Source organism: Streptomyces sp. NPDC048419 (assembly GCF_043200415.1).
Taxonomy (GTDB): Bacteria; Actinomycetota; Actinomycetes; order Streptomycetales; family Streptomycetaceae; genus Streptomyces.
This window is the reverse complement of record NZ_JBICXT010000019.1, coordinates 1-57,040: the sequence shown is the minus strand read 5'-3', so window position 1 is coordinate 57,040 and position 57,040 is coordinate 1. Positions and strand designations below refer to the sequence as shown.

General features: G+C 71.2%; 48 protein-coding genes, 1 tRNA gene and 1 pseudogene (1 of these 50 cut by a window edge). 21 read left to right on the top strand and 29 right to left on the bottom strand.

All coding sequences use genetic code 11. From position 1 onward, the window contains the following. A protein-coding gene (lgt, locus tag ACGFYN_RS32825; protein WP_393869555.1) for a prolipoprotein diacylglyceryl transferase crosses the window boundary here: on the top strand, positions 1–111 show its 3' portion. It extends 912 nt beyond the left edge of the window; 111 of the gene's 1,023 nt are visible here — the last part of the coding sequence; its start codon lies off the left edge, out of view; its stop codon occupies positions 109–111. A gap of 17 nt (positions 112–128) precedes the next feature. Here the strand turns inward: lgt and ACGFYN_RS32820 are convergent, their stop codons facing one another. Genes ACGFYN_RS32820 through ACGFYN_RS32795 form a run of 6 tightly spaced genes read right to left on the bottom strand, consistent with a single transcriptional unit; the run spans position 129 to position 6,951 of the window. Beyond that, positions 129–959 (bottom strand): HpcH/HpaI aldolase/citrate lyase family protein, encoded by an 831-nt coding sequence (locus tag ACGFYN_RS32820; protein WP_393869554.1) that lies wholly within the window; start codon positions 957–959, stop codon positions 129–131. Next, the gene (locus ACGFYN_RS32815) at positions 956–2,158 is read right to left on the bottom strand and encodes a CaiB/BaiF CoA transferase family protein (RefSeq protein WP_393869553.1); all 1,203 of its coding nucleotides are present in this window, start codon (positions 2,156–2,158) and stop codon (positions 956–958) included. Before ACGFYN_RS32815 ends, ACGFYN_RS32820 begins: the two co-directional genes overlap by 4 nt. Then, positions 2,155–3,516 (bottom strand): ADP-ribosylglycohydrolase family protein, encoded by a 1,362-nt coding sequence (locus tag ACGFYN_RS32810; RefSeq protein WP_393869552.1) that lies wholly within the window; start codon positions 3,514–3,516, stop codon positions 2,155–2,157. Before ACGFYN_RS32810 ends, ACGFYN_RS32815 begins: the two co-directional genes overlap by 4 nt. Beyond that, entirely contained in the window at positions 3,504–4,670 is a 1,167-nt protein-coding gene (locus tag ACGFYN_RS32805; protein WP_393869551.1) for an ADP-ribosylglycohydrolase family protein, read from the bottom strand. The genes ACGFYN_RS32810 and ACGFYN_RS32805 overlap by 13 nt, the downstream gene beginning before the upstream one ends. Before the next feature lie 8 nt (positions 4,671–4,678). Continuing rightward, on the bottom strand, positions 4,679–5,950 hold the full coding sequence (locus tag ACGFYN_RS32800) for an ADP-ribosylglycohydrolase family protein (RefSeq protein WP_393869550.1): 1,272 nt from the start codon (positions 5,948–5,950) through the stop codon (positions 4,679–4,681). Then, on the bottom strand, positions 5,947–6,951 hold the full coding sequence (locus tag ACGFYN_RS32795; protein WP_393869549.1) for an ADP-ribosylglycohydrolase family protein: 1,005 nt from the start codon (positions 6,949–6,951) through the stop codon (positions 5,947–5,949). The genes ACGFYN_RS32800 and ACGFYN_RS32795 overlap by 4 nt, the downstream gene beginning before the upstream one ends. 266 nt (positions 6,952–7,217) lie before the next feature. On the opposite strand from ACGFYN_RS32795, the gene ACGFYN_RS32790 reads away from it, so the two are divergent. From ACGFYN_RS32790 to ACGFYN_RS32780, 3 genes are all read left to right on the top strand, one after another. Continuing rightward, positions 7,218–7,949 (top strand): VIT1/CCC1 transporter family protein, encoded by a 732-nt coding sequence (locus ACGFYN_RS32790; protein ID WP_393869548.1) that lies wholly within the window; start codon positions 7,218–7,220, stop codon positions 7,947–7,949. Positions 7,950–8,314: 365 nt separating this feature from the next. Beyond that, complete coding sequence (gene gltB / locus ACGFYN_RS32785; RefSeq protein ID WP_393869547.1) at positions 8,315–12,907, top strand: glutamate synthase large subunit; 4,593 nt, start codon at positions 8,315–8,317, stop codon at positions 12,905–12,907. Then, complete coding sequence (locus ACGFYN_RS32780) at positions 12,900–14,360, top strand: glutamate synthase subunit beta (RefSeq protein ID WP_393869546.1); 1,461 nt, start codon at positions 12,900–12,902, stop codon at positions 14,358–14,360. The genes gltB and ACGFYN_RS32780 overlap by 8 nt, the downstream gene beginning before the upstream one ends. A gap of 120 nt (positions 14,361–14,480) precedes the next feature. On the opposite strand, the gene ACGFYN_RS32775 is transcribed toward ACGFYN_RS32780, so the two are convergent. Continuing rightward, positions 14,481–15,386 (bottom strand): chitosanase, encoded by a 906-nt coding sequence (locus tag ACGFYN_RS32775; RefSeq protein ID WP_393869545.1) that lies wholly within the window; start codon positions 15,384–15,386, stop codon positions 14,481–14,483. Positions 15,387–15,422: 36 nt separating this feature from the next. Continuing rightward, positions 15,423–16,334 (bottom strand): rhomboid family intramembrane serine protease, encoded by a 912-nt coding sequence (locus tag ACGFYN_RS32770; RefSeq protein ID WP_393869544.1) that lies wholly within the window; start codon positions 16,332–16,334, stop codon positions 15,423–15,425. Positions 16,335–16,431: 97 nt separating this feature from the next. Between ACGFYN_RS32770 and ACGFYN_RS32765 the strand changes: the two genes are divergently transcribed. Both ACGFYN_RS32765 and ACGFYN_RS32760 read left to right on the top strand, forming a co-directional pair. Continuing rightward, positions 16,432–17,157, top strand: coding sequence for a vWA domain-containing protein (locus tag ACGFYN_RS32765; RefSeq protein ID WP_393869543.1), 726 nt, complete (start codon positions 16,432–16,434; stop codon positions 17,155–17,157). Positions 17,158–17,226: 69 nt separating this feature from the next. Then, positions 17,227–18,876: a cytochrome bc complex cytochrome b subunit gene (locus tag ACGFYN_RS32760; RefSeq protein WP_393869542.1), complete on the top strand. Its 1,650-nt coding sequence runs from the start codon at positions 17,227–17,229 to the stop codon at positions 18,874–18,876. Here ACGFYN_RS32760 and ACGFYN_RS32755 read toward each other — a convergent pair. Next, on the bottom strand, positions 18,851–19,813 hold the full coding sequence (locus tag ACGFYN_RS32755; protein WP_393869541.1) for an acyl-CoA dehydrogenase family protein: 963 nt from the start codon (positions 19,811–19,813) through the stop codon (positions 18,851–18,853). The genes ACGFYN_RS32760 and ACGFYN_RS32755 overlap by 26 nt on opposite strands. A gap of 112 nt (positions 19,814–19,925) precedes the next feature. Continuing rightward, positions 19,926–21,065 carry an acyl-CoA dehydrogenase family protein gene (locus tag ACGFYN_RS32750; protein WP_393869540.1) on the bottom strand — a complete coding sequence of 380 codons (1,140 nt, stop codon included), beginning with the start codon at positions 21,063–21,065 and terminating at the stop codon, positions 19,926–19,928. 48 nt (positions 21,066–21,113) lie between these two features. Here ACGFYN_RS32750 and ACGFYN_RS32745 point away from each other — a divergent pair, with 48 nt between their 5' ends. The 3 genes from ACGFYN_RS32745 to ACGFYN_RS32735 are packed head-to-tail and all read left to right on the top strand — an operon-like array spanning position 21,114 to position 23,724. Then, entirely contained in the window at positions 21,114–21,905 is a 792-nt protein-coding gene (locus ACGFYN_RS32745; protein ID WP_393869539.1) for an SDR family oxidoreductase, read from the top strand. A 26-nt stretch (positions 21,906–21,931) separates the two neighbouring features. Further along, positions 21,932–22,543, top strand: a complete 612-nt coding sequence (locus tag ACGFYN_RS32740; protein WP_393869538.1) for a TetR/AcrR family transcriptional regulator — start codon at positions 21,932–21,934, stop codon at positions 22,541–22,543. A gap of 23 nt (positions 22,544–22,566) precedes the next feature. Then, positions 22,567–23,724, top strand: coding sequence for an acetyl-CoA C-acetyltransferase (locus ACGFYN_RS32735; protein ID WP_393869537.1), 1,158 nt, complete (start codon positions 22,567–22,569; stop codon positions 23,722–23,724). 24 nt (positions 23,725–23,748) lie between these two features. Here ACGFYN_RS32735 and ACGFYN_RS32730 read toward each other — a convergent pair whose 3' ends face one another. The 6 genes from ACGFYN_RS32730 to ACGFYN_RS32705 are packed head-to-tail and all read right to left on the bottom strand — an operon-like array spanning position 23,749 to position 27,970. Continuing rightward, on the bottom strand, positions 23,749–24,390 hold the full coding sequence (locus ACGFYN_RS32730; RefSeq protein ID WP_393869536.1) for an SIMPL domain-containing protein: 642 nt from the start codon (positions 24,388–24,390) through the stop codon (positions 23,749–23,751). Next, a complete protein-coding gene (locus ACGFYN_RS32725; protein ID WP_393869671.1) occupies positions 24,387–25,451 on the bottom strand; it encodes an NAD(P)H-dependent flavin oxidoreductase in 1,065 nt (354 codons plus the stop codon). Before ACGFYN_RS32725 ends, ACGFYN_RS32730 begins: the two co-directional genes overlap by 4 nt. After that, on the bottom strand, positions 25,451–25,660 hold the full coding sequence (locus tag ACGFYN_RS32720; protein WP_393869670.1) for a nitronate monooxygenase: 210 nt from the start codon (positions 25,658–25,660) through the stop codon (positions 25,451–25,453). The genes ACGFYN_RS32725 and ACGFYN_RS32720 overlap by 1 nt, the downstream gene beginning before the upstream one ends. Continuing rightward, positions 25,660–26,400, bottom strand: a complete 741-nt coding sequence (locus tag ACGFYN_RS32715) for a CoA-transferase subunit beta (RefSeq protein ID WP_393869535.1) — start codon at positions 26,398–26,400, stop codon at positions 25,660–25,662. Before ACGFYN_RS32715 ends, ACGFYN_RS32720 begins: the two co-directional genes overlap by 1 nt. Further along, the gene (locus ACGFYN_RS32710) at positions 26,397–27,212 is read right to left on the bottom strand and encodes a CoA transferase subunit A (protein ID WP_393869534.1); all 816 of its coding nucleotides are present in this window, start codon (positions 27,210–27,212) and stop codon (positions 26,397–26,399) included. Before ACGFYN_RS32710 ends, ACGFYN_RS32715 begins: the two co-directional genes overlap by 4 nt. After that, the gene (locus ACGFYN_RS32705; RefSeq protein ID WP_393869533.1) at positions 27,209–27,970 is read right to left on the bottom strand and encodes an enoyl-CoA hydratase family protein; all 762 of its coding nucleotides are present in this window, start codon (positions 27,968–27,970) and stop codon (positions 27,209–27,211) included. The genes ACGFYN_RS32710 and ACGFYN_RS32705 overlap by 4 nt, the downstream gene beginning before the upstream one ends. Before the next feature lie 54 nt (positions 27,971–28,024). Here ACGFYN_RS32705 and ACGFYN_RS32700 point away from each other — a divergent pair, with 54 nt between their 5' ends. Beyond that, positions 28,025–28,765: an SDR family oxidoreductase gene (locus tag ACGFYN_RS32700; RefSeq protein WP_393869532.1), complete on the top strand. Its 741-nt coding sequence runs from the start codon at positions 28,025–28,027 to the stop codon at positions 28,763–28,765. A gap of 1 nt (position 28,766) precedes the next feature. After that, the gene (locus ACGFYN_RS32695; RefSeq protein ID WP_393869531.1) at positions 28,767–29,672 is read left to right on the top strand and encodes an SDR family oxidoreductase; all 906 of its coding nucleotides are present in this window, start codon (positions 28,767–28,769) and stop codon (positions 29,670–29,672) included. A gap of 35 nt (positions 29,673–29,707) precedes the next feature. Here ACGFYN_RS32695 and ACGFYN_RS32690 read toward each other — a convergent pair whose 3' ends face one another. Together ACGFYN_RS32690 and ACGFYN_RS32685 are read right to left on the bottom strand one after the other, a co-directional pair. Further along, complete coding sequence (locus ACGFYN_RS32690; protein ID WP_393869530.1) at positions 29,708–30,604, bottom strand: hypothetical protein; 897 nt, start codon at positions 30,602–30,604, stop codon at positions 29,708–29,710. Between the two features lie 50 nt (positions 30,605–30,654). Next, complete coding sequence (locus ACGFYN_RS32685) at positions 30,655–32,412, bottom strand: beta-galactosidase (RefSeq protein ID WP_393869529.1); 1,758 nt, start codon at positions 32,410–32,412, stop codon at positions 30,655–30,657. A gap of 88 nt (positions 32,413–32,500) precedes the next feature. Here ACGFYN_RS32685 and ACGFYN_RS32680 point away from each other — a divergent pair, with 88 nt between their 5' ends. From ACGFYN_RS32680 to pyk, 8 genes are all read left to right on the top strand, one after another. After that, complete coding sequence (locus ACGFYN_RS32680; protein ID WP_393869528.1) at positions 32,501–33,397, top strand: helix-turn-helix domain-containing protein; 897 nt, start codon at positions 32,501–32,503, stop codon at positions 33,395–33,397. 34 nt (positions 33,398–33,431) lie between these two features. Continuing rightward, on the top strand, positions 33,432–33,782 hold the full coding sequence (locus ACGFYN_RS32675; protein ID WP_393869527.1) for a chorismate mutase: 351 nt from the start codon (positions 33,432–33,434) through the stop codon (positions 33,780–33,782). Positions 33,783–33,922: 140 nt separating this feature from the next. Further along, a complete protein-coding gene (locus ACGFYN_RS32670) occupies positions 33,923–34,474 on the top strand; it encodes a two-component system response regulator (RefSeq protein ID WP_393869526.1) in 552 nt (183 codons plus the stop codon). 77 nt (positions 34,475–34,551) lie between these two features. Further along, complete coding sequence (pepN, locus tag ACGFYN_RS32665; RefSeq protein ID WP_393869525.1) at positions 34,552–37,047, top strand: aminopeptidase N; 2,496 nt, start codon at positions 34,552–34,554, stop codon at positions 37,045–37,047. A gap of 157 nt (positions 37,048–37,204) precedes the next feature. Further along, positions 37,205–38,638, top strand: coding sequence for a pyridoxal phosphate-dependent decarboxylase family protein (locus ACGFYN_RS32660; protein WP_393869524.1), 1,434 nt, complete (start codon positions 37,205–37,207; stop codon positions 38,636–38,638). Further along, positions 38,635–40,077, top strand: coding sequence for a lysine N(6)-hydroxylase/L-ornithine N(5)-oxygenase family protein (locus tag ACGFYN_RS32655; RefSeq protein WP_393869523.1), 1,443 nt, complete (start codon positions 38,635–38,637; stop codon positions 40,075–40,077). The genes ACGFYN_RS32660 and ACGFYN_RS32655 overlap by 4 nt, the downstream gene beginning before the upstream one ends. A 13-nt stretch (positions 40,078–40,090) precedes the next feature. Then, on the top strand, positions 40,091–40,804 hold the full coding sequence (locus ACGFYN_RS32650; protein WP_393869522.1) for an SIMPL domain-containing protein: 714 nt from the start codon (positions 40,091–40,093) through the stop codon (positions 40,802–40,804). 147 nt (positions 40,805–40,951) lie between these two features. Beyond that, complete coding sequence (gene pyk, locus ACGFYN_RS32645) at positions 40,952–42,388, top strand: pyruvate kinase (protein WP_393869521.1); 1,437 nt, start codon at positions 40,952–40,954, stop codon at positions 42,386–42,388. 4 nt (positions 42,389–42,392) lie between these two features. Here pyk and ACGFYN_RS32640 read toward each other — a convergent pair. Together ACGFYN_RS32640 and ACGFYN_RS32635 are read right to left on the bottom strand one after the other, a co-directional pair. Continuing rightward, positions 42,393–43,135, bottom strand: a pseudogene (locus ACGFYN_RS32640) (helix-turn-helix domain-containing protein). A gap of 81 nt (positions 43,136–43,216) precedes the next feature. Further along, positions 43,217–43,300 (bottom strand) — tRNA-Leu (locus tag ACGFYN_RS32635). Positions 43,301–43,398: 98 nt separating this feature from the next. Here ACGFYN_RS32635 and ACGFYN_RS32630 point away from each other — a divergent pair. Continuing rightward, positions 43,399–44,055, top strand: a complete 657-nt coding sequence (locus ACGFYN_RS32630; RefSeq protein WP_393869520.1) for an ANTAR domain-containing response regulator — start codon at positions 43,399–43,401, stop codon at positions 44,053–44,055. Positions 44,056–44,134: 79 nt separating this feature from the next. Here the strand turns inward: ACGFYN_RS32630 and ACGFYN_RS32625 are convergent, their stop codons facing one another. The 9 genes from ACGFYN_RS32625 to ACGFYN_RS32585 all read right to left on the bottom strand — a co-directional run bounded on the left by ACGFYN_RS32625 (position 44,135) and on the right by ACGFYN_RS32585 (position 54,088). Next, a complete protein-coding gene (locus tag ACGFYN_RS32625) occupies positions 44,135–44,851 on the bottom strand; it encodes an ABC transporter ATP-binding protein (RefSeq protein WP_393869519.1) in 717 nt (238 codons plus the stop codon). After that, positions 44,848–45,759: an ABC transporter ATP-binding protein gene (locus ACGFYN_RS32620; RefSeq protein WP_393869518.1), complete on the bottom strand. Its 912-nt coding sequence runs from the start codon at positions 45,757–45,759 to the stop codon at positions 44,848–44,850. The genes ACGFYN_RS32625 and ACGFYN_RS32620 overlap by 4 nt, the downstream gene beginning before the upstream one ends. Before the next feature lie 6 nt (positions 45,760–45,765). After that, on the bottom strand, positions 45,766–47,592 hold the full coding sequence (locus ACGFYN_RS32615; RefSeq protein ID WP_393869517.1) for a branched-chain amino acid ABC transporter permease: 1,827 nt from the start codon (positions 47,590–47,592) through the stop codon (positions 45,766–45,768). Between the two features lie 5 nt (positions 47,593–47,597). Continuing rightward, positions 47,598–48,530 (bottom strand): branched-chain amino acid ABC transporter permease, encoded by a 933-nt coding sequence (locus tag ACGFYN_RS32610; protein WP_393869516.1) that lies wholly within the window; start codon positions 48,528–48,530, stop codon positions 47,598–47,600. Positions 48,531–48,643: 113 nt separating this feature from the next. Further along, a complete protein-coding gene (locus ACGFYN_RS32605) occupies positions 48,644–49,873 on the bottom strand; it encodes a branched-chain amino acid ABC transporter substrate-binding protein (protein WP_393869515.1) in 1,230 nt (409 codons plus the stop codon). Between the two features lie 289 nt (positions 49,874–50,162). After that, entirely contained in the window at positions 50,163–50,780 is a 618-nt protein-coding gene (locus ACGFYN_RS32600) for a Tat pathway signal sequence domain protein (protein ID WP_393869669.1), read from the bottom strand. Further along, the gene (locus ACGFYN_RS32595) at positions 50,777–51,190 is read right to left on the bottom strand and encodes a hypothetical protein (protein WP_393869514.1); all 414 of its coding nucleotides are present in this window, start codon (positions 51,188–51,190) and stop codon (positions 50,777–50,779) included. Before ACGFYN_RS32595 ends, ACGFYN_RS32600 begins: the two co-directional genes overlap by 4 nt. 74 nt (positions 51,191–51,264) lie before the next feature. Next, positions 51,265–51,756: a hotdog fold thioesterase gene (locus ACGFYN_RS32590; RefSeq protein ID WP_393869513.1), complete on the bottom strand. Its 492-nt coding sequence runs from the start codon at positions 51,754–51,756 to the stop codon at positions 51,265–51,267. A gap of 52 nt (positions 51,757–51,808) precedes the next feature. Beyond that, positions 51,809–54,088 (bottom strand): FdhF/YdeP family oxidoreductase, encoded by a 2,280-nt coding sequence (locus ACGFYN_RS32585; protein ID WP_393869512.1) that lies wholly within the window; start codon positions 54,086–54,088, stop codon positions 51,809–51,811. A gap of 134 nt (positions 54,089–54,222) precedes the next feature. On the opposite strand from ACGFYN_RS32585, the gene polA reads away from it, so the two are divergent. Beyond that, a complete protein-coding gene (polA, locus tag ACGFYN_RS32580; protein ID WP_393869511.1) occupies positions 54,223–56,949 on the top strand; it encodes a DNA polymerase I in 2,727 nt (908 codons plus the stop codon). Positions 56,950–57,040 lie beyond the last annotated feature (91 nt).

The window sequence follows — 57,040 nt, the reverse complement described above, 5'->3', positions numbered from 1 at the left end:
GAGGCCGAGGACGGCGACAGCCCCAAGGAAGCTGCTGCCACCGGGGAGAGCGCCGAAGAGGACGCCGAGGTCGACGCGAAGGACGGCGCCGAGTCGGCCAAGAAGAGCTGATCGTCCCGTCAGGCTGCCTAGCGGCGGTCGGCCAGTGACAGCGTGCGTCGCGCTGTCGCCACGACCGCCGCGTCGATGAACCGTCCGTTCGGCAGAGCCTGGGCGCCTTGCTGGGTCGTCGCCGCCTTGAGAACCGTCTCGGCCTCCTCGATCTCCCGCGCCGTGGGCAGGTAGGCCCGTTCGATGATGGGCAGTTGGCGCGGGTGGATCGCCGCCCGGCCGAGGAAGCCGAGGGTGCGGCCGTGAGCGCACGAGGCCGCCAGGCCCTCCAGGTCGCGGACGTCCGGGTGGACCGACTGCGAGGGCGGGGGCAGCCCCGCCGCCCGCGCGGCGACGACGATGCGGGAGCGGCACCAGTCCAGGCCCGCGTCCTCGCGTACGCCCAGGTCGGCCCGTAGATCCGCCTCGCCGAGGGCGATGCCGCGCAGCGCGGGATGGGCGGAGGCGATGGCGTGGGCGTGCTCGACGGCCGGCGCGGACTCCAGGAGCGCGTACAGGCCGAGGGCGCCACCGGCCGCGGGGCCGGTCCCTTCCGCGGTGCGGACGATCTGCTCGGGAGACGTCACCTTCGCCAGTCGCAGGCCCGAGAGGCCGGGCAGTGCGGCCACCGCGGCGAGGTCTCCGGCGGCCAGCGGGCCGTCCAGGGGGTTCACGCGGACGTGGACCGGGACCGGCTGCGGTGCGGAGAGGAGTTCGGCGGTGGCCGAGCGGGCGTACTCCTTGCGGTCCGGGGCGACCGCGTCCTCCAGGTCCACGACGACCACGTCGGCGCCGGCCGACAGTGCCTTGGCGACGACGTGCGGGCGGTCGCCGGGGACGTAGAGCCAGGTCAGTGGTGGCGCTGTCATACGGCGCCCTCCTCGCGCAGGGCGGTCAGCTCGGCCGGGGTGAGGCCGAGCGCGGTGAGCACCGTCTCCGTGTCCGCGCCGTGCGGGCGGCCCGCCCAGCGGATCGCGCCGGGCGTGGCGGAGAGACGGAACAGGACGTTCTGCATACGGAGAGGGCCCAGTTCGGGGTCGTCGAGGGCGGTGATCGTGTCGAGGGCCGCGTACTGCGGGTCCGTCATCACCTCCCGCACGTCCTGCACCGGGGCCACCGCCGCCTCCGCCTTCTCGAAGGCCGCCAGGACCTCGGTGCGGGTGCGCTCGGCGATCCAGCTGCCGACCGCCGCGTCCAGGACGTCGGCGTGCCGGGCGCGGTCGGCGCCCGTCGCGAACCACGGCTCGTCGACCAGCTCCGGACGGCCCACCAGGTGCATCACGCGTTCCGCGACCGACTGCGCGGAGGTGGAGACGGCGACCCAGGCGCCGTCGGCCGTGAGGTAGGTGCCGCGCGGGGCGTTGTTCTGGGAGCGGTTGCCGGTGCGCGGCTGGACGTGGCCGAGCTGGTCGTACCAGGTGGGCTGGGGGCCGAGGACGGTCAGGATCGGTTCGATGATCGCCATGTCGACGACCTGGCCCTCGCCGGTGCGGTCGCGGGCGGTCAGCGCGGTCATGACGGCGTACGCCGTGGCCAGGCCCGCGATGGAGTCGGCGAGGCCGAAGGGCGGGAGCGTGGGTGGCGCGCCCGGTTCGCCGGTGATCGCGGCGAAGCCGCTCATCGCCTCGGCGAGGGTGCCGAAGCCGGGGCGGTGCGCGTAGGGGCCGAACTGGCCGAAGGCGGTGACCCTGGTGAGGATCAGACGGGGGTTGGCGGCGGACAGCTCCGCCCAGCCGAGGTCCCACTTCTCCAGGGTGCCGGGGCGGAAGTTCTCGATGACGACGTCCGCGGTGGCCGCCAGGCGCAGCAGGGTGGAGCGGCCGCCCGGCTTCGACAGGTCGAGGGTGATGGTCCGCTTGTTGCGGCCGAGGAGCTTCCACCACAGCCCGATGCCGTTCTTCGACGGGCCGTGGCCGCGGGAGGGGTCCGGCTTGGTGGGGTGCTCCACCTTGATGACCTCCGCGCCGAAGTCGCCGAGCAGGGTGGCGGCGAGCGGGCCGGCGAAGAGGGTGGCGAGGTCGAGGACGCGCAGGCCGGAGAGCGGGGCGTCCACGGCGGTGTGGGTCATGGGCGGGATGCCTCCCGGTGGGTGAGCTGGGCCAGGGTGTCGAAGCCGATGCCGTTGAAGTCGCCCACGGAGCTGGCGAGCCGGTTCTTGAGCGGTGTCGTCCAGCGGTCCGGCAGGGCGGTGGGGGAGCCGGCGAGGAGGCCGGCGATGCCGCCCGCGGTGGCGCCGTTGGAGTCGGTGTCCCAACCCCCGGACACCGCACGGCAGATGGCGCCGGTGAAGTCGCCGTCGGCATGGGTGAGGGCGGCGGCGACGAGGGCGGTGTTGGGGACGGCGTGCACCCAGTGGTGGGTGGCGGCGTGGGCGGCGTGCAGCCGGTCGACGATGGTGTCGAAGTCGGCGTGTTCCCGGGCGAGTTCGACGGCGTCGCGGACGGCTCGGGCCAGCCGGGAGCGGGGCGGGACGACCGTCAGGCCGGTGCGCAGACAGGCGTGCACGTCGTGGGTGCCGGTCGCCGCGGCGGCGATGACGGCGGCGGTGAACATCGCGGCGTAGACGCCGTTGGCGGTGTGGGTGAGGGTGGCGTCGCGGTGCGCCTGTTCGGCGGCGGCGGCCGGGTCGCCGGGGTTGGTCCAGCCGTGGACGTCGGCGCGGATGAGGGCGCCGATCCACTCGCGGAAGGGGTTGCGGTGGCGGGCCGTGTGCGGCGGTTCCAGGCCGAGGAGGAGGTTGCGGTAGGCGATGCGCTCGGCGGTGAAGGTGCGGCCCGCCGGAAGTTCGGACAGCCACAGGCCCGCGAGGTCGGTGGTGGTGAACCCTCTGCCGTGGCGTTGCAGCAACAGCAGGTTGAGAAGCGGGTAGTTGAGGTCGTCGTCCTCGGGCATGCCGTCGATGTTCTCGGCGAGGGAGGTGGCCGCCGAGCGGCGGTTCCAGGGGTGCTGCGACAGGAGTTCGGCGGGCACGCCGCGGGCGGTGAAGTAGGTGCTCAGCGGCCAGTTGCCGGTGGCCCGCGCCAGTTGGCGGATGCCGTCGAGCGGGAGTTTCTCCACGGGCTTGCCGAGCAGGCAGCCGACGGCGCGGCCCAGCCAGGCGGCTTCGAGGCGGGCCTGCGCGACGGACGAGCCGGGGGCGGGGATGGGCCAGTCCGGGCACAGCGCCTTGATCCTCCGCAGGTCCGTCGGCTCGCTGTCGCTCAACGTGCTGGGCAGATCGGCCAGTTCGTCCAGCAGGTCCTTGGCCAGCAGCCGCAGATAGCGCGAGGCCGGTTCGGGTGACGCGCCCGCCCGCAGAGGTGCCTCGGGTCCGCCCGCTGCACGCCACCGCGCGGCGATCGCCGAGGGTTCGCGGCCGTCCAGCGCCGCCTGCCGCAGCTCGTGGCCGATCAGGTCCTCCGGCTGGACCCAGGTCACTCGGAGCAACTCGGGCCTCCCATCCGGGAGAAGGCCGCCTCGTGGGCCCTGCGTCGTCGGACGTCCCGCTCGAAGATCTCCAGGGTCACCCGCGTGAGCGTCGCCGCGGGCTCCCACAGGTCCAGGCGGCTCGCCTCCGCGATCCGCTTCGACCAGTCCTCCGGGACCTCGCGGCCGAGCGCCCCGGCGAGCGCGCCCGCCATCGTGGCGATCGAGTCGCAGTCGCGGCCGTAGTTCACCGAACCCAGCACCGCGTGGCGGTAGTCGCCGCGGGACACCAGCAACATGCCGAGGGCGACGGGGAGTTCCTCGATCGCGTGCAGGCGGGACGGGCGGCGGGCGCCGAGGGACGGAGCGCGGTAGTCGGGGCCGACCGTGTCGTACGGGGTCACCGCCTCCCGCAGCGGGACCAGCGCGGACTCGAAGTCGGTGTGGCGGGACGCCACTTCGCAGACCCGCTCGATCGCCGTGCGCGTGCCGTCCCTGGCCAGGCGGAGCGCGGCGGCGACGACCGAGTCCGGTGTCGCTCCTGGGGCGGCCGCCGCGGCCACCGCCGCCGCGAAGACGCCCGCCGCCTCGCGGCCGTACGACGACTGGTGGGCGCCCGCGACGTCGAGTGCCTCGGCGTAAGCGGCTGCCGGGTCGGCCGCGTTGACCAGGCCGACCGGCGCCATGTACATCGCGGCACCGCAGTTGACGATGTTGCCGACGCCGGCCTCGCGCGGGTCGACATGGCCGTAGTGGAGCCGGGCCACCAGCCACTTCTCCGCGAGGAAGATCCGGTGCAGCGGGACGGCCTCCGTCTCCAGCTCCGGGATCCAGCGCGGGTTGTTCATCAGGTCCGGCACCAGGTGGTCCGCGATCGCGTACGCGTCGAGATGGTCGCGGACCCGCGCGTACACGCGGATCAGCGCGTGCGTCATCAAGGTGTCGTCGGTGACGTGCCCGTCGCCCTTGTGGTACGGCGCGAGGGGGCGGGCCGTGCGCCAGGCGTCGCCGCTCCAGGGGCCGACGACGCCGAGGACGCGGCCGCCGTGGCGCTCGAGGATCTGGTCGGGGGAGTAGCCCTCGACGGGGCCGCCGAGGGCGTCGCCCACCGCCGCGCCCACGAGGGCTCCGGCGATCCGGTCCTCCAGGCTGATTTCTGACTGTTTGGGCGTCATGGGCGGAATCATCCTCCTGGTGAGGCCGGTTGCGTGGCTTCCAGTAGTTCGGCGAGTTCCACCAGGTCGGTGCCGGTCAGACGGGGGAGCGCGCAGCCGGACAGGGTGCGGCAGGCCTCGCGCCAGGACGCGGGGATCGAGTCGCCGCCGCCGAGCGTGCCGGTGAGGGCGCCCGCGAGCGCCGGGGCCGAGTCGGCCACCCGGGACAGACAGGCCGCCGCCGGTACCGCCTCCGCGATACGGCCCCGGGAGGCGGTGGTCAGGGCGAGGGCCACCGGGACGGTTTCGGCGGCGGCGATGCCGTAGCTGTAGACGTGGTCGACGATCCGGTGTTCCAGGAGGGGGATCAGGGCGAAGGCGGACTCGGCCCGCGCGGCAAGCTCCAGGGCGTGGCGGGCGTTGCGGCCGATCTCGGTGGTCTCGGGGAGCTCGGCCAGGGCCGCCGTCACGCAGGTGTGCACGTCCGCGCCGGTCAGGGCGAGGGACACGGCCGCCGCCATGGCACGGGCTCCGTGCACTCCGTCGCCGTCCTGGGTATAGCGGGCGTCGAACTCGGCGAGGTCCGCGGCGAGCCGGGGCTCGCCGGGGTGGGCCACGGCCAGGACACAGGCTCGTACGCAGGCCGCGTCGTCGAAGTAGTGGGGGTTGTCGTGGCCGGTGGCGGGCGGGCGGAGCCCGGCGGCGAGGTTGCCGAGTCCGGCCCGTACGGAGATACGGGCGCGCAGGGGGAGGACGGCGGACTCGATCTCCGGAGCGCGGTCCGCCGCCGCGGCGACTTCTGCGGCCACGGCGTTCCAGGTCAGGTCGATGGCGGCTCGGGTACGGCGTTCCTGGCTGAGGTCGCCGAGGGCGTTGCTGTCGCCGGCGCGCAGCAGCGCCTCCGCGGCGAAGGCTGCCCATTCGGCGTCGTCGGAGGGGCCGAGGTGGAGGGGCTCGGGGGGCTGGTTGAGGGCGATGGGAACGGGGAGGGTGGTGGTGGCGTTGTGCTCGGCGAAGGTGTCGAGTTCGCGGGTGAGGCGGCGGGTCCACTCGGGCATACGGGCCGCTCGGTGGCGAGCGGCGGGCCATCCGGCGGCGTCGCCCGCGGCCAGCCCCAGCAACAGGCCGACGGTTCTGCCGGCCTCGGCTTCGCCTTCGGCCGTTTCGCTCCCACCCGCACCACCCGTATCTCTTTCGTCGTCGGGTGGCCCCTGTGGGGCGAATCCACCGTCGGCGGCTGTCCCTTCGTGCGTCGGCGCAGTCACCGGTGCTCCCGCCGTCCACGGCCCCGGCGGCGTCATCGCGACGCCCCCGGCACCAACAGGTCCGCCACTTCCAGGACGTGGTGGCCCGCCATCGCCGGCAGGCAGCTGCCCCGGGCCGGGCCGATCGCCGACGCCCACTCCTGGGGGATCGCGGAAGCGCCCTGTCCCGCGCCCGCCAGCGCTCCCGCCACCGCCGCCGTCGTGTCCGCGTCGCGGCCCATGTTGACCGCCGTGAGCACCGCGTCGCGGAAGTCGCCGTCGGCTGCCGCGTAGGCGCCGAAGGCCAGGGCCACCGCCTCCGGGGCCAGGTCGGTCCAGGGGTAGCCGCCGATGACGACCGCCGAGCGGACCGCTCTTTCGCCGCGGTGGGCGACCGCCGCGGCGCGGCGCAGGGAGCGGGCCGTCCAGGAGTCGTCGGGGACGACGGCCAGCGCCGAGGCCACGACCGCGATGGCCGGCGCGCCCGCCATCGCCGCCGCCACGCCCGCCGCCACCGCCTGGCCGCCGTAGATGCCCTCGCCGTCGTGGCTCACCGAGCCGTCGATCGCGGCCAGCCGGGCCGCCTCGGCGGGGCGTCCCGCGGCGAAGACGCCGAAGGGGGCCGCCCGCATGGCCAGGCCGTCGCTCCAGGCGTGCCGGTGCTGGGCCGAGATGGGGGCGGCGAGTCCGCGGCGGAGGTTTTCCAGGGTGCCGCGTTCGCTGAAGCCCGCGCCCCGGAACTGTCCCTCCTCCCGGTCCGCGATCCACTCGTGCCAGGCCGCCTCCACATGGGCCGGGGTGAGGTCCGAGCCGTGCCGGGCGAGCAGCAGGCCGGAGAAGATCGCGTACTCGGTGTCGTCGGTGCCGCAGGGGCGGTCGGCGACGTAGCCGGTGATACGGCCCCAGCGGGCGCGGATCTCCGAGGGCTTCATGTTCTCCGCCGGGGCCCCGAGCGCGTCACCGACGGCGAGGCCGAGCAGCGCTCCGCGCGCCCGTTCGCGGAGTTCGGCGGCGGTGCCGCGCGACGGGACCGAGGGAATGCAGGCGATCGATGTCATACGCGCGCGGCCTCTCCTGCGGGGCTCCGGGAGCCATATGCGGATGTGTCCCACCGCAGCGGTTTCGCCGAGCCCGCCGGGCGCCATCGTCACCCGGTCGACATATGTGCAGAGGTCGTAGCGGATGAGCGGTTGCGGGCAAAACCGCAGGTTAGCCGAGCCTTTCCTTGCTGGCGGGGTTGGAATGGGGGGCGTACATTCTGCGTTGTCGAAACATAGAACGTGTCCAAAGTTAGCTTTGGCTTAGCTATCCTGGGGGAAGACCCGTGGCCATCATCGAGACCGAAGCCGCGCTGCACGAAGCGCATCGCGACAACCACACGCACCGGGATGTGAACGGCGGCTGGCTGCGCCCCGCCGTCTTCGGTGCGATGGACGGCCTGGTCTCGAACCTCGCGCTGATGACCGGTGTCGCCGGTGGCGCGGTCGGTCAGCACACCATCGTGCTGACCGGGCTCGCGGGTCTCGCGGCCGGTGCCTTCTCCATGGCCGCCGGTGAGTACACGTCCGTCGCCTCGCAGCGTGAGCTCGTCGAGGCCGAGCTGGACGTGGAGCGCAGGGAGCTGCGCAAGCACCCGAAGGACGAGGAGGCCGAGCTCGCGGCGCTCTACCAGGCCCGCGGGGTCGAGCCCGAGCTGGCGCGGGAAGTCGCCCGGCAATTGTCGAAGGACCCGGAGCAGGCGCTGGAGATACACGCCCGCGAGGAGCTCGGCATCGACCCCGGCGACCTGCCGTCCCCCCTGGTCGCGGCGGTGTCGTCGTTCGGATCCTTCGCGCTGGGCGCCCTGCTGCCCCTGCTGCCGTATCTGCTCGGTGCGACCGCGCTCTGGCCGGCCGTGCTGCTCGCGCTCTTCGGGCTGTTCGGCTGTGGTGCGGTGGTGGCCCGGGTGACGGCGCGCAGCTGGTGGTACAGCGGACTCCGGCAGCTTGCCCTCGGTGGTGCTGCGGCCGGTGTGACGTACGCCCTGGGCATCCTGTTCGGAACGGCCGTAGGATAAGGGCGGTTGCACAGTATGCGTTGGGCCGCATAAGTAGCCGTTACTCGCTGGTTTCGGATGCATGACCACGGGGCATGAGCCGTAAGCGCTGTGGGCAATGACGCCTGTCGCGCATCCGCGGGGCGGGCGACGCCGCCCTCCCGCCTTGGACTGACGGACATCGATCTGTCCCGTGCGGTCCCCATAGCTTCCATCGCAGGCGTGGTACCCCCGCCGCCCCGCGGTGTCCGCATGTTGGAACGAACCATCCGCTTTTCGAGAACCGCTCCATCATGTAACCTGCACGAAATTTTGCACTGAGCAGAGGGCCAACGTCGTCCCTCGGCACCTTGAACATGCCACTTGAGACGACGACGGGAGAGCCGATGCGTACGCCGCGCCAGCCGTCCCAGCATTCCGCGAATGGCCAGAACTGGTCCTTCATGGATGCTCGCCCTGCTGCGCAGGGTATGTACGACCCCCGCAACGAACGAGACGCGTGCGGCGTCGGCTTCGTGGCCACCCTCACCGGCGAGGCGTCCCACACCCTGGTCGAACAGGCCCTGACGGTGCTGCGCAACCTCGAGCACCGCGGCGCCACCGGCTCCGAGCCCGACTCCGGCGACGGTGCGGGCCTGCTTTCGCAGGTGCCCGACGCCTTCTTCCGTGACGTGGCCGATTTCGAGCTGCCCGAGGCCGGTGCGTACGCCGTCGGCATCGCCTTCCTGCCCGAGGAGGGCACCGAGGGCACCGTCTCACGGATCGAGACGATCGCCGCCGAGGAGGGCCTCACGGTGCTCGGCTGGCGCGAGGTTCCGGTCGCCCCGGAACTGCTCGGCGCCACCGCCCGTTCGACGATGCCCGCCTTCCGGCAGATCTTCGTGGCGGACGGCGCGAGCAAGGACATCGACCTCGACCGCAAGGCGTTCGCGCTGCGCAAGCGCGCCGAGCGCGAGGCCGGTGTCTACTTCCCGTCGCTCTCGGCCCGCACGATCGTCTACAAGGGCATGCTGACGACCGGTCAGCTGGAGCCGTTCTTCCCGGACCTGTCCGACCGCCGCTTCGCCTCGGCCGTCGCCCTGGTCCACTCGCGCTTCTCCACGAACACCTTCCCGTCGTGGCCGCTCGCGCACCCCTACCGCTTCGTCGCGCACAACGGTGAGATCAACACCGTCAAGGGCAACCGCAACTGGATGGTCGCCCGCGAGTCGCAGCTGATCTCGGAGCTGTTCGGCGAGCGGAGCCTGGAGCGCCTGTTCCCGGTGTGTACGCCGGACGCCTCCGACTCGGCGTCCTTCGACGAGGTGCTCGAACTCCTGCACCTGGGCGGCCGTTCGCTGCCGCACTCCGTGCTGATGATGATCCCGGAGGCGTGGGAGAACCACGACTCCATGGACCCGGCACGGCGCGCCTTCTACCAGTTCCACTCCACGATGATGGAGCCCTGGGACGGCCCGGCCTGTGTCACCTTCACCGACGGCAAGCAGGTAGGCGCGGTCCTCGACCGCAACGGTCTGCGCCCCGGCCGCTACTGGGTCACCGACGACGGCCTGGTCGTCCTCGGCTCCGAGGTCGGCGTCCTCGACATCGACCCCGCCAAGGTCGTGCGCAAGGGCCGGCTGCAGCCCGGCCGCATGTTCCTCGTCGACACGGTCGAGCACCGCATCATCGAGGACGACGAGATCAAGGCGACCCTCGCCGCCGAGCAGCCGTACGCCGAGTGGATCGAGGCCGGCGAGATCGAGCTGGGCGACCTGCCCGAGCGCGAGCACATCGTCCACACCCACGCCTCGGTCACCCGCCGCCAGCAGACCTTCGGTTACACCGAGGAGGAGCTGCGCGTCATCGTCGCACCGATGGCCAAGGCCGGTGCCGAGCCGATCGGCTCGATGGGCACGGACTCGCCGATCGCCGCGCTGAGCGACCGTCCGCGGCTGCTCTTCGACTACTTCACCCAGCTGTTCGCGCAGGTCACCAACCCGCCGCTGGACGCCATCCGCGAGGAACTCGTCACCTCGCTGCGTTCGTCGCTGGGCCCCTCGGGCAACCTGCTCGACCCGACGGCCGCCTCCTGCCGCTCGGTCCTGCTGCCCTTCCCGGTGATCGACAACGACGAGCTGGCCAAGCTCATCCACATCAACGCCGACGGCGACATGCCCGGCTTCAAGGCCGCGACCCTCTCCGGCTTGTTCCGGGTCTCCGGTGGCGGTGACTCGCTGGCCGCGCGCATCGACGAGATCTGCGCGGAGGCCGACGCCGCCATCGAGAACGGCGCCCGGCTGATCGTCCTGTCGGACCGCCACTCGGACGCCGAGCACGCGCCGATCCCGTCGCTGCTGCTCACCGCGGCCGTCCACCACCACCTCATCCGCACCAAGCAGCGCACCCAGGTGGGCCTGCTGGTCGAGGCCGGCGACGTCCGCGAGGTCCACCACGTCGCCCTGCTCATCGGTTTCGGCGCCGCGGCGGTCAACCCGTACCTGGCCATGGAGTCCGTCGAGGACCTGGTCCGGGCCGGCACCTTCCTGACGGACATAGAGGCCGAGCAGGCGATCCGCAACCTGATCTACGCCCTCGGCAAGGGCGTGCTGAAGGTCATGTCCAAGATGGGCATCTCGACCGTCGCCTCCTACCGCGGCGCCCAGGTCTTCGAGGCCGTCGGCCTCGACGAGACCTTCGTCGAGAAGTACTTCAACGGCACGGCCACCAAGATCGGCGGCGTCGGCATCGACGTCATCGCCAAGGAGGTCGCCGCCCGTCACGCGAAGGCGTACCCGGCCTCCGGCATCGCGCCCGCCCACCGCGCCCTCGACATCGGCGGCGAGTACCAGTGGCGCCGCGAGGGCGAGCCGCACCTGTTCGACCCGGAGACGGTCTTCCGGCTCCAGCACTCCACGCGCACCGGCCGCTACGACGTGTTCAAGAAGTACACCGAGCGCGTGAACGAGCAGTCCGAGCGCCTGATGACGCTGCGCGGCCTGTTCGGCTTCAAGTCGGACCGCGAGCCGATCTCCATCGACGAGGTCGAGCCGGTCTCCGAGATCGTCAAGCGGTTCTCCACCGGCGCCATGTCCTACGGCTCGATCTCGCGCGAGGCGCACGAGACGCTCGCCATCGCCATGAACCAGCTGGGCGGCAAGTCCAACACCGGTGAGGGCGGCGAGGACCCGGACCGGCTGTACGACCCGGCCCGCCGGTCCGCCATCAAGCAGGTCGCCTCCGGCCGCTTCGGCGTGACCTCCGAGTACCTGGTCAACGCGGACGACATCCAGATCAAGATGGCCCAGGGCGCCAAGCCCGGCGAGGGCGGCCAGCTCCCCGGCCACAAGGTCTACCCGTGGGTCGCCAAGACCCGTCACTCGACGCCGGGTGTCGGTCTGATCTCCCCGCCGCCGCACCACGACATCTACTCGATCGAGGACCTGGCCCAGCTGATCCACGACCTGAAGAACGCGAACCCGCAGGCGCGGATTCACGTCAAGCTGGTCTCGGAGGTCGGCGTCGGCACGGTCGCCGCGGGTGTGTCCAAGGCGCACGCGGACGTCGTGCTGATCTCGGGTCACGACGGCGGTACGGGCGCGTCCCCGCTGACGTCGCTCAAGCACGCCGGCGGTCCCTGGGAGCTGGGCCTCGCCGAGACCCAGCAGACCCTGCTGCTCAACGGCCTGCGCGACCGCATCGTGGTCCAGACGGACGGCCAGCTCAAGACCGGCCGTGACGTCGTCATCGCCGCGCTGCTCGGCGCCGAGGAGTTCGGTTTCGCGACCGCGCCGCTCGTCGTCTCCGGCTGCGTCATGATGCGCGTCTGCCACCTGGACACCTGCCCGGTCGGCATCGCCACGCAGAACCCGACCCTGCGCGACCGCTTCACCGGCAAGGCCGAGTACATCGTCAACTTCTTCCAGTACATCGCCGAAGAGGTCCGCGAGATCCTCGCCGAGCTGGGCTTCCGCACCATCGAGGAGGCCGTCGGCCACGCCGAGTCGCTCGACGTGACCCGCGCGGTCGACCACTGGAAGGCGCAGGGCCTGGACCTCGAGCCGCTGTTCCACGTGCCCGAGCTGCCCGAGGGCGCGGTGCGCCACCAGCTGATCGAGCAGGACCACGGCCTCACCAAGGCGCTCGACAACGAGCTGATCAAGCTCGCCGCCGACGCCCTGGCCGCGGACTCCGCGACCGACGCCCAGCCGGTGCGCGCCCAGGTCCAGATCCGCAACATCAACCGCACGGTCGGCACCATGCTCGGCCACGAGGTGACGAAGAAGTTCGGGGGCGCGGGCCTGCCCGACGACACCGTCGACATCACCTTCATCGGCTCGGCGGGCCAGTCCTTCGGTGCCTTCCTGCCGCGCGGTGTCACCCTGCGCCTGGAGGGCGACGCCAACGACTACGTCGGCAAGGGTCTGTCCGGCGGCCGCGTGATCGTCCGCCCGGACCGGGGCGCCGACCACCTCGCCGAGTACTCGACGATCGCGGGCAACACCATCGCCTACGGCGCCACCGGCGGCGAGTTGTACCTGCGCGGTCGTTCGGGCGAGCGGTTCTGCGTCCGCAACTCCGGTGCGCTGGTCGTCTCCGAGGGCGTGGGCGACCACGGCTGCGAGTACATGACCGGCGGTCACGCGGTGGTGCTCGGCGAGACGGGCCGCAACTTCGCGGCCGGCATGTCGGGCGGTGTCGCGTACGTGATCGACCTGAACGTCGACAACGTCAACGCCGGCAACGTCGGCGCCGTCGAGGCCCTCGACGACTCCGACAAGCAGTGGCTGCACGACGTCGTGCGCAGGCACCAGGAGGAGACGGGGTCCACGGTCGCGGAGAAGCTGCTCGCCGAGTGGGACACCGCGGTGGAGCGCTTCAGCAAGATCATCCCCAGCACGTACAAGGCAGTGCTCGCCGCCAAGGACGCCGCCGAGCGAGCCGGTCTCACCGAGACCGAGATCACCGAGAAGATGATGGAGGCGGCGATCAATGGCTGACCCGAAGGGCTTCCTGAACCACGGCCGTGAGGTCGCCAAGACCCGCCCCGTCACCGAGCGCGTCAAGGACTGGAACGAGGTCTACGTCCCCGGCTCCCTGCTGCCGATCATCAGCAAGCAGGCCAGCCGCTGCATGGACTGCGGTATCCCGTTCTGCCACAACGGCTGTCCGCTGGGGAACCTGATCCCCGAGTGGAACGACTACGCCTACCGCGAGGACTGGGCGGCCGCCTCCGAGCGCCTGCACGCGACCAACAACTTCCCGGAGTTCACCGGTCGCCTCTGCCCGGCCCCCTGCGAGTCGGCGTGCGTGCTCGGTATCAACCAGGCGCCGGTCACCATCAAGAACGTCGAGGTCTCGATCATCGACAAGGCGTGGGAGACCGGGGACGTCGCCCCGCAGATCCCCGAGCGCCTGTCCGGCAAGACCGTCGCCGTCATCGGCTCGGGCCCGGCGGGTCTGGCCGCCGCCCAGCAGCTGACCCGGGCCGGCCACACCGTCGCCGTCTACGAGCGCGCCGACCGCATCGGCGGCCTGCTGCGCTACGGCATCCCCGAGTTCAAGATGGAGAAGCGGCACATCAACCGCCGTATCGAGCAGATGCGCGCGGAGGGCACCCGCTTCCGTACCGGTATCGAGATCGGCCGCGACCTCAAGGCGACCGACCTGAAGAAGCGGTACGACGCGGTCGTCATCGCCGCCGGTGCGACGACCGCCCGCGACCTCCCGGTCCCCGGCCGCGAGCTCCAGGGCATCTACCAGGCGATGGAATACCTGCCCCTGTCCAACAAGGTCCAGGAGGGCGACTACGTCACCTCCCCGATCTCGGCCGAGGGCAAGCACGTCGTGGTCATCGGCGGCGGCGACACCGGCGCGGACTGCGTGGGCACCGCCCACCGCCAGGGGGCGGCCTCCGTCACGCAGCTGGAGATCATGCCCCGCCCGGGCGAGGAGCGGCACCCGGGCCAGCCCTGGCCGACCTTCCCGATGCTCTACAAGGTCACCTCGGCGCACGAGGAGGGCGGCGAGCGGGTCTACTCCGTCTCGACGACCCACTTCGAGGGCGACGAGGACGGCAACGTCCAGTGGCTGCACCTCGCCGAGGTCGAGTTCGTCGACGGCAAGCTGACCTCGAAGCCGGGCACGGAGCGCAAGATCCCCGCCCAGCTGGTCACCCTCGCCATGGGCTTCACCGGCACCGACCGGGAGAACGGCCTGGTCGACCAGTTCGGCCTGGACCTCGACGAGCGCGGCAACATCGCCCGCGACGCCGACTTCCAGACCAACGTCCCCGGTGTCTTCGTCGCAGGTGACGCGGGCCGCGGCCAGTCGCTCATCGTGTGGGCGATCGCCGAGGGCCGCTCGGCCGCCAAGGGAGCCGACCGCTTCCTGACCGGCGCCAGCGACCTGCCGGCCCCGATCCGCCCGACGGACCGGTCCCTGATGGCCTGACGGTCCGTCAACTCCGGGCCCCCATACGTCCCGTACAACGGCGTACGGAACACTGACGGCGCCTGCCCTTCCAGTCCCCGACCGGACGATGGGCAGGCGCCGTCGCATGTCCGCCCATGTCTACGGCACCTTGTAGGTCTCCCCGTACACCCGCCATGTCAGCGGTGTCCTCAGGCTCAGGTTCCCGTCGTAGAGGAACTGGCGCTGGGCCGTGTCGATGCGGGAGGTGTCGATGCCGGCCTTCTTGGCCTGCATGGCCTTGCGCCGGACGTCCAGGAAGATGTCCAGGTACTCCTTCTCGGAGCCGCCCTGGGACGGGGTGTCCGCCTCGCGCATCGCGCTCCCGCGCAGGCCGTAGAAGCTCGTCGGGCCGGTGCCGGGGCCGTGGAAGACCATGGCGTCGTAGTAGATGAACTGGCCCAGCGTGCCGAGGCCGTCGAGCTTGGCGAGGCGGACGGCCGGGTCGAAGTAGACGCGGTCGCGCTCCTCGTCCTGGGCCTTGCGGAAGGCCGGCAGCTTGGCCTCCGCCTTCCACGCGGCCGTGAAGCCCGGGCCCAGGCCCTTGTGGGAGTCGGAGCCGTCGACCTCGCGCAGGGCGGGGAGGAACCCCGCGAGGCCGTTGCCGGGGTGCGCCTCGGTGTAGCGCTCGACCAGGGTGAGCAGGTCGTGCGTGCCGGTGCAGAAGCCGATGATGCCGGCCGTGTAGCCCTGGCCGTCGCCGATGTCCTCGATGTAGCCGTAGGCGCTGCGCCAGTTCAGCGTCGAGTTCTCGGCGCTCGCGACCAGCTTCTGCGCCAGCTCCTTCTTGGCCGGGGCGGCGAGGCCGGGCGGCAGGTCGGCGATCACCTCGTCGTCCTCCGTCCGCTCCTTCTCGGCCCGGCTCTTGGCGTCCGCGGCGCCGTGCCGGGCCGCGGACACGGACGTCTTCGCGGTGCCGTCGTCGGAGTGCGCGGGCGTGAGCACGTAGACACCCGCGGTGATGACCACGGGGAGAGCCGCGAAAAGCAGACAACCGGCACGTTTCATGGGGCACACATTACGTGCACATGTTCCATGATCCGATTACACGGTCAGCTCCGCCACCTTCGCCATGCTCAGGACCACCAGCAGCGCCAGCAGGGCGACGCAGGTACCGGCCTGGACGAGGTTGCGCCGCTGGTCCCGGGGTGCGTAGGCGTACGCCAGCGTCACCACGCCGCCCGCCAGCAGGCCGCCGAGGTGGCCCTGCCAGGAGGTGAGGCCGGCGGAGATCAGCAGCCACAGCAGCAGGCCCGCCATGAAGCGGTTGACGCTGCTCATGTCGGCGCCGAGGCGGCGGGCCATCACGTAGTACGCCGCCCCGAGCCCGAAGATCGCGCCGGAGGCGCCGAGCGTGGGGGTGTCGGGCGCGATCAGCAGGACCAGGACCGAGCCGCCGAGCGCGGACAGCAGATACAGCGCGACGTAGCGGACCCGGCCCAGCTGCTGCTCCACCACCCGGCCGATGTTCCACAGCGAGACCATGTTCATCACGATGTGCAGGATCCCGAACGTCCCCTCGGCCACCGGGAGATGGAGGAAGGCGCCGGTCAGCAGCCGGTACCACTCGCCGCCGACGAGACCTTCCGCGTGGTAGTCCGAGGGGTAGTTGGCCTGCCACACGTAGTGGCCGCCGTCCGGTCCGGCGAGGCCGCGGCCCAGCATCTCGAAGCGGTCCACGACCCACGGCCACACCAACTCGGCCAGATACGCGAGGACGTTGAGGCCGATCAGGATGTACGTCACCACGGGCACGGCCGCGATCCGGCCGCCGAACACGGTGCGCGCCTGCCGCACCGACCGCGTGCCCTCCCTCACGCACTCCACGCACTGGTGGCCGACCGCCGCCTCCCGCATGCAGTCCGGGCAGATGTAGCGGGCGCAGCGGGTGCAGCGGACATGGGACTCCACCTTGGGATGGCGGTAGCAGGTGGTGACGGCGGACTCGGGTTCCACGGCCGGCTCCTCGGAAGGTGTGGGACGGACGGTGAGCCGGTGGGGACGGCGGCGAACAAAATAACGAACACCGGTGACTGATGGGAGGGTAGGGGCCATGGTTGCGATCAGTCTCAAGAAGGTCGAGGAGACCGCGCCCGCGCTGGTGAGCCTCTACAAGAGCGCGGGGGTCTCGCTGCACCGGCACGGCCTGGAGGGGACGCGGGCCGCCGTCTACCTGGTGGTCGACCACTCCGGCTCCATGAAGCCGTACTACAAGGACGGCAGCGTGCAGGCGCTCGCCGACCGGGTGCTCGGCCTGTCCGCGCATCTCGACGACGACGGACGCGTGCCGGTGGTCTTCTTCTCGACGGACGTCGACGCCGAGACCGACATCGCGCTGGCCGGTCACGAGGGCCGTATCGAGCGGATCGTGGCCGGACTCGGGCACATGGGAAAGACCAGTTACCACCTGGCGATGGACGCCGTGATCGACCACTACCTCGACAGCGGCTCCACGGCCCCCGCCCTCGTCGTCTTCCAGACCGACGGGGGCCCGATCAACAAGCTCGCCGCCGAGCGGTATCTGTGCAAGGCCGCGAAGCTGCCGCTGTTCTGGCAGTTCGTGGGCTTCGGCGACCCGGCCAGCAAGCAGTTCGACTTCCTGCGCAAGCTCGACGAACTGGCTGTGCCGGACCGGCGGGTGGTGGACAACGCAGGGTTCTTCCACGCCGGTTCGAACCCCGCGAAGGTGTCCGACGAGGAGCTCTACGACCGGCTGGTCGGGGAGTTCCCGAAGTGGCTGGTGGCGGCGCGGGCGCAGGGGATCCTGCCCTCGTCCTGACCGCACCGTTGGCCTGGGCCGGGCCCTCGTGCCACCCTGAGGATGATCCGACGGGGAGGCGACGAACGTATGGACGGCGCACGATCGGGGAACGAAACGGCGGGCTCCGTACGGAGGGAGCCGGCCGGCGCGGGCGAGCGGGTCGCCGACTGGGCCGACGGGCGGCTGGGGCTCTACGGTCTGGCCAGGGCCAACATGCGCAAGGTCTTCCCGGACCACTGGTCCTTCATGCTCGGGGAGATCTGCCTCTACAGCTTCATCATCCTGATCCTCACCGGCATCTATCTCACCCTGTTCTTCGAGCCGAGCGGCGTCGAGGTGATCTACCACGGCTCGTACACCCCGCTCAACGGCATCTCGATGACGCGGGCCTACGAGTCCACGCTCGACATCAGCTTCGACGTGCGCGGCGGGCTGCTGATCCGGCAGATCCACCACTGGGCCGCGCTGGTCTTCGTCACCGGCATGCTCGTGCACATGATGCGGGTGTTCTTCACCGGCGCGTTCCGCAAGCCGCGCGAGATCAACTGGCTGTTCGGCTGGACCCTGTTGCTGCTCGGCATCATCACCGGCCTGACCGGCTACTCGCTCCCCGACGACCTGCTGTCCGGCACGGGCATCCGCTTCGCCGACGGCGCGATCCTGTCGATCCCGATCGTCGGGACGTATCTGTCGATGTTCCTGTTCGGCGGGGAGTTCCCGGGGCACGACATCATCTCGCGGCTCTTCCCGATCCACGTCCTGCTGCTGCCCGGGATCATGCTGGGCCTGGTGGTCGCCCATCTGATCCTGGTCTTCTACCACAAGCACACGCAGTACCCCGGGCCCGGACGGGACCAGAAGACCGTGGTCGGCATGCCCTTCCTGCCGGTCTACATGGCGAAGGCCGGCGGCTTCTTCTTCCTCGTCTTCGGCGTGCTGGCGCTCATGGGCGGCATCGCGAGCATCAACCCGGTGTGGGCCTTCGGCCCGTACCGGCCCGACCTGGTCACCACCGGCGCCCAGCCCGACTGGTATCTCGGCTTCTCCGAGGGACTGATCCGGGTGATGCCGGGATGGGAGATCAACATCTGGGGCCACACGCTGGTCCCCGGGGTCCTCATCCCCTTCTCCCTCTTCCCGCTGATCCTGCTCGCCCTCGGGCTCTATCCCTTCGTCGAGGGGTGGATCACCGGCGACAAGCGTGAGCAGCACATCCTGGACCGGCCGCGCAACGTGCCCGTCCGCACCGGCCTGGGCGTGGCCTGGCTGACCCTGTACGTGGTGCTGCTGATCGGCGGCGGCAACGACATCGTGGCCACGCATCTGCATCTGTCCATCAACGCGATCACCTGGTTCGTACGGATCGCGTTCTTCCTGGCACCGGTGGCCGCGTTCGTGATCACCAAGCGGGTCTGCATGGGTCTTCAGCGCCGGGACCGGGACAAGGTGCTGCACGGCAGGGAGAGCGGCACGATCAAGCGGCTGCCGAACGGCGAGTTCGTCGAGATCCACGAACCCCTCCCACAGGACGAGCTGTTCACGCTCACCCAGCACGAGCAGCGTCCGCCGTACGAGATCGGCCCGCTGGTCGACGCCAACGGCGTGCGGCGGCCGGTCACGATCTCCCAGCGGGTGCGGGCCCAGCTGGCCCGGGCCATGTTCGGCTCGGACGCGCGCATCCCGAAGCCGACGGTGGAGGAGTACCGCGAGCTCACCAGCGGTGATCACCACCACTGACCACGACGTCCCGGCACGCCTGGGGCCCGCCCCAGGCGGCGCGCAGAGCACGCGCCTTGGTCAGCCACAGGGACAGGTCGTACTCGGAGGTGTACCCGATCGCGCCGTGCAGCTGCAGGGCGGCACGGGCCGTGGCGTACGCCGCCTCGCACGCGGTGACCTTGGCGGCGGCGACGTCGGGCTCCGCCATGGTGAGCGCGGCGCCGAACAGGACCGGGCGGGCGAATTCCAGGGCGATCTTCGCGTCGGCCAGACGGTGCTTGACGGCCTGGAACGAGCCTATGGGGACGCCGAACTGGGTGCGCTGCCCGACGTACGCGACGGTGCGGTCCAGAAGAGCGAGCCCGACGCCCAGGGCCTGGGCGGCGGTGGCGAGGCGGGCGTGGGCCAGGGCGTGCCCGACGGACGGCGCGGTGGTGAGCAACTCCCCGCCCGGCGCCAGGTGGGCGAGCCGGCGGGCCGGGTCGAGCGACGTCCGCAGCGGGCCGTGACCGGGGGCGAGCCGCACACCGTCGGGCGCCGGCGAGAGCCGGGTGTCGGCCACGTCCGCGTCCAGCGCGTACGACCCCTCGGTCGCCAGCGTCGCGATCGCCTCGCCCGACGCCAGCGCCGGGAGCAGCCGCTCGGCGTCCGGGCTCGGCCCGGTGAACAGCGCCGCCGCCGCGACCGTCTCCACCATGGGGCCCGGCACCGCGTGCCGTCCCAACTCGACGAAGGCGAGGACGAGTTCGACGGGCCGCACGCCCACGCCGCCGTACTCCTCGGGGACCGCGAGCGAGAAGACGCCCGCCTCGGCGATACGGGACCACAGCGCGCGTCCGCTCGTGTGGTCGCCGCGGCTCCAGTCCCGGACGACGGACGCGGTGTCCGCGGCCGTGAGCATGGCGTCCAACGAGGCGGCGAAGGCCCGCTGTTCGGCGTCGAGAGAGAAGCGCATCAGGGGGCTCCCTTTCCGGCCTCGGCGTGCCTTCGGGCGTCGGCGCGGTGCGATTCACCTGCGCGGCTCTTCCTGCGCGGCATCTCCCGCTGTGCCGGCGGGCCCTCGCGCATCAGCGGCGTCCCTTCGGCAGACCCAGCAGCCGTTCGGCGATGATGTCGCGCTGGATCTCGTTCGTGCCCGCGTAGACGGGGCCGGCGAGGGAGAAGACGTAGCCCTCGGACCAGGCGGTGTCCGCCAGCTCGCCCTCCCCGTCCAGCAGATCGAGCGCCGTCTCGTGCAGGGCGAGGTCCAGCTCCGACCAGAAGACCTTGTTCAGGCTGGACTCCGGGCCGAGGCTGTCGCCCTCCAGGAAGCGGGAGGCCGCGGCGTAGGTGAAGAGCTGGTAGGCGCGGGCGCCGATCAGGGCGTCGGCCACGCGGTCGCGGGCGTGCGGCGGGCGGCCCCGCTGCGTCCACAGCTCGCGCAGGCGGGAGGCCGTGGCGAGGAAGCGGCCGGGGGCGCGCAGCATCAGCCCCCGCTCGTTGCCCGCCGTCGACATCGCTATGCGCCAGCCCTCGCCGGGGGTGCCGATCACGTCCTCGTCCGGCACGAACACCCCGTCCAGGAACAGCTCCGCGAACGCCGGCTTCCCGTCGAGACGGCCGATCGGGCGGACCGTGACCCCGGGGGCGCGCAGGTCGAACATCAGGTAGGTCAGGCCCTGGTGGGGCCTTTGCAGACCGGGCTCGCTGCGGAACAGGCCGAAGGCCCGGTCCGCGAAGGCGGCCCGCGACGACCACGTCTTCTGCCCGCTCAGCAGCCAGCCGCCGTCCGTGCGCACCGCCCTGGACCGCAGCGACGCGAGGTCCGAGCCCGCCTCCGGCTCCGACCACGCCTGTGCCCAGACGACTTCGCCGGTGGCCATGGAAGGCAGCACCCGCGCCCGCTGCTCCTCGGTGCCGTGGTCGAAGAGGGTGGGCGCGAGCAGGCTGATGCCGTTCTGCCCGACCCGGCCCGGTGCGCCCGCCGACCAGTACTCCTCCTCGAAGACCAGCCAGCGGAACAGCCCGGCGTCCCGCCCGCCGTACGCCACCGGCCAGTTGACGACCGACCAGCGGTCCGCGGCCAGCTCCGCCTCCCACGCGCGGTGCGCCGCGAAGCCCTCGGCGGTCTCCAGCGACGGCAGGGGAGCGCCCGGCACATGGGCCGCGAGCCAGTCCCGGGCCTCGGCGCGGAAGGCCTCCTCCTCCTGCGTGAAGGCGAGATCCATCGGCGGCCATCCTTCCCTAACAAGTGTTTGGTAGGTTAGCGTGGAGCCATGACAGCCGTCGAGAGCCCTGTGTACGAGCCGGGACACGGGCTGCTGAAGGGGCGTACCGCCGTCATCACGGCGGCCGCCGGCGCGGGCATCGGCGGCGCGACCGCACGGCGCTTCCTGGAGGAGGGCGCGCGCGTGCTGATCAGCGACGCGCATGCGCGGCGGCTGAAGGAGCACGAGGCCGGGCTGGCAGGCGAGTTCGGGGCGTCGTCCGTGGCCGCGCTGCCCTGCGACGTCACCGACGAGAGCCAGGTGCGGGCGCTGTTCGAGACGGCCGTGGCGCAGCACGGCCGCCTGGACGTGGTCGTCAACAACGCGGGCCTGGGCGGCACTTCGGACCTCGCCGACATGACCGACGAGCAGTGGACCCACGTCCTCGACGTGACGCTGAACGGCACCTTCCGGTGCACCCGGGCGGCGCTGCGGCACATGCGGGCGGACGGCCGCGGCGGAGTGATAGTCAACAACGCCTCCGTCGTCGGCTGGCGCGCCCAGGCCGGTCAGGCGCACTACGCCGCCGCGAAGGCGGGCGTGATGGCGCTGACCCGGTGCGCGGCGATGGAGGCCGCCGGGTACGGCGTGCGGGTCAACGCAGTCTCGCCGAGCCTCGCCATGCATCCGCACCTGGTGAAGGTGACGACGCCCGAGCTCCTTGAGGAGCTCACCGCGCGCGAGGCCTTCGGACGGTACGCCGAGCCGTGGGAGGTGGCCAACGTGATCGTGTTCCTGGCGTCCGGCTATTCCTCGTACCTCACCGGAGAGGTCGTCTCCGTCAGCAGCCAGCACCCCTGAGGACCGGAGCAGATCACAATGGAACCGTGCCGACCAAGAAGAAGCCCCAGGTGACCGCCGCCCCCGCCAGGCGCCGTGAACTCCTCGACACCGCCGCCGAGGTCTTCGCCGAGCAGGGCTACAACGCCACCACCGTACGCAAGATCGCGGACCACGCGGGCATGCTCGCGGGCAGCCTCTACTACCACTTCGACTCCAAGGAATCGATGCTGGAGGAGATCCTGCGCTCCTTCCTCGACGAGCTCTGGAGCGGCTACGACGCCGTGCTGGCAGCCGAGTCGGGACCGCGGGAGACCCTGGAGGCCCTGGTCACCGAGTCGTTCCGGGAGATCGACCGGCACCGCGCCGCCGTCGCGATCTACCAGAAGGAGAGCAAGCAGCTGGTCGCGCAGGAGCGGTTCGCGTTCCTCGCCGAGTCGCAGCGGGGGTTCGAGAAGGCGTGGCTGTCCACGCTGGAGCGCGGGGTCGCCGCCCAGGTCTTCCGGGCCGACCTCGACGTCCGGCTCACCTACCGGTTCGTGCGCGACACCGTGTGGGTGGCCGCGTCCTGGTACCGGCCGGGCGGACAGCACAGCCCGGAGGAGATCGCCCGGCAGTACCTGTCGATGGTGCTGGACGGGATCGCCGTACGCGAATAGCCCGTTCTGCTGGAGGAGTCGCCATGGCCGAGGCCTACATCGTCGAAGCGGTCCGCACGCCCGTCGGACGGCGTGGAGGCGGGCTGAGCGCGGTCCACCCGGCCGATCTCGGCGCGCATGTGCTGAAGGAGCTGGTCGCACGCGCGGGGGTGGACCCGGCCGCCGTCGAGGACGTCGTGTTCGGCTGTCTGGACGCGGTGGGGCCGCAGGCCGGGGACATCGCGCGGACCTGCTGGCTGGCGGCCGGACTGCCGGAGGAGGTACCGGGCGTGACGGTCGACCGGCAGTGCGGCTCCTCGCAGCAGGCCGTGCACTTCGCGGCGCAGGGCGTGCTGTCGGGCACGCAGGACCTGGTGGTCGCGGGCGGCGTGCAGAACATGTCGCAGATCCCGATCGCCTTCGCCACCCGCCAGGCCGCCGAGCCGCTGGGCTTCACGCAGGGCCCGTTCGCGGGCAGCGAGGGCTGGCGCGCACGGTACGGGGACCGGCCCGTGAACCAGTTCGCCGGTGCCGAGATGATCGCCGCGAAGTGGGGGATCACCCGGCAGGACCAGGAGGAGTTCGCGCTGCGCTCCCACCGGCGGGCGCTGCGGGCCGTCGACGAGGGCCGCTTCGAGCGGGAGACCGTGGCGTACGGCGAGGTCGCCGTCGACGAGGGCCCGCGCCGGGACACCTCCTTGGAGAAGATGGCCGGGCTCAAGCCGGTCCTCGACGGCGGCACCATCACCGCCGCGTGCTCCTCGCAGGTCTCCGACGGGGCGGCGGCGATGCTGCTCGCCTCGGAGCGGGCGGTACGCGAGCACGGGCTCACGCCACGCGCGCGCGTGCATCACCTCTCCGTACGCGGCGAGGACCCGATCCGGATGCTCTCCGCGCCGATACCCGCCACCGCCCACGCCCTGAAGAAGACCGGCCTGACCATCGACGACATCGACCTCGTCGAGATCAACGAAGCCTTCGCGCCGGTCGTCCTCGCCTGGCTCAAGGAGACCGGCGCCGATCCGGAGAAGGTCAACGTCAACGGCGGCGCGATCGCCCTCGGCCATCCGCTCGGCGCGACCGGCACCAGGCTGATGACGACCCTGCTGCACGAACTGGAGCGCACCGGCGGCCGGTTGGGCCTCCAGACGATGTGCGAGGGCGGCGGCCAGGCCAACGTGACGATCATCGAGCGGCTCTGAGGCGTACGACGGGGGCCGCGGGGGTCAGCGGCCGAGGGCGAACCCCAGCAGCACGCCCGCGGACACCTCCACCATGCCCGGCGCCAGATCGCCCGACGAGTTGCCGCCTCCGCCGCCGTGGCCACGGTACTGGCGGAACTCGTAGGACTCCGAGTCCACGTCCTGGATGTGCACCACCGGGCCGATCCGCACCCCGGCCGCCTCCGTGTACACCTCGGCCTTGCGCCGGGCGGCCGCCACCGCCTGGCGCCGCGCCTCGTCCCGCAGTGCCGGCTTGTCGTGCACGTCGAACTCGACGCTGTCGATCTGGTGCGCCCCGGCGTCGACGGCGTCCACGATCAGCTGCTGGAGGTCGTCGAGCGCCTCGGTCTCGATGACGTACGAGGCCCGGCAGCGGTAGCCGAGGAACTTCCGCTCGCCGCCGTAGCCGTCGTAGTCCGAACTGAGCTTGAGCCGTGAGCCCGACACCGAGGCGTCCGGTATCCGGTGGCCGCGCAGCACCTCGCGCAGCCGTGCCACGGCCGCGCCCGCCTCCTGGAACGCCTTGTCCGGGCCGGGTTCCAGCACGTCCACCGTCAACTTCACCCGGACGAGCTGCGGTTCGACCCGCACGCTGCCCGCACCGAAAACACTGAGGCCCCAGGGTTCTTTGATCGTCTCCGTCATGCGCGCATTGAAGCACCGCCCGTCGACAGCGCGCCCAGGATTTCCTCCGCCTGCGTCATCACGCCGGTGACCAGTTCCGCGCACGAGGGCAGGTCCTCGATGACTCCCGCGACCTGACCGGACGCCATCACACCGAGGTCCGAACGGCCGTCCACCATCGCGGACTTGAGCAGCATCGGGGTGTTCGCGGCGAGCAGGACCTGGCTCCAGGACAGCTCCTTGCCGTGCTTGAGGGCGAGTCCGTCGCGCACCATCTGCCGCCAGGTGAGCCCCGACAGCTTCCGGAACCCGGCAGCCCGGCGCACGGAGCGCACCAGGGTCTTCGTACGGCCGGAGTTCTCCAGCGAGTTCACCAGGTCCGTGCGGAGCATCCGGTGCGGCAGTCCGTCCACCGCCGTCGTCACGGTGACGTCCTTGACCGTCGCCGCCAGATACCGCGCCTTCACCGCGTCCGGAACCGTCGAGTCCGAGGTGAGCAGGAACCGCGTGCCCATGGCGACCCCGGCCGCCCCGTAGGCCAGGGCCGCGACCAGGCCCCGTCCGTCGAAGAAGCCGCCCGCAGCCACGACCGGTATCCGCACCGCGTCCACCACCTGCGGCAGCAGCACGGTCGTGGCGACCTCGCCGGTGTGCCCGCCGCCCTCGCCGCCCTGCACGATCACGGCGTCCGCGCCCCAGGCCGCGACCTTCTCGGCGTGCCGCCGGGCGCCGACGGAGGGGATGACGACCACGCCCGCCTCCTTCAGCTCCGCGATCAGCTCGGGGGAGGGGGCCAGCGCGAAGGACGCCACCCGTACGCCCTCCTCGATCATGATGCGCACCCGGTCGCCGGCGTCCGAGGCGTCGGCGCGGAGATTGACCCCGAAGGGCGCGTCGGTACGGGCCCTGACCTCCTGGATCGCCGCGCGCAGCCGGTCGGTGGTCATGGTCGCGGAGGCCAGGATGCCGAGTGCGCCCGCGTTCGCCGTCGCGGAGACCAGGCGTGGCCCCGCCACCCAGCCCATGCCGGTCTGCACGATCGGGTGCCGCACGCCGATCAGCCGGGTGAGCGCGGTCCGCATCACGAAGCGACCTCCGTGGAACGGTTGTTGTCCGGGTCGAGCGTCTCGCGGACGGGGCACGGCTCCTCGGTGTTGGTCGCGGAGGCCAGGATGCCGAGTGCGCCCGCGTTCGCCGTCGCGGAGACCAGGCGTGGCCCCGCCACCCAGCCCATGCCGGTCTGCACGATCGGGTGCCGCACGCCGATCAGCCGGGTGAGCGCGGTCCGCATCACGAAGCGACCTCCCTGGAACGAGTGTTGTCCGGGTCGAGCACCTCGCGGACGAGACGGAGCTCCTCGGCGGTGGGTTCGCGGGTCGCCGGGACCTCGTCCGGGACGGACAGATCGAAGGAGGTCGCTTCCCTGACCTGCTCCAGCGTGACACCGGGGTGCAGGGACACCAGCCGCATCGAGTGGTCGGGCGTGGCGAAGTCGAAGACGCCCAGGTCGGAGACGACCCGTGGGATGCGGTGGTAGCGCGCCCCGTCCGCGTGGTCGTAGCCGACCCCGCACACCATGTCGACCCGCTCGACGAAGACCCGCCGGGAGTGCCTGGGGACCCAGTAACTGGTGGGATTGTTCAGCGTGTTGACGGGCGCACCGCGCACGCCCAGCAGCTGCCGCTTCGGCCGCGCCCAGTCACCGATGCACGAGATGTTCTGGTTGCCGAACCGGTCGATCTGGCTCGCTCCCATCATCACGTGCCGCCGGCCGCCGGTGACCAGGGCGAGGTGCCGGCGGTAGGGCAGCCAGCCCTCGGCCGTCCCGTCCGGGCGGACGAGCAGCGCCTCGCCGTCGGTCAGCAGCAGGTCCGGTGCGAAGGTGAGCCGGGCCAGCCGGGCGCCGACGGCGGGGATCAGGCCCATGGGGCTGGCCAGCACCTCGCCGTTCCCCCGCCATGCCTCGGCGCAGGCGATCACGCAGTACTCGGCGCGGGTGGGCGCAAGAACAGGGGCGCGGGTACCGGTCATGATCCGGCCTCCTCGGGCGAGGTGAGGTACCGCTCGGCGAACTCCGGCCAGGGCGTGGTCGCGTACTCCTGTTGCGCCGCCTCGTCCCGCTCGTAGTCGGGAGCGCAGGAGGTGAAGTGCGCGCCGTTCGGGGCCTCCACGACGCCGGTCACCGTGTGCCGCTGGACGAGCAGCGTCTGGGGCGCCGCCTCCTTCGTCAACTCGGCCGTGTCGACGATCCGTTCGCAGCTGACGTACGCCGCGTCCGCCGCCTCGCAGAACAGGTCGTCGAAGTACGGGTCCGGGCCCAGATACTGCCCGTTGCCCAGCCGGTCGGCGCGATTGACGTGCACCAGGGCCGCGTCGAGGCGCAGGGCGGGCATCGCCACGAACGTCTCCCCGTCCTCGTAGGGCGAAGTGACCGTCCGCAGACCGGGGTTGACCCGCATCACGTCCGAGCCGATCCCGGCCCGCACCGGCAGGAACGGCAGCCGGTTGGCCGCCGCGTGCAGCCCCCACATGAACATCGCCTCGTCGAGCTCCATCAGCTCGAGGGCGCCGGACTCCCGGGCCGCGCGGTAGTGCGGTTCCAGCGGGATCGAGTCGAGGGTGACGAAGGGGGCGACCAGTTTCCGGATCCGTCCCGCGGCCGCGAGCATGCCGACGTCGGGGCCGCCGTAGGAGACCACCGTGAGGTCCGTGACGGCGGACCGCAGCAGCGCTCCGACCAGGGCCATGGGCTTGCGGCGCGAACCCCAGCCGCCGATGCCGAGGGTCATGCCGCTCGCCAGCCGGGAGACGGCCTGCTCGGCGGTCATCGTCTTGTCGGTCACCGCGCGTCCTCCTTCCCGAAGGCGTCCCGCACCCGGTCGGCGACCCCGAGGGTGCTTGCCTCGTAGGTGAAGCCCTGCTCGAAGCGGTAGCTGCGGCGTACGTCGACCGGGTCGATGCCGTTGATGGCGGCCTTGGCCAGCCGCACCAGCTCGCCGTCCTTGGCGGCTATCTCCCGCGCCAACTCCAGCGCGGAGGCGTGCAGTTCCTCGCGCGGCACCACCCGCCACACCGATCCGTGCCGGTGCAGCTCGGCCGCGCTCACCGTGCCGGAGGTGTAGTACAGCGCGCGCATCAGGTGCTGCGGGACCAGACGGGCCAGATGCGTGGCCGCGCCAAGGGCGCCCCGGTCCAGCTCGGGCAGGCCGAAGACGGCGTCCTCGCTCGCCACGATCACGTCGGCGTTCCCCACCAGGCCGATGCCGCCGCCCAGGCAGAAGCCCTGCACCGCCGCCACCACGGGCACCGCGCACTCGTACACCGCCGCGAACGCCTCGTAGCAGCCACGGTTGGCGCCGACCAGGGCGCTCTGCCCCTTGGCCTGTATCTCCTTGATGTCCACGCCCGCGTTGAACCCACGCCCCTCGGCGGTCAGCAGCACGCACCGCACCCGCGGGTCGCGGCCCGCCGCGCGCACGGCGTCGGCCAGGGCGTACCAGCCTTCCACCGGCAGCGCGTTCACCGGCGGGAAGTCGACCGTCACGACGGCGATCCGCTCTTTTTCGGGCCCTTTTTCCGGGGACGAGGTGGAGACACTCATGGGCGCATCAGCTACCTTTCCACCAAACGTTTGTTAGGTGAAGGGTAGCCGCGCATGGGACTGAACGGGAAGGTCGCGGTCGTCACCGGCGGCACCCGCGGCGTCGGGGCGGGGGTCGCGAGGGCGTTCGCCGAGGCCGGAGCGGACGTCGTGACCTGCGCCCGCAGACCGCCCCAAGAGCCGATCGAAAAGACGGAGTTCTTTCCCGTCGACCTGCGCGACCCGGACGCCGTGCACGCCTTCTTCGCCCAACTGCCCCGGGTCGACGTGCTGGTGAACAACGCGGGCGGCGCCCCGTACCGCCCCCTCGACCGGTCCGGGGCCGAGTGGCACGCCCGGGTCGTCGAGCTCAACCTCATCACCCCGCTGACGGCCTCGCTCGCCGCCTACGAGCAACTGCGGCGCGCCGAAGGATCGGTGGTGATGATCGGCAGTGTGAGCGGCACCCGCCCCTCGCCCGGCACGGCCGCCTACGGCGCGGCGAAGGCGGGCCTGGAGAACCTCGCCCGCTCGATGGCGGTGGAATGGGCGCCGGAGGTCCGCGTCAACACCCTCGTCGTCGGCATGGTCCGCACCGAACTGTCCGCTCTCCACTACGGCGACGAGGACGGCATCGAGGCCGTCTCGCGCACGGTGCCGCTCGGCCGGATGGCCACGCCCGCCGACGTCGGCGCCGCCGCCGTCTTCCTCGCCTCGGACTCCGCCGCCTACATCAGCGGGGCGAGCCTGCTCGTGCACGGGGGCGGGGAGCGGCCGGCCTTCCTCGATGCGGCAACCGCCAACAAGGAGGCGTGAGATGAACGGAATCTGCGACGGTCGGGTGGTCGTCGTGACCGGTGCGGGGCGCGGTCTCGGACGGGCGCACGCGCTCGCGTTCGCGGCGGAGGGGGCGCGGGTCGTGGTGAACGATCTGGGTGTGGGGCTGGACGGCGCGCCCGGCGCCGACAGCCCCGCCGGGCAGGTCGTGGACGAGATCCGCGCGGCGGGCGGCGAGGCGGTCGCGCACGGCGGCGACATCGCGACCACCGAAGGGGCGGCGTCCCTGATCGCGGCCGCCCTGGAGGCGTACGGCCGCCTCGACACCCTCGTCAGCAACGCCGGCTTCCTGCGCGACCGGATGCTGGTCAACCTCGACGAGGACGACTGGGACGACGTGCTGCGCGTTCATCTCACGGGCCACTTCCTGCCGCTGAGGCACGCCGCCGCCCACTGGCGCACGGAGGCCAAGGCGGGACGCACGCCGACGGCCCGGATCATCAACACCAGCAGCGGAGCAGGCCTGTTGGGGTCGGTCGGGCAGGGGAACTACAGCGCCGCGAAGGCGGGCATCGTAGGCCTGACGCTGGTCGCGGCGGCCGAACTGGCCCGCTATGGCGTCCAGGTCAACGCGATCGCGCCCGCGGCCCGGACCCGGATGACGGAACGCACCTTCGCCGGGACGATGGCGGCACCGGCCACCGGCTTCGACGCGATGGCCCCCGGCAACGTCTCCCCCCTCGTCGTCTGGCTCGGCTCCGCCGCGAGCGCCGGCGTGACCGGCCGCGTCTTCGAGGCGGAGGGCGGCCGGATCACGGTCATGGAGGGCTGGCGCCCCGGCCCGAGCGCCGACAAGGGCGCCCGGTGGAGCCCGGCCGAGGCGGGGGAGACGGCACTGAAACTGCTCGCGGAGGCGGAGGCGCCAAGGGCGGTCTACGGGGCCTGAGGGCAGCCCCCGGACCTGGCCGCACCCCCAGCCGGCTACGTGTCGCACTCCAGCACGGTCCGGCACAACCCGCACCGCGCGCGGACACGCCCCCGCACGGGCACCCGGATCCGCTGATGACACGTGGGACAGGGGAACGACACCCGCAGCGGACCGCGGCCGTCAGGGCTGAACGAATACGGCACGCCGGGGTGCGACGCAGGGGCGTGCTGGTCCTGGGCATGCCGGCGATCACGGGCGTAGCGCCGCCGCCCCGCCCAGCCGGCCGCCGTCAGCGGGGGCTGCTGCTCGTCGTGGCGGGCCTTGGCCATGCCGCGGTTGTAGGCCTCGTAGGCCTGCGGGCTGGTGAACCAGATCGACGGGTCCTCGTCGAAGATCAGCGCCCGCTTCGCCAGGACGTAGCCGAACTCCTCGGGTGTCAGATAGCCGAGCTTCTGGGAGGACGCCGAGTCCTCGCGGTAGGCGTCCAGCAGCAGCCAGCCCGCCCCCAGATAGGTCGTCGCCGTGTCCGTCAGGATCTCGTTGTCGCGGGTGCCGGGGAACGACAGGTCGAGCCGGTGCAGATAGACGTGCATGATCTCGTGGGCCAGCGCGGCCCCGATGTCGCGCCGATGGGTGCGGAAGCGGTCGTTCAGCTCGACGAAGTACTCGGGGCCCGCGGCGAGTTCGATGTTCGCCGCGTGCTCCATCTCCCGGAAGCTGACGATCAGGCGGGCGTCCGGGAGGCGGTAGTGCCGTACGAGCTCGTGGGCAACCCGCTGGGCGCCCAGATAGATGTCGTCCGTGTCGACGAACGCCACGTCGGCGGGGGCGACGCTGCTGGAGAACGTCCGGATCGTGTCGTACGACAGCCGTCTGTAGAGCGCGGTGATGGCGTCCCGCACCTTCTCCAGATGTGGGAAGCCGTGCTCGACCGGTCCGCCGTTCGCCACGCCTGACCCCCAGGACGACCTGCACCCGGTTCCACTCTACGGGGAGTCCCCTAGAGAGTCCGCAGCAAGACGCTCCCCGTCCCGGCCGGGTCCGAACCGTCCAGCTCCAGCAGCCACACCTCGTTCTCGCCCTCGCGCAGCACCGGGCCGGGCACGTACAGCGAGCGCTGCGGCCCGACGGACCAGTAGCGGCCCAGATTGAACCCGTTGATCCAGGCGAACCCACGGCTCCGGCCAGGCAGCTCGAGCCGTGCGTCGCCGGCGCCGCGCACCGTGACGGTGCCCCGGTACAGCCCCGGGCCCTCATGCTCGGGAAGCGGCCCGAAGGGGACGTCCCCGATGTCGTCGAGCGCGTCCAGACGCAGTCCACGCGCGCGTACGTCGTGCAGATACTGCCGCTCGTGCAGCAGGCCACCGGTGATGCCCTTGGGCTCGCCGCTGCGCGGCCCGTAATTGACCCGCCCCAGGGACTCCACCCACAGCTCCACGCGCGCGTGCCCGGCGACGGGCTCCTTGAGCTGCTCGTCGCCCTCGCCGAGCACACCGGCCCGCTCGCCGTCGACGTACACCACGGCCAGGTCCCGCAGGCCGCGTGCGATCAGCGGATACGGCTGCCGCGGGCCGGGCACCGTCACGGCGTACCGCACGAGACCCCGGTCCACGTCCAGTTCCTCGAAGGTGGGTGGCACGGGAGCCGCCTTCTCCGGGCCTCCGCGCGCCTCCAGTACGACGTCAAGCGGCGCCCAGCCGGTCAGGCGCACGTCGGCCGGCGCGCCCAACGGCGCGGGCGGGGGCGGCGGTTCGGGCAGCGGGCCCTCGGCGTACTCGGCGAGGACCTCACGCATGCGCCAGAACTTCTCCGTCGGACGCCCCGTCTCGTCGATCGGGGCGTCGTAGTCGTACGACGTCACGTCGGGCTCCAGGGGCCCCTCGTGCAGGTCACCTCCGCCCCGGTTGGCGCCCGCCCAGCCGGCGAAGCTGGTGCCGCCGTGCGCCATGTAAAGGTTGACCGAGGCCCCGCACTCCAGGATCTCCCGCAGGGCGGCCGCGGCGTCCCCGGCGTCGCGGGTGGCGTGCTCGCCGCCCCAGCGGTCGAACCAGCCGCACCAGAACTCCATGCACATCAGCGGCCCCTCGCGGCGGTACCGGCGCAGCGTCTCGAACGCCTCGCGCGCGTGGGAGCCGAAGTTCACCGTGGCGAGCACACCGGGGATCGAACCGCCGGTGAGCATGTGGTCCTCCGGGCCGTCGGAGGTGACCAGCGGGACCGTGACTCCCTGTTCCCGCAACAGGTCGGCCAGGCGGCGCAGATATGCCGCGTCCGAGCCGTAGCTGCCGTACTCGTTCTCGACCTGCACCATGATCACCGGGCCGCCGCGGTCGATCTGCCGGGGCACGATCTCGTGCAGCAGGTGATGGAACCAGCCCCGCACGTACCCCAGGTAGGTCTCGTCGCGGGTACGCGCGCGCGAGCCCAGCTCGCCCGTCAGCCAGTGCGGCAGGCCGCCGTTCTCCCACTCGGCGCAGATGTACGGCCCCGGGCGCACGATGGCCCACAGCCCCGCCCGACGGGCCGCGTCCAGGAAGCGGCCGAGCGCCTGCACGTCCTGGTACCGGCCCGGCCGCGGCTCGTGCAGGTTCCACGGGACGTACGTCTCCACGCAGTTGAGGCCCATCGCCCGCAGCATCCTCAGCCGGTGCTCCCAGTGCGCCTCGTGCACCCGGAAGTAGTGCAGCGCGCCGGACAGCAGCCGCACCGGCCGCCCGTCCAGCAGGAAATCAGCGTCCCCCACCCCGAACTCGCTCATGCGCTCAACCCTCACCCCTTTGCGGCCGTCCCGTCCATGGACAAAGATCACCGCTACTTGGACCGAAACACGGCCACACGGAGCGCGGATGTACCACACCTGGATGCGGTTCTTCACGCCCGGACCGGCCCACCACCGGCTCGGCCTGGTCTGCCTCGGCGTCGGCCTGCAGTACGGCGCGCTGCCCACCGTCGGTCCCCGCACCCTCGACCACCACGTCGCCGTCGTCGTCAGCGCGGGCGGCGGCTGGTTCCTCGAACCCGACGGCCGCCGCACGGAGGTCACCGCGCCCGCGCTGCTGTGGCTCACCCCCGGGGTGCCGCACCACTACGGGGCGGCCCCCGACGGCGGCTGGGACGAGGGCTTCGTCGTCTTCACCGGGCCCGCCGTCGCCGCGTACACCGAACTCGGTTACATCGAGCCGGACCGCCCCGTCGTGCCCCTCTCGGACGCCACGGGCGCGCGCGGCGTGATCGGGCGCATCGCCCGGGCAGCCCGCCAGGGCAACCCGCTGCTGGAGGTCGAGACCGGCGCCGCCGTCCACGAGCTCCTCGTCGCCCTGCGCCGCGCCCGCGCCGACCTCGCCCCCGACGGCGACCCCGTCCTCAAGGCCCTCGCCCGCGACGCCTGTCTGCCGATGTCGGTCGCCGAGCACGCCGCCCGGCACGGCATGACCCCGGCCGAACTGCGCACCGCCGTCCGCCGCGGGGCCGGATGCAGCCCCAAGGACTATCTGCTCGGCATCCGCCTGGGCCGCGCCAAGGAGCTCCTCGCCGCCACCGAACTGCCCGTCGCCGCCGTCGCCCGCCGCGTCGGCTACGACGATCCGGCCTACTTCTCCCGCCTGTTCACCCGCCGCGTCGGCATGCCCCCGGTCCGCTTCCGCGCCCAGCAGTACCGCACCGTGCCCGGCGGCTGGAGCGACCGGGTGCCGGACGCTGACGATCCGCCCAGGATCGGCCCCTCACCCGGCCCGCAGGGATGATCGCACCCGGGCCCGCCCCTTAGGGTGGACGCCCATGACCACCAGCAACACCGGCACCCAGGACGTCGACCCTGCCGTCCGCGCGGAACTCGCCAGGCTGCGCGACAGCATCGACAACATCGACGCGGCCGTCATCCACATGCTCGCCGAGCGCTTCAAGGCCACCCAGCAGGTCGGCCACCTCAAGGCCGCGCACCGGCTGCCGCCCGCCGACCCGGCCCGCGAGGCGCGCCAGATCGCGCGCCTGCGCGCCCTCGCGGAGGCCGCCAAGCTGGACCCGGCGTTCGCTGAGAAGTTCCTGAACTTCATCGTCGCGGAAGTGATCCGTCACCACGAGCGCATCGCGGAGGACACCGTGAACGGGTCCGCGCAGACGGCCAATTGACCTCGGCAGATGCCACAGGGGGCGTGACAGCACGGCCGACAGGGGGCATGCTGCGCTGTGCACTCCTTGTCAGCTGACGAGCACGCCACGTCAGCATTCCGGTCATAAACTGGTTGTCCACGCGGGAGGGACGTCGGGCCATGCCGGATGCCAAGATCCTCATCGTCGACGACCACGAGGACACGCTGTACGCCCTGGAGAGCGCCCTGGCCCCGCTGGGCTACCAGCTGGGACGGGCCACGAACGGCGACGACGCCCTCAAGCAGGTGCTCCGCGGGCAGGTCGGCCTTCTGCTGCTCGACGTCCGCATGCCCGGCGTCAGCGGCCTGGACGTGGTCCGCTACATGCGCCGGGTGGAACAGACCCAGCACATACCGGTCATCCTGCTCACCGGCTTCGGCGTCGACCACCTCCTGACCTCCGCGGCCTTCGGACTCGGCGTCGCCGACCTCGTCACCAAGCCCATCGACCCGTGGGCACTGCGCACCAAGGTCCGCTACCTCTACGACGCCCACCGGCGCTTCCTCGACCTGGAGCAGGAGGTCCGCGAACTGCGCGCTCTGGTCAAGGACCACGACGAGGCCGGAGACCCCGTGCCCCGCTCGCTCGCCCTGCCCCACCCGGACGCCCATCTCCCCGTCCAGCGCGCCGACCGGGCGCACAACGGAGAGCTCGAAGAGGAGCGGAGGTAGCGCGCTGGGGGAGCGGGCACCGTTCGCGTACCGATTTCCCCTGTGCCTTGTCAGTGGCATCAGGCAGCATTGCCTGCATGTCCGTACTGACGCGCAACGAAGCGCAGACCCGTGCCACGCTCCTCGACGTCCACCGCTACACGATCGACCTCGATCTGACCACCGGCGACGAGACCTTCGACTCCCGCACCGTCATCCGGTTCAGCGCGCACGCGGACGCGGACACCTTCGTGGAGCTCAAGCCCGCCGAACTGCGCTCGGCCACGCTCGACGGACAGCCCCTCGACCCCGGGACCCTGCACGAGAACCGCCTGCCGCTGAAGGGTCTCACCGCGGGCGAGCACGAGCTGCGCATCGACGCGAGCATGCGCTACTCCCGCACCGGCGAGGGCATGCACCGCTTCACCGACCCCACCGACGGCGAGACCTACCTCTACACGCAGCTGTTCATGGAGGACGTGCAGCGCGTCTTCGCCGCCTTCGACCAGCCCGACCTCAAGTCCGTCTTCGAGCTGACGGTCAAGGCCCCCGAAGGCTCGATCGTCCTCGCCAACGGCGTCACCGAACACCTCGGCGAGGGCCGCTGGCAGGCCGCCGCCACCCCGCTGATGTCGACCTACCTCGTCGCCGTGGCCGCCGGCCCCTGGCACTCCGTGCGCACCGAGCACCGCGGCCTGCCCTTCGGCCTGCACTGCCGCCGCTCGCTCGCCCCCCACCTGGACGCGGACGCCGACGAGCTCTTCGAGATCACCAAGCAGTGCTACGACCGCTACCACGAGAAGTTCCAGGAGCCGTACCCCTTCGACTCCTACGACCAGGCGTTCGTCCCCGAGTTCAACGCCGGCGCGATGGAGAACCCGGGTCTGGTCACCTTCCGCGACGAGTTCGTCTACCGCTCCGCGGTCACCGACACCGAGCGGCAGACCCGCGCCATGGTCATCGCCCACGAGATGGCCCACATGTGGTTCGGCGACCTCGTCACCCTCCGGTGGTGGGACGACATCTGGCTGAACGAGTCCTTCGCCGAGTACATGGGCTACCAGACCCTCACCGAGGCGACCCGCTTCGCCGACACCTGGACCGACTTCGGAGTCGCCCGCAAGTCCTGGGGCTACGACGCCGACCAGCGCCCGTCCACCCACCCCGTAGCCCCGGAGAACGTCGACGACACGGCCTCCGCCCTCCTCAACTTCGACGGCATCTCCTACGCCAAGGGCGCCTCCGCACTGCGTCAGCTCGTGGCCTGGCTCGGCGAGAAGGACTTCCTCGCGGGCATCAACACCCACTTCGCGCGCCACAAGTTCGCCAACGCCACCCTCGCCGACTTCATCGACTCCCTCGCCTCCGCCACGGAGCGCGACGTGCACGCCTGGGCCGACGCCTGGCTGCGCACCACCGGGGTCGACACGCTCACCCCGGTGGTGACCCGCGGCGACTCGGGCCCGTACACGCTCCAGGTCGAGCACGCCGGCAGCCGGCCGCACCGCATCGCCGTGGGCCTCTACGACCAGGACGTCTCCGACGACGGCGGGCAGCTCACCCTGCGCGAGCGCGTCGACCTGGACGTCCCGCAGACCGAACCCCGCTCCCTCGGCAAGCGCCCGGCCCTGCTCCTGCTGAACGACGGCGACCTCACCTACGCCAAGATCCGCTTCGACGCGGAGTCCTTCGCGGCGGTCCGCACCAGCCTGTCCGGCCTGCCCGACCCGCTCACGCGCGCGGTCGTGTGGAACGCCCTGCGCGACGCCGTCCGGGACGGTCAACTCCCGCCCACGGCCTACCTCGAGGCGGCCCGCACGCACCTCCCGCACGAGACGGACCTGGCCCTCGTGCAGGGTGTCCTGGCCTTCGCCTCCGCCCAGGTCACCGACCGCTACGTCACCGCCGACGAGCGCCCGGCGGCCCTGAGCACCCTCTCCTCCCTGTGCCGCGACCTCATCCGCCGCACCGAGGACGGCGACAACCCCGGCCTGCGCCTGATCGCCGTACGCCACTTCATCGCCGTGGCCGCACAGCCCGACACCATCGCCGCCTGGCTCGCCGAAGGCACCGTCCCCGGCGGCCCCGAACTCGACCCCGACCTGCGCTGGCGCGTCCTCGCCCGCCTCGCCGTCCTCGGCGCGACCGACGAGGCCGCCATCGCCGCCGAACTGGACCGCGACCCCTCCGCCACCGGCCAGGAGGGCGCGGCCCGCTGCCGCGCCTCCCTGCCCGACGAGCAGGCCAAGGCGCGTGCCTGGGAGGCCATGTTCGGCGGCGACGACCGCACCGACCTCTCCAACTACCTCTTCATCGCCACCGCCCAGGGCTTCTGGCAGCCCGAACAGGCCGACCTGGTCCGGGACTACGTCCCCCGCTACTACGAGGACGCGGTGGCCGTGGCCGCCCGCAGAGGCCCCGCCATCGCCGACGCCGCCGGCCGCTGGGCCTTCCCCCTCCACGCCGTCGACCAGGAGACCCTCAGCCTGGGCGAGACCTGCCTGACGGACGCGAAGCCGATCCCGTCGCTGCGGAGGAAGCTGATCGATCAACTGGACGACCTGGCCCGGGCGTTGCGGGTGCGGGAGGCGTAACCCAGCCCGTCCGGCCCTGCGGCGCTCACCGCGGACCCCCCGCGGAAGCGCCGCAGGGCATACCCACTTTCGGGTTCCGATCGTTGACTCTTCGGGCACGCGCACGCATCTGTGTACAAGCTGGAACTCCCTCAGCCCGCGCGCCCGGGAGGAACCCATGAGCACACCGAGCCTCGCCTCGGGCCCCGAAGGCCGCGACGCCCTGCGCCCCCTGCTCGACACCGTGCTCGACGCGCTGGAGGCGGGCGCGCAGGCGCGCGGAGGCCCCCTGCCCGCCGGCGGACCCGACGCCGTCACCGCCCGCCTGCACGCCGCCGTCGGGGACGTACTGCCGCAGGACGGCGACCCCGACGCCCTGCGCGTCCTCGTGCACGCCCTCGCGGAGGGCGCGGCCGATCCGGCCCACCCGCACTGCGCCGCCCATCTGCACTGCCCGCCGCTGGCCGTCGCCACCGCCGCCGACCTGGCCGCGAGCGTCCTCAACCCGTCCCTGGACTCCTGGGACCAGGCACCGGCCGCCTCCGCCCTGGAAGCCCTCGTCACCCGCGCGCTGGCCAGAGAGGCGAGCGCCTCGGACGCCGTCGTCACCACCGGCGGCACCGAGTCCAACCACCTCGCCCTGCTGCTGGCCCGCGAGAGACACAGCGCCGGCGTCCGCCTCGTCTGCGGCGCGAACGCCCATCACTCACTGCCCCGCGCCGCCTGGCTCCTCGGCCTGCCCGACCCGGTGATCGTCCCCGCCCCCGCAGGCACGCTCGACCCCGCCGCCCTCGACGAGGCCCTGACCACCCTGCCCGGGCCCCACCTCGTCGCGGCCACCGCCGGCACCACCGACGCGGGCCTCATCGACCCCCTCCCCGAGATCGCCGCGCTGTGCACCACCCACCGCGCCCGGCTGCACATCGACGCCGCCTACGGCGGGGGCCTGCTGTTCAGCGACCGCCTCCGCGAGCGGCTCGCCGGTCTGGAGCGCGCCCACACCGTCACCCTCGACCTGCACAAACTCGGCTGGCAGCCGGTCGCCGCGGGACTCCTCGCGGTGCGCCAACCCCGCGACCTGGCCGCCCTGAAGCACCACGCCGACTACCTCAACGCCGACGACGACACCGCGGCCGGCCTCCCCGACCTCCTCGGCCGTTCGCTGCGCACCACCCGCCGCCCCGACATCCTCAAGATCGCGGTCACGCTGAAGAGCCTCGGCCGCAGCGGTCTGGGCGCCCTCGTCGACAAGGTCTGCGACCGCGCACGCGAGTTCGCGGACCTCGTCCGGCACCATCCCGCCTTCGAACTCCACGACCGGCCCGCCATCAGCACGGTCCTGTTCCGGCCCGCACACGCCACCGACGACACCGTGGCCGCCGTACGCCGAAGCCTTCTCCACCAGGGCCGCGCCGTCCTCGGCCGGGCCCGTCTGGACGGCCGGCTCTGGCTCAAGGCCACCCTGCTCAACCCCGACACCAGCCCCGCCGACCTGACCGCCCTCCTCACCCTCGTCGAAGAGGCCGCCGAGCAGATCACCGAAGAGGCCGACAAGGCCGTGACGGCCGCAGAAGAAGCCGACGCACTCGTGGAAGGACCCTCCCCCCGATGAGCACGACCCCCCGCTCCCACCCACCTCGCCACGAGCCCGACGCCCCCCGCGACCTGGTCGGCATCGGCATCGGCCCGTTCAACCTCTCCCTCGCCGCCCTGGCCCAGCCGCTCGCCGGACTCGACATCGTCTTCTACGACCAGCGCCCCTCCTTCGCCTGGCACCCGGGCCTGCTCATCGAGGGCTCCCGGATCCAAGTCCCCTTCCTGGCCGACCTGGTGACCCTCGCCGACCCCGCCAGTGCCTGGACCTTCCTCAACCACCTCAAGGCCCGCGACCGCCTCTTCCCCTTCTACTTCGCCGAGCGCTTCCACATCCAGCGCGCGGAGTACGACGCCTACTGCCGCTGGGTCGCGGACAGCCTGCCCGGACTCCACTTCGGCCACCAGGTCGACGCCGTCCGCTGGAACCCCGAACGGGACGTCTTCGAGGTCGACTTCACCCAGCTCGACGCCGACGGGGAGGCCGAGGCGCTCGGCCGCACGTACACCCGGAACATCGCCCTCGGCATCGGCACCGAGCCCTACGTCCCCGAACCCCTCAAGCCCCTTGCCGAGGCGCCCGGCGTGCCCGTCGTGCACGCCGCCGACTACCTCGCCCACCGCGAGGCGCTGCTCGGCGCCGAGCACGTCACCGTCATCGGCTCGGGGCAGTCGGGCGCGGAGATCTTCCTCGACCTGCTCCGCGCGCGCCCCGCCGCCCGCGAGAAGCTCCACTGGCTGGGCCGTACCGAGGCCTTCGCGCCCATGGAGTACTCCAAGCTCGGCCTGGAGCACTTCACGCCCGACTACACCCGCTACTTCCACGCCCTGCCCGAAGGCGTCCGCGACCGTCTCGTCACGGGGCAGTGGCAGCTCCACAAGGGCATCGACGCCGACACCGTCGCCGCCATCCACGACGAGCTCTACCGCCGCACCCTGCACGGCGGCTGGCCCGACGTCGTCCTCACGCCCGGCGTCCGCGTGCGCACCGCGGGCCGTATCGCCACCACCAAGGTCGAACTCCACCTGGAGCATGTGCAGCAGGACACCCGCTCCCGGCTGACCACCGACGCCGTCGTCCTCGCCACCGGCTACCGCGAACGCCCGCTCGACCGGCTCCTGGCCGGACTCGACCCCTATCTGCGCCGTGACAAACGTGAACGCCCGCGCGTGGACGAGCAGTTCCGTCTCGCGCTGGACCCCTGCGTCAGCGGCTCCGGCTGCCACATCTACGTCCAGAACGCCGAACGACACAGCCACGGCGTCGGCGCCCCCGACCTCGGTCTCGCCGCCTGGCGCAGCGCCACCATCCTCAACTCCCTGACGGGGGAGGAGACTTACCGGCTCCCCAGCCGAACGGCCTTCACCACCTTCGGACTCGACCAGTCCCGGCAGCCGCCGCGGATCCCGCAGGCACGGCAGGCCCAGGTGCTCATCCCGCTCGCCGACGGAAGGTGACAGAGTGGGTCGTATGACCCTCCCTGCAGCGGACGACCCCCGCCCCGCCGTCCCCTACGGCACCCCCGACGCGCCCCGCATCGCCGTCCGAGGCGAGGCGCGTCTCGAGGTCGACCCCGAGATCGCCCGTATCGGCATCACGGTCGCCTCCCGCGGCAAGGACCGCCGCGCCGCCCTCGACGACCTCACCCGGCGCAACGCCACCGCCCTGGACCTGGTCAAGGCATACGGTGAGGCGGTGGAACGCCTGGAGACGGGCGCCTTCTCCATCAGCCCGGAGCTCAGGGAGAAGGGCCGCGGCGAACGGGTGCACGCCTATCACGGCCGGGTCCACCTCACCGCCGAGCTGACCGACTTCACCGCCCTCGGCGAGCTCACCACCCGCCTGGCCGACCTGGAGCTGACCCGGGTGGACGGCCCCTGGTGGGCGCTGCGCCCCGACTCGCCGGCCCACCGCGAGGCCCGGCAGCAGGCGGTGAAGGAGGCGGTCCAGCGGGCCAGGGAGTACGCGGAGGCGCTCGGCACCTCGCTGGCGGCCCTGGTGGAGCTGGCCGACATCGGCGCCGAGGACGCCCAGCCCTACCCCCAGTCCTCCGGCCGTATGCGCTCCATGGCCTACGGCGGCGCCGCTGAGGACACCGCGCCGGCCCTCGACCTCGAACCCCAGCGCCAGAAGGTGCACGCAGCGGTCAATGCCCGATTCACCATGAATCCGCCGCGCATTTAGGCAGAGGAAAGGGCCGTGACCGGGGAAATGCTCATCAGAGCACTCGGCTGCACAATTCAATACTTGTCAACACCGCTTCACCCAAAGGTTGTTGAGTGGTCATGCCCGGCCAATTCTCTACCTGCCGGTAAGGTCTAGGCTCGAATCATGCGCCGAGCAAAGATCGTCTGTACTCTGGGGCCCGCCACCGACTCGTACGACCAGATCAAAGCGCTGGTCGACGCCGGAATGGACGTGGCCCGGTTCAACCTCAGCCACGGCGGTCACGCCGAGCACGAGGAGCGATACCGGCGGGTGCGCAAGGCCGCCGACGAGACCGGCCGCAGCGTCGGACTCCTCGCCGATCTTCAGGGTCCGAAGATTCGGCTCGGCAGTTTCGCGGAAGGCCCCGTACTCCTTGAACGCGGCGACACCTTCACCATCTCGGTCGAAGAGGGCGCGGAGGGAAACGGGCACACCTGCGGCACCACGTATCCGGGACTGGCCGGTGACGTCACTCCCGGTGAGCGCATCCTGGTCGACGACGGCAAGGTCTGCCTGGAGGTCACCTCCGTGGACGGCCCGCATGTCCGCACCACCGTCGTCGAGGGCGGCATGGTCTCCGACCACAAGGGCCTGAACCTCCCCGGCGTCGCGGTCTCCGTCCCCGCCCTCTCCGCGAAGGACGAGGCCGACCTGCGCTGGGCGCTGCGCACCGGCTTCGACGTCATCGCGCTCTCCTTCGTCCGCAGCGGCCGCGACATCGAGGACGTCCACCGCATCATGGATGAGGAGGGCCGCCGTCTGCCCGTCATCGCCAAGGTGGAGAAGCCGCAGGCGGTCGACGCGATCGACGACGTCGTCGCCGCCTTCGACGGGATCATGGTCGCCCGCGGGGACCTGGGCGTGGAGATGCCGCTGGAGCAGGTCCCGTTCGTCCAGAAGCGCGCGATCAAGCTGGCGAGGCGCAACGCCAAGCCGGTGATCGTGGCGACCCAGATGCTCGACTCGATGATCGACAACGCACGGCCGACGCGCGCCGAGGCGAGCGACGTGGCCAACGCGGTCATCGACGGCACGGACGCGGTGATGCTGTCCGGCGAGACGAGCGTCGGCAAGTACCCCGTGGAGACGGTCCGGACGATGGCGAAGATCGTCGAGGCGGCGGAGGAGGACCTGCTCGCCAAGGGCCTGCCGCCACTGACCGAACACAACAAGCCCCGTACACAGGGCGGCGCGGTGGCCCGCGCGGCGGCGGAGATGGGCGACTTCCTCGGGGCGAGGTTCCTGGTCGCGTTCACCCAGTCCGGCGACACCGCCCGCCGGATGTCCCGCTACCGCTCGCCGATCCCGCTGCTCGCCTTCACGCCCGAGGCGGCCACGCGCTCGCAGCTCAGCCTGACGTGGGGAGCGGAGACGTTCCTCGGTCCGCCCGTGGACTCCACGGACGCGATGGTCGACCAGGTCGACGATCTGCTGCTGAAGTACGGCCGCTGCGAGAAGGGCGACATCGTGGTCATCACGGCGGGCTCACCGCCCGGGGTGTCCGGCTCCACCAACATGGTCCGGGTGCATCACGTCGGCGAGGACGACAGTCCCAAGTAGGGGGCTAGTGCTTGGGGCCTATGTGGGTGTCGAGGAGGGAGACTGCGGCCTTCTTGGCGACAGAGATGTTGTACGGGTTCCCATGCCGGGTGCAGTGGGTCCAGTCGATGCCGAGCTTGTCGAGGGTGTCGGTGTAGAGGCGGCGGATGCGTAGCGCTTGCGCTCTCCGGCTACGAGGCGAGTCGTCCAGTTGGTGAGGCGGCAGCCGTCGGAGTGGATGAGGCCGCGGACGAATTCCCAGAGGTGGGCGTCGACGATTTCCTGCTGCCAGGGTTCGAGGACGATCGAGCGCTTGTGTTTCCTGCCCGGGCCGTGCTGTGGGAATAGGCAGGTCCAGTGCTTCGTGTACGACTTCACCTCGACACAGCCGGGCTTGTGATGCCGCGTGACGCTGGGGAGCGGCATCACTTTGCGCATGGCCTCTTCGGCGGCGGCAATGAGGCCGGTCTGGGCCGCGTTGCAGAAGATGGACAGGTGGTGCTGCTTGCGCTTCGAGATGATGTGGCCGTCGCCAAGACAGAAGCCCGGCAGATATGAGTATGCGGCCTTGTCGACCTCGCGGCCCGTGCACTGTGGGCAGTCCGTGGGCTCTTCGTATGTCTCGCCGCGTGCTCCACGGTCCTCGGTGCGCCACCAGCCGACGGTGCCGCGCGGGATGTTGAGACTCTCCGCGACCACACGGTTCGGGGTGCCTTGGCGCATGAGTGCGACGGCTTGGGCGCGAATCGAAGGGCTGTGCTGTTCCATGCGGCCACACTGCTGCGATTGATCGCGACGAAACGCAGCAAAAGCGGGATGTTCACGAGAACGTGGACATCCGCTTATGGGTGCCGGGTATGGGATTCGAACCCACACGTCCTTGCGGACAGAGGTGTTTGAGACCTCCGCGTCAACCAGTTGCGCCAACCCGGCTGGACAACCCGAGAGGAGTGTACCGGGTCACCGCACACAGCTGCAGCTAGGTAGGCTGCTCGCAGCAGTACCTGCCCGGCCCGTAACAAGGAGCCCCCGTGACCGCCCCCGAGTCGCCCCAGCCCGTGGACACGCCCGACGAGGACAAGTCGCACGTGCCTCCGATGACGACCCGTGTCGTCATCGCGGAGGACGAGGCCCTGATTCGGCTCGACCTCAAAGAGATGCTCGAGGAAGAGGGTTATTCCGTCGTCGGCGAGGCCGGTGACGGCGAGCAGGCCATCGAGCTCGCCCGTGAGCACCGGCCGGACCTCGTCATTCTCGACGTCAAGATGCCCAAGCTCGACGGCATCTCGGCGGCGGAGAAGATCGCCGAGGAGAGCATCGCCCCGGTGCTGATGCTCACCGCCTTCTCCCAGCGCGACCTCGTCGAGCGCGCCCGGGACGCCGGCGCGATGGCGTACCTCGTGAAGCCCTTCAGCAAGAGCGACGTCGTACCCGCGATCGAGATGGCCGTCTCCCGCTTCACCGAGCTGAAGGAGCTGGAGAAGGAGGTCGCCGACCTGACGCTGCGTCTGGAGACCCGCAAGCTGGTCGACCGCGCGAAGTCGGTCCTGCAGACCGAGTACGGCCTGAGCGAGCCGGCCGCCTTCCGCTGGATCCAGAAGACCTCGATGGACCGCCGCATGTCCATGCAGCAGGTCGCCGAGGCGGTCATCCAGGACGCCGACGAGAAGAAGGCGTCCAAGGGCTGACCCGCGCGCACACGTCACGAGGCCCGCGTCCCCCGGTCGTCCGGGGAGCGCGGGCCTCGTCGTGCCGGCCGGGAGGCGCTCAGTCCTCGCCGAGGTACGCCTTGCGCACCGACTCGTCGCTCAGCAGGTCCTGTCCGGTGCCGGACAGGACGATGTTGCCGACCTCCATGACGTGGCCGTGGTCGGCCAGCGACAGCGCCGCCTGGGCGTTCTGCTCGACGAGCAGAATGGTCGTCCCCTGCGACTTGAGCTCGGCGATGGTCGACATGATCTTCTGCATCATGATCGGCGACAGACCCATCGAGGGCTCGTCGAGCATCAGCAGCTTGGGCTGGGACATCAGGGCGCGGCCCATGGCGAGCATCTGCTGCTCACCGCCGGACAGGGTGCCCGCGGCCTGCTTGCGCCGCTCTCCCAGGATCGGGAAGAGGTCGTAGGCGCGCTGGATGTCCTTCTCGATGCCCGCCCTGTCGTTGCGCAGGAAGGCGCCGAGGCGCAGGTTGTCCTCGATCGTCATCCTGGGGAAGATGTGCCGCCCCTCGGGCGAGTGGGCGAGCCCGAGGGAGACGATCTGGTGGGCCGGGGTCTTCTTCAGCGACTTGCCGTTGAACTTGATCTGGCCGCCGACCGCCTTGAGCAGACCCGACAGGGTGCGCAGCGTGGTGGTCTTGCCGGCGCCGTTGGTCCCGATGAGGGTGACGACCTCGCCCGCCTCGACCTTGAACGAGATGCCCTTGACGGCCTCGATCTTGCCGTAGGCGACGCGGAGGTCCTCGACCTCGAGCAGTGCGGTCATCGGTCGGTCTCCTTGCCGGGCGCGGCGTCCGTCGGGGTGCCGGACTGGGTCTCGGCGGCCTCGACCCGGGCGATCTCCTGGTCGCCGGGGGAGTCCTCGAAGGGCTCTCCCAGGTAGGCGGCGATGACGCGCTCGTCGCCCTGGACGGTGGCGCTGTCACCCTCGACGAGCTTCTCGCCCTGGACCAGTACGGCGACCCGGTCGCAGAGGTTGAAGATGAACCGCATGTCGTGCTCGATGACGAGGACGGCGATGCCCCGGTCGCGGATCGCGAAGACCAGTTCCTCGGTGGCCCTGGTCTCCTGCGGGTTCATGCCGGCGGTCGGCTCGTCGAGCAGCAGCAGACCCGGCTCGCTGGCCAGGGCCCGGGCGATCTCCAGCTTGCGCTGCTCGCCGTAGGGCAGGTTGCGCGCGAGGTGGTCGGCCTTGGCCGCGAGGCCCACGAACTCCAGGAGCTCCATGGCGCGTGCGCGCGAGGTCGCCTCGGCCTTGTGGAAGCTCGGCAGGCGCAGCACCGCGGACCAGAAGCCCTCCTTGGTGCGCGTGTGGCGGCCGACGAGGACGTTCTCCAGGACCGTCATGTTGGCGAACAGACGGATGTTCTGGAAGGTCCTCGCGATACCGGCCGCGGTCACCTTGAAGGACTTCGCCGGCAGCACGGTGTCCTTGTAGCGGACCTCGCCCTCGGTGGGGATGTAGAGGCCGGTGAGGCAGTTGAAGAAGGTGGTCTTGCCGGCGCCGTTGGGCCCGATGAGGCCGACGATCTCGCCGCTGTTGACGGTGAGGTCGACGTTGCGCACGGCGGTCAGGCCGCCGAAGCGCATGGTCACGCCGCGGGCGTCGAGTACGACCTGTCCGGGGGCGGTGGCGCCCGGGGTGGTGCCCTGGGTTGAGGTGTCGGTGGTCATGTGTGGTCAGGCCCCTGTCTTGCTGAGGACTGTGGGCACTTCGGCCTCTTCATGGAACTCAAGCTGGCGGCGCCGGTTGGCGACGAGGCCCTCCGGGCGGAAGCGCATCAGCAGGATGAGCGCGACACCGAACGCGAAGAGCTGGTAGTCGCCGAGGAACTGGAGCTTGTTCGGGATGAGGTAGAGCAGGGAGGCACCGATGAGGGGGCCGCCGATGGTGCCCATGCCGCCGAGGACGACCGCGGCGAGCAGGAACGCGGAGTTCGGCGGGATCGGGCCGGCGAACTGGTACTGCTCGGGCGTGACGGTGTAGGTCACGTGCGCCTGCACGGTGCCGGCGAGACCCGCGAGGGAGGCGCCGACGGCGAAGGCGATGAGCTTGACCTTGAAGCCGTTGATGCCCATGGCGAGCGCGGCGGTCTCGTCCTCGCGGATGGCGACCCAGGCGCGGCCGATGCGGGAGTCGCCGCTGCGCCGGAAGACGAGGACGACGATGGCCGTGATGACCAGCATCAGCAGGAAGTAGTTGGCGAACCGGCCGATGGTGAAGCCGAGGATGTCGTGCGGGGCACCGAGGTCCCAGCCCAGGATCTTCAGGTTCGGGATCGAGGAGATGCCGTTGGAGCCGTTGGTGATGTCCGGACCGGAGGTGCCGTCCAGGTTGTTGGCCGTGATGCGGAAGATCTCACCGAAGCCGAGGGTGACGATGGCCAGGTAGTCGCCGCGCAGTCGCAGGGTCGGCGCACCGATGAGGACGCCGAAGGTGAGCGAGGCCGCGGCACCGACGAGGACGGCCGCCCAGAACGGGAACTGCACGTCGAACGGCGAGCTGGGCGAGCCGGAGACCAGGGCCGCGGCGTACGCGCCGACACCGAGGAAGGCGACGTATCCGAGGTCGAGGAGGCCGGCGAGGCCGACGACGATGTTCAGGCCGAGGGCGACGGTGGCGAAGATCAGGATGTAGACGCCGAGGGTCGCGTACTGGTCGTCGGTCTGGGTGAAGGGGAACAGCGCCGCCGCGATGAAGGCGCCCCAGACGGTGATGGTCTGGTGCCGGGCGGTGATCTGGGAGGCCTGGGCGACCAGACCGGCCTTGTTGAGGGCGGTGAAGCCGAAGCCGGCGGTGATCAGGAAGCCGACGAACAGCTCGTCGTACTGGGTGCCGATGCCGTAGGTGAAGACCAGCAGGCCGAGGGCCATGATGCCCGCGATGATCAGGATCTCGACGAAGGCCGGGAGCTTGCCGACGGGCCGCGCGTGGTTGGCGGCGAAGGCCGTCTTGACGGTCTCCCACCAGTGGGACGACTTGTTCCTGAAGTGCTCCCAGGCGGAGTCGTCGGGGTCGATCGGCTCGGGCTCGGGGTGCTGGAAGGGCAGCGCCAGGGCGCCGACGAAGGCGGCGAGGCTGCCGATCGCGACGAGGTAGCCGCCCGGGTCGAGGTTGACGACGCCGCCGAGTTCGTCGCTGATCGCGATGACCGTGTACCAGGCGGTGGCGAACGCGGCGAGCGCGGCCATCTTGAGGGCGGCGTCGCCGCCGGCGGGCACCAGCCCGCGCAGCCATGAGACGCCGTAACCGGCCAGCGCGAACAGGGTGGTGAAGATGCCGCCGATCAGCACGAGGACCTGCAGTCCGCCCGGGTAGCCGTAGACGGTGAGGTCGCCGGGGAACGCGGACGTCCAGGTCCAGGACATGAACGTCGAGATGATCGTGAGGACGCCGCCGCCGAGGGCGAGGGCGCGGCCGAGTTGCGGCGAGAGGCCGATCAGGCCGGACGGGGCGGCCGCGGCCGGGGTCCCAGGGGTCTCTGGAGCGGTGGTCTGTGTGGTCATCGGTGTCACGCCCTGTCCGCGACGCGCTCGCCGAGCAGACCTTGAGGCCTGAAGAGGAGCACAAGGATGAGGAGTACGAACGCCCAGACATCCGCCCAGGACTGACTGCCGAACTTTTCCATGCCGGGGATGTCGGAGATGTAGGCGGAGGCCAGGGTCTCGGCGACACCGAGCACGACGCCACCGATCATGGCTCCGTAGATGTTGCCGATACCGCCGAGGACGGCCGCGGTGAACGCCTTGAGGCCGAGGATGAAGCCCATGCGGAAGTTGATCTCGCCGTACTTGAGGCCGTAGGCGACACCTCCGACGGCGGCGAAGACGGCGCCGAGGGCGAAGGCGATCACGATGATGCGGTCGGTGTTGACGCCCATGAGCTTGGCCGTGTCCGGGTCCTGCGCGGTGGCCTGCATACCGCGTCCGGTACGGGTCTTCATGACGAAGTAGCCGAGGACGGCCATGCTGACGGGGGCGGCGATGAGCAGGAAGATGTCGCCGGTCTGGATGGTGACGCTTCCGATGTGGAACGGCCCGCCGTCGATCTGCGGGAAGGTCCGGGAGGACTTGGCGTCCGGGTACCAGGCCCACACCGCCTGCTGAAGGGCGAGGGAGAGGCCGATGGCGGTGATGAGGGGGGCGAGGCGGGGGGCGCCTCGCAGGGGGCGGTAGGCGAACCGTTCCGCTCCCACGGCGACGGCCGTGGCGACGATGATGGCGCCGATCAGCATCAGCGGCAGGGCGATCCACATCGAGGTGCCGCTGGGCAGAACGTAGGCATAGACCGTCAGAGCACCGAAGGCTCCGGTCATGAAGATCTCGCCGTGGGCGAAGTTGATGAGCTGGACAATGCCATAGACCATCGTGTAACCGATGGCGACCAGCCCGTACATGGATCCCAGTAGCAGGCCGTTGACCAGCTGCTGCGGCAGTTCGTTCACCGCATGTCCTCCGAGACTTTCGGATGATTTCGACGGATGAAGCCGGATGCGAGAACGCGCGGGGCGCTTGTGGAACAGCGCCCCGCGCGGCTCGTGAATGGTGCGGGTGAGGGTCAGCCGGTGAACGTACCGGACTTGACGGCCGCCCAGGCACCGTTCTTCACGGCGTAGACGGTGAGCTGCTTGTTGGTGGCGTCACCGTACTGGTCGAAGGAGACCTTGCCGGTGACTCCGTCGAAGGACACGCCCTGCATGGCTGCGGTGATCTTGGCGCGGGCGTCGGACGGCAGCTTGCCGTTGTTGTCGTCGACGACCTTCTTCACGGCCTGGATGATGGCCCAGGCGGAGTCGTAGGAGTAGCCGCCGTAGGCGCCGTACTCCTCCGAGTAGCCGCCGGCCTTGTAGTCGGCGACGAACTTCTTGGCGGAGTCGAGCGTCTCCACCGGGGCGCCGACCGAGGTGGCGAGGTCGCCGGTGGCGTTGGCGCCGGCCAGCTTGATGAAGGTCGGGTCGAAGATGCCGTCACCGCCGACGAGCGGGATCTTGGCACCGGTCGACTTGATCTGCTTGCTGAGCGGACCGGCCTGCGGGTACTCACCGCCGTAGTAGACGGCCTCGGCACCGGAGTTCTTCACCTGGGTGGCGACCGAGGAGAAGTCCTTGGTGTCGGGGTTGATGTGCTGGGTGCCCACGACCGTGCCACCGAGCTTCTTGAACTCGGCGGTGAAGGTGGCGGCGAGGCCGGCACCGTAGGTCTTCTTGTCGTCGATGACGAAGACCTTCTTCTTCTTGGCCGTGTTGTAGACGTACTCGGCGGCGAACGGGCCCTGGATGGCGTCCGTGGTCGCGGTGCGGAAGTACGACTTGAACGGGCGGGCCTTGGTGGTCTGCCAGTTCGTGCCCTGGGTCAGGGCGGGGTTGGTGTTGGCCGGGGAGACCTCGACCAGCTTGGCGTCGTCGAAGACCTTCTGCATGGACTCGGCGACCGAGGAGTTCAGGGGGCCGACGACACCCATGACGTTCTTGTCGGCGACCAGGGACGAGGCGTTCTGCTGGCCCGAGGAGGGCTGTGCCTGGTCGTCCTTGGCCTCGATCTTGAAGGTGACGCCGTCCACGAGCTTCTGCTTGTTGGCGTTCTTCACGGCGAGATCGACGGAGTTCTTGATGCCCTGGCCCAGCGCGGACAGGTCGCCGGTCAGCGGGGCGTCGACTCCGATGGTGACGGTGGTGCCACCGCTGCCGGAGTTGCCCTTGTCGCCGCTGTCGCGCGAGCCGCAGGCGGTGAGGGTGAGTGCTCCCGCCGCCAGGGCGGCGGTGATGGCGATGAGCGAACGTTGACGCACGATCAGTCCTTTCCCTGTCACCGGCCCCTCCCCCCTGGGAGTGGCCGAGTCGCTGCGCCGGGCCGAAGTGACTTTTCGGCAGCACGGTGACTGGCGGTGACTCTAAGCGTGTGGAGGAAGCCTGGAGGAGGGTCTGACTGAGGCTGTGACTGTCTTGTTATGACCCCACGTTATGCAGAGCGGTACACGGTGGGTGGAACAGCGGAATTCCAGCCGATTCGCCCCGTCCACATTCTGAGAACCTGCAGGACCCGCGCGGGGCTGTCAGGCGCTTCGGGAGTTTTGCTAATTACCGGGAAGTGTTGTCGCAGATGGCTTGTAGGGCACTGGAGAGGTGCTGTGCATAGCGCTGCCCCAGGATGAAACTGTGGACCTCCATTGCGCGCGTATTACGCAGAGTTACGTCCAGGAAAGGGAGTCCGGCACTTTCCGGCGTATTACGGCATTGCGTGACGTGCATGGTGATCACGACCTTGCGACTGTCGCCTGCCCGTGTCCGGAAAGGGGTGCGGGGCTGCGAGGTCAGGGTCAGGCCGGCGTAGGGCTGGGCGATGTCCCGGACCGTGACGGGCGGTCCCGACGCCACGCTCAGGTCCACCGTGAAGCTGAAGCTGCCGGGCCTTTCCGGCTTCGGGGCGGTCACCGGGGCGAGGTAGGTGATGTCCACAACCTGAGACGGGTACGGCGGCGGAGGGGGCGGCGGCCTGTGCGGCCGGGTGAGGTAGAGATAGCCGCCCGCCACGAGGACTGCTGCGGCCGTGATGCCCGCGACGGCGGCGCGCCGGTGCCGGTCGAACCACTGCCCGAGGGGGCCGCGCGGCCGCCGGGGCAGGGTGGCGGTGCCGCCTTCCGGGGTGTCCCGGGCCCAGGTGCCCTCGCCCGGCTCCAGGGGGCCGACGCCGCTCACTGCCACGGCCCGTTGCTCGGACCGCCGGTGCGGTACCAGTCCCGGCAGCCCTCGCGCGCCCGGCGGACGATCAACCGGTCGGCCGCCGAGGCGCCTTGGCGTTTCTTGGTGGCCCGCGCGGCGTCCACGACGTCCCGCAGGATGTCGTACTGCCCGTTGGACAGGCCCATCGTCTGGTAGTCCCCGTAGGTGTGGCTGTCCAGCACCTTGCGCGACCAGTACGTGACGACCCGCGCGCACAGCGCCTCGGGTGCGGTGGCGGACGGTGCGGCCGATGCGGTGCGCGGGGCGGCCGCACCGCTCCCGGAGCCCGACGAGCCGCACCCGGCGCACGCACCGCTCGTCACCAGGACCAGCGCCAGCCCGCAGCCGACCACCGTCGTCGGACGGGCGGCTCCTCCCGTTCTCATGACATGACGCTATGGCCTGATCGGCGGGTCGGGCCAGAGGCGGGACGCAGGGCCGGCGGGGAGGCCGGGGCCGGTCAGCCGGCGGCGGCGCCCACCGGCGCCCCGTCGCCGGGCCGTACGTCACGGAGCAGGCAGGTCAGACGGGCGGTGCACACACGGCGCTCCTGCTCGTCGCTGATCACGATCTCGTACGTTGCCGTCGACCGGCCCCGGTGCACGGGCGTGGCCACCCCGGTGACCAGGCCCGAGCGGACGCCGCGGTGGTGGGTGCAGTTGAGGTCGACGCCGACCGCGATCTTGGAGCTGCCCCCGTGCAGCATCGAGCCGACGGAGCCGAGGGTCTCGGCCAGCACGGCGGAGGCGCCGCCGTGCAGCAGGCCGTACGGCTGGGTGTTGCCCTCGACCGGCATCGTGCCGACGACACGGTCCGCCGAGGCCTCCAGGATCTCCACGCCCATACGGGTGCCGAGGTGCCCGGCGGAGAACAGGGCCGGGAGGTCGACGCCGAGTGCGGCGTACTCGTCGATGACCCCCTGCGGGAACGTCACGTTGTTCTGCTCGCCCATCGGCCCTGCTCCGTTCGTCCTGATCAATCGTCCCAGCTGGCTGAGCAAACGCTCAGTCGGCTGCCGATTGTTCCAGACGCACGACGACGGACTTGCTGGCCGGGGTGTTGCTGGTGTCGGCGGTGGCGTCCAGCGGGACGAGGACGTTGGTCTCGGGGTAGTACGCGGCCGCGCAGCCGCGGGCCGTCGGGTAGTGCACGACCCGGAAGCCGTTCGCCCTGCGCTCGACGCCGTCCCTCCACTCGCTCACCAGGTCCACGTACGACCCCTCGGCGACCCCGAGCGTCCGCGCGTCCTCGGGGTTGACCAGCACCACCCGGCGGCCGTTCCTGATGCCGCGGTAGCGGTCGTCGAGGCCGTAGATCGTGGTGTTGTACTGGTCGTGCGAGCGCAGCGTCTGCAACAGCAGGCGGCCCGCGGGCAGTTCGGGGTACTCGACGGGCGCGGCGGTGAAGTTGGCCTTGCCCGTCGCCGTCGGGAAGCGGCGCTCGTCGCGCGGGGCGTGCGGGAGGGCGAAGCCGCCCGGGCGGGCCACGCGGGCGTTGAAGTCCTCGAAGCCGGGGACCACGCGCGCGATGCGGTCGCGGACCGTCGCGTAGTCCTTCTCGAACTCCTCCCACGGCACCGGGTTCTCCGCGCCCAGCACGCGGCGTGCCAGCCGGCAGACGATGGCCGGCTCGGACAGCAGGTGCTTGCTCGCGGGGTCCAGACGGCCGCGGGAGGCGTGCACCATGCCCATCGAGTCCTCGACGGTGACGAACTGCTCGCCGCCGCCCTGCAGATCGCGCTCGGTGCGGCCCAGGGTGGGCAGGATCAGGGCACGCGCGCCCGTGACCGCGTGCGAGCGGTTGAGCTTCGTCGACACGTGCACGGTCAGGCGGGCGCGGCGCATGGCCGCCTCGGTGACGTCCGTGTCGGGGGAGGCGGAGACGAAGTTGCCGCCCATGGCGAAGAAGACCTTCGCCACGCCGTCGCGCAGGGCGCGGATGGCCTGGACGACGTCGTAGCCGTGCTCGCGCGGCGGCGCGAAGCCGAACTCCCGCTCCAGGGCGTCCAGGAAGGCGGGCGCGGGGCGCTCGAAGATGCCCATCGTGCGGTCGCCCTGGACGTTGCTGTGGCCGCGCACCGGGCACACGCCCGCGCCCGGGCGGCCGATGTTGCCGCGCAGCAGAAGGAAGTTGACGATCTCGCGGATGGTCGGCACCGAGTGCTTGTGCTGGGTGAGGCCCATCGCCCAGCAGACGATCGTCCGCTCGGAGGCGAGCACCATGCCGAGGGCCCGCTCGATCTCCTCGCGCGTGAGGCCCGTCGCCGCCAGCGTCTCGTCCCAGTCGGCGTCTTTCGCCGCGGCCGCGAACTCCTCGTAGCCGTCGGTGTGTCCGCGGACGAACTCCTCGTCGACCGCACCTTCCGTGTCGAGGATCAGCTTGTTGAGGAGGCGGAACAGGGCCTGGTCGCCGCCGATGCGGATCTGCAGGAACAGATCGGTGAGCGCGGCGCCCTTGAGCATGCCCTGCGGGGTCTGCGGGTTCTTGAAGCGCTCGAGGCCCGCCTCGGGCAGCGGGTTGACGCTGACGATCTTCGCGCCGTTCGCCTTCGCCTTCTCCAGGGCGGTGAGCATGCGCGGGTGGTTCGTACCGGGGTTCTGACCGGCGACGATGATCAGGTCGGCCTTGTAGAGGTCCTCCAGCAGGACGCTGCCCTTGCCGATGCCGATGGTCTCCGTGAGCGCCGAACCGGACGACTCGTGGCACATGTTGGAGCAGTCGGGGAGGTTGTTCGTGCCGAGCTGCCGGGCGAACAGCTGGTAGAGGAAGGCCGCTTCGTTGCTGGTGCGCCCCGAGGTGTAGAAGACCGCCTCGTCCGGGGAGCCGAGCGCGGCGATCTCCTCGGCGACGATGTCGAACGCGCGCTCCCAGGTCACCGGCTCGTAGTGATCTCCCCCTTCGGCGAGATACATGGGGTGCGTGAGCCGGCCCTGCTGGCCGAGCCAGTAGCCGCTGCGGGTCGCGAGGTCGGCGACGGAGTGCGCGGCGAAGAACTCCGGGGTGACCCGGCGCAGGGTGGCCTCCTCGGCCACCGCCTTCGCGCCGTTCTCGCAGAACTCCGCCGTGTGCCGGTGCTCCGGCTCCGGCCAGGCGCAGCCCGGGCAGTCGAAGCCGTCCTTCTGGTTGACGCGCAGCAGCGTCAGTGCGGTGCGCCTCACGCCCATCTGCTGCTGGGCGATGCGCAGGGTGTGACCGATCGCGGGCAGTCCCGCGGCCGCGTGCTGCGGCTCGGCGACCTGCGGCGCGTCCTGGACCGGATCGCTCTGGGGTGGCTTCGTCGCCATCGCACACTCTCCTTCACCTGCACCTGCGAACTACCCCTCCGATCCTCGCACGCGCAGGTGACGGCGAGGGTGCCAGGGAGGCCGCGGGGCGTGCGGAGGTCCGGCTGTCAGTGGCACGTGGCAGGATCGGGGGCGTGGCAGAGACAGCATCGAAGAAGACCGAGAAGACCACCGACGGCGCGCGGCCCCGCCTCATGCTCATGGACGGGCACTCGCTGGCCTACCGCGCGTTCTTCGCGCTGCCCGCGGAGAACTTCACGACCGCGACGGGCCAGCCGACGAACGCGATCTACGGCTTCGCGTCGATGCTGGCCAACACCCTGCGCGACGAGGCGCCCACGCACTTCGCGGTGGCCTTCGACGTCTCCCGCAAGACCTGGCGCTCCCAGGAGTTCACGGAGTACAAGGCGAACCGCTCCAAGACGCCGGACGAGTTCAAGGGCCAGGTGGAGCTGATCGGCGAGCTCCTCGACGCCATGCACGCGTCGCGGTTCGCGGTCGAGGGCTTCGAGGCGGACGACGTCATCGCCACCCTCGCCACCCAGGCCGAGGCCGAGGGCTTCGACGTCCTGATCGTCACCGGCGACCGCGACTCCTTCCAGCTGGTCAGCGACCGTACGACGGTGCTGTACCCGACGAAGGGCGTCTCCGAGCTCACCCGCTTCACCCCGGAGAAGGTCTTCGAGAAGTACGGGCTGACGCCCGCGCAGTACCCCGACTTCGCGGCCCTGCGCGGCGACCCGTCCGACAACCTGCCGGGCATCCCCGGTGTCGGCGAGAAGACCGCCGCGAAGTGGATCAACCAGTTCGGTTCCTTCGCCGAGCTGGTCGAGCGCGTCGAGGAGGTCAAGGGCAAGGCCGGGCAGAACCTGCGCGACCACCTGGAGTCGGTCAAGCTCAACCGCCGCCTGACGGAGCTGGAGCGCGGCGTCGAGCTGCCCAGGGCCGTCACCGACCTCACGCGCGAGCCGTACGACCGCAAGGCCGTCTCGATGGTCCTGGACACCCTGGAGATCAGGAACCCCTCCCTGCGCGAGCGGCTCTTCGGCGTGGACCCCGGGGCCGAGGAGGCCGAGGCCACGCCGATCGCGACCGAGGGCGTGGAGCTGGACGGCAGCGTGCTCGGCACGGGCGAGCTGGCCCCCTGGCTGACCGAGCACGGCGGCGGCACGCTCGGTGTCGCCACCGTCGACACCTGGGCGCTCGGCACCGGCTCGGTCGCCGAGGTCGCGCTCGCCGCGGCCGGGGGTGCGGCCGGCTGGTTCGACCCCGCGCAGCTGGACGAGGCCGACGAGAAGGCGTTCGCGGCCTGGCTCGCCGACGCCGGCCGGCCGAAGGTCTTCCACAACGCCAAGGGCGCCATGCGGGTCTACGCCGAGCACGGCTGGAGCATCGCCGGCGTCCGCATGGACACCGCGCTCGCCGCCTACCTGGTCAAGCCCGGCCGCCGCTCCTTCGACCTGGACGCGCTCTCCCTGGAGTACCTGCACCGCGAGCTGGCCCCCGCCGCAGTGGCCGACGGCCAGCTCGCCTTCGGCGCGGACGACGGCGCCGAGGCCGAGGCCCTGATGGTCCAGGCCCGCGCCGTCCTCGACCTGGGCGAGGCCTTCGAGAGCCGCCTGCAGGAGGTCGGCGCCGCGGACCTCCTGCGGGACATGGAGCTGCCCACGTCCGCCCTGCTGGCCCGGATGGAGCGGCACGGCATCGCGGCCGACCGTGCCCACCTGGAGGCCATGGAGCAGATGTTCGCCGGAGCCGTCCAGCAGGCGGTGAAGGAGGCGCACGCGGCGGCCGGGCACGAGTTCAACCTCGGCTCGCCCAAGCAGCTGCAGGAGGTCCTCTTCGGCGAGCTGGCCCTGCCGAAGACCAAGAAGACGAAGACGGGCTACACCACGGACGCGGACGCCCTGGCCTGGCTCGCCTCCCAGACGGACAACGAGCTGCCGGTGATCATGCTCCGCCACCGCGAGCAGGCGAAGCTGCGGGTCACGGTCGAGGGCCTGATCAAGACGATCGCCGCGGACGGCCGTATCCACACCACCTTCAACCAGACGGTCGCCGCGACCGGCCGTCTGTCCTCCACGGACCCCAACCTGCAGAACATCCCGATCCGCACCGACGAGGGCCGGGCAATCCGCCGCGGCTTCGTCGTCGGCGAGGGCTTCGAGTCCCTGATGACCGCCGACTACAGCCAGATCGAGCTGCGCGTGATGGCCCACCTCTCCGAGGACGAGGGCCTGATCGAGGCGTTCACCTCCGGCGAGGACCTGCACACCACGGCGGCCTCCCAGGTGTTCGCCGTCGAGGCCACCGCGGTGGACGCGGAGATGCGCCGCAAGATCAAGGCCATGTCGTACGGCCTGGCCTACGGTCTGTCCGCGTTCGGCCTGTCCCAGCAGCTGAACATCGAGGCGGCGGAGGCGCGCGGCCTGATGGACGCGTACTTCGAGCGCTTCGGCGGCGTCCGGGACTATCTGCGCCGGGCCGTCGACGAGGCGCGGGCGACGGGCTACACGGCGACGCTGTTCGGGCGCCGCCGCTACCTCCCCGACCTCAACAGCGACAACCGCCAGCGCCGTGAGGCGGCCGAGCGCATGGCCCTCAACGCGCCCATCCAGGGCACCGCGGCGGACATCGTCAAGATCGCCATGCTCAAGGTCGACGGCGCGCTCCAGAAGGCGGGTCTCACCTCCCGCATGCTCCTCCAGGTACACGACGAAATCGTCCTCGAGATCGCCCCCGGCGAGCGCGCGGCGGCGGAGGAGATCGTCCGCCGCGAAATGGCCGATGCCGTCGAGCTGAGGGTCCCGCTCGGCGTCTCGGTCGGCGCGGGTTCGGACTGGGAGTCGGCGGCGCACTAGTGTCCTGCGCCAGTAGTTGATCGTTAGTAGGTGTGTGACTTCTGCTGCTGGTGCGTCAGTTCCCCGTCGGGGCCCGAAGCTGGAACCGTTG

Bases quoted from the DNA above. Each gene is read 5' to 3' on its own strand.
- ACGFYN_RS32820 (WP_393869554.1), bottom strand. From the start codon at position 959: ATGACAGCGCCACCACTGACCTGGCTCTACGTCCCCGGCGACCGCCCG.
- ACGFYN_RS32815 (WP_393869553.1), bottom strand. From the start codon at position 2,158: ATGACCCACACCGCCGTGGACGCCCCGCTCTCCGGCCTGCGCGTCCTC.
- ACGFYN_RS32805 (WP_393869551.1), bottom strand. From the start codon at position 4,670: ATGACGCCCAAACAGTCAGAAATCAGCCTGGAGGACCGGATCGCCGGA.
- ACGFYN_RS32800 (WP_393869550.1), bottom strand. From the start codon at position 5,950: ATGACGCCGCCGGGGCCGTGGACGGCGGGAGCACCGGTGACTGCGCCG.
- ACGFYN_RS32795 (WP_393869549.1), bottom strand. From the start codon at position 6,951: ATGACATCGATCGCCTGCATTCCCTCGGTCCCGTCGCGCGGCACCGCC.
- gltB (WP_393869547.1), top strand. From the start codon at position 8,315: ATGCGTACGCCGCGCCAGCCGTCCCAGCATTCCGCGAATGGCCAGAAC.
- ACGFYN_RS32780 (WP_393869546.1), top strand. From the start codon at position 12,900: ATGGCTGACCCGAAGGGCTTCCTGAACCACGGCCGTGAGGTCGCCAAG.
- ACGFYN_RS32775 (WP_393869545.1), bottom strand. From the start codon at position 15,386: ATGAAACGTGCCGGTTGTCTGCTTTTCGCGGCTCTCCCCGTGGTCATC.
- ACGFYN_RS32765 (WP_393869543.1), top strand. From the start codon at position 16,432: ATGGTTGCGATCAGTCTCAAGAAGGTCGAGGAGACCGCGCCCGCGCTG.
- ACGFYN_RS32760 (WP_393869542.1), top strand. From the start codon at position 17,227: ATGGACGGCGCACGATCGGGGAACGAAACGGCGGGCTCCGTACGGAGG.
- ACGFYN_RS32755 (WP_393869541.1), bottom strand. From the start codon at position 19,813: ATGCGCTTCTCTCTCGACGCCGAACAGCGGGCCTTCGCCGCCTCGTTG.
- ACGFYN_RS32750 (WP_393869540.1), bottom strand. From the start codon at position 21,065: ATGGATCTCGCCTTCACGCAGGAGGAGGAGGCCTTCCGCGCCGAGGCC.
- ACGFYN_RS32745 (WP_393869539.1), top strand. From the start codon at position 21,114: ATGACAGCCGTCGAGAGCCCTGTGTACGAGCCGGGACACGGGCTGCTG.
- ACGFYN_RS32735 (WP_393869537.1), top strand. From the start codon at position 22,567: ATGGCCGAGGCCTACATCGTCGAAGCGGTCCGCACGCCCGTCGGACGG.
- ACGFYN_RS32730 (WP_393869536.1), bottom strand. From the start codon at position 24,390: ATGACGGAGACGATCAAAGAACCCTGGGGCCTCAGTGTTTTCGGTGCG.
- ACGFYN_RS32725 (WP_393869671.1), bottom strand. From the start codon at position 25,451: ATGCGGACCGCGCTCACCCGGCTGATCGGCGTGCGGCACCCGATCGTG.
- ACGFYN_RS32720 (WP_393869670.1), bottom strand. From the start codon at position 25,660: ATGCGGACCGCGCTCACCCGGCTGATCGGCGTGCGGCACCCGATCGTG.
- ACGFYN_RS32715 (WP_393869535.1), bottom strand. From the start codon at position 26,400: ATGACCGGTACCCGCGCCCCTGTTCTTGCGCCCACCCGCGCCGAGTAC.
- ACGFYN_RS32705 (WP_393869533.1), bottom strand. From the start codon at position 27,970: ATGAGTGTCTCCACCTCGTCCCCGGAAAAAGGGCCCGAAAAAGAGCGG.
- ACGFYN_RS32700 (WP_393869532.1), top strand. From the start codon at position 28,025: ATGGGACTGAACGGGAAGGTCGCGGTCGTCACCGGCGGCACCCGCGGC.
- ACGFYN_RS32695 (WP_393869531.1), top strand. From the start codon at position 28,767: ATGAACGGAATCTGCGACGGTCGGGTGGTCGTCGTGACCGGTGCGGGG.
- ACGFYN_RS32685 (WP_393869529.1), bottom strand. From the start codon at position 32,412: ATGAGCGAGTTCGGGGTGGGGGACGCTGATTTCCTGCTGGACGGGCGG.
- ACGFYN_RS32680 (WP_393869528.1), top strand. From the start codon at position 32,501: ATGTACCACACCTGGATGCGGTTCTTCACGCCCGGACCGGCCCACCAC.
- ACGFYN_RS32675 (WP_393869527.1), top strand. From the start codon at position 33,432: ATGACCACCAGCAACACCGGCACCCAGGACGTCGACCCTGCCGTCCGC.
- ACGFYN_RS32670 (WP_393869526.1), top strand. From the start codon at position 33,923: ATGCCGGATGCCAAGATCCTCATCGTCGACGACCACGAGGACACGCTG.
- pepN (WP_393869525.1), top strand. From the start codon at position 34,552: ATGTCCGTACTGACGCGCAACGAAGCGCAGACCCGTGCCACGCTCCTC.
- ACGFYN_RS32660 (WP_393869524.1), top strand. From the start codon at position 37,205: ATGAGCACACCGAGCCTCGCCTCGGGCCCCGAAGGCCGCGACGCCCTG.
- ACGFYN_RS32655 (WP_393869523.1), top strand. From the start codon at position 38,635: ATGAGCACGACCCCCCGCTCCCACCCACCTCGCCACGAGCCCGACGCC.
- ACGFYN_RS32650 (WP_393869522.1), top strand. From the start codon at position 40,091: ATGACCCTCCCTGCAGCGGACGACCCCCGCCCCGCCGTCCCCTACGGC.
- pyk (WP_393869521.1), top strand. From the start codon at position 40,952: ATGCGCCGAGCAAAGATCGTCTGTACTCTGGGGCCCGCCACCGACTCG.
- ACGFYN_RS32625 (WP_393869519.1), bottom strand. From the start codon at position 44,851: ATGACCGCACTGCTCGAGGTCGAGGACCTCCGCGTCGCCTACGGCAAG.
- ACGFYN_RS32620 (WP_393869518.1), bottom strand. From the start codon at position 45,759: ATGACCACCGACACCTCAACCCAGGGCACCACCCCGGGCGCCACCGCC.
- ACGFYN_RS32615 (WP_393869517.1), bottom strand. From the start codon at position 47,592: ATGACCACACAGACCACCGCTCCAGAGACCCCTGGGACCCCGGCCGCG.
- ACGFYN_RS32595 (WP_393869514.1), bottom strand. From the start codon at position 51,190: ATGAGAACGGGAGGAGCCGCCCGTCCGACGACGGTGGTCGGCTGCGGG.
- ACGFYN_RS32590 (WP_393869513.1), bottom strand. From the start codon at position 51,756: ATGGGCGAGCAGAACAACGTGACGTTCCCGCAGGGGGTCATCGACGAG.
- ACGFYN_RS32585 (WP_393869512.1), bottom strand. From the start codon at position 54,088: ATGGCGACGAAGCCACCCCAGAGCGATCCGGTCCAGGACGCGCCGCAG.